Annotated in this window: 55 protein-coding genes and 6 tRNA genes; 32 read left to right on the forward strand and 29 right to left on the reverse strand. The window is 62.8% G+C overall.

What is annotated here, in order from left to right; all coding sequences use genetic code 11:
* Window positions 1–169: 169 nt before the first annotated feature.
* The 4 genes from ahpC to secA form a co-directional block, all read right to left on the reverse strand.
* A complete protein-coding gene (gene ahpC, locus MST27_RS20755) occupies window positions 170–733 on the reverse strand; it encodes an alkyl hydroperoxide reductase subunit C (RefSeq protein WP_243607795.1) in 564 nt (187 codons plus the stop codon).
* A gap of 164 nt (window positions 734–897) precedes the next feature.
* A complete protein-coding gene (locus MST27_RS20760; protein ID WP_243607796.1) occupies window positions 898–1872 on the reverse strand; it encodes a Nudix family hydrolase in 975 nt (324 codons plus the stop codon).
* Window positions 1873–1953: 81 nt separating this feature from the next.
* Entirely contained in the window at window positions 1954–3171 is a 1218-nt protein-coding gene (argJ, locus tag MST27_RS20765; RefSeq protein WP_243607797.1) for a bifunctional glutamate N-acetyltransferase/amino-acid acetyltransferase ArgJ, read from the reverse strand.
* 107 nt (window positions 3172–3278) lie between these two features.
* Window positions 3279–6014, reverse strand: coding sequence for a preprotein translocase subunit SecA (gene secA, locus MST27_RS20770; protein WP_243607798.1), 2736 nt, complete (start codon window positions 6012–6014; stop codon window positions 3279–3281).
* Window positions 6015–6294: 280 nt separating this feature from the next.
* Here secA and MST27_RS20775 point away from each other — a divergent pair, with 280 nt between their 5' ends.
* The 4 genes from MST27_RS20775 (at window position 6295) to MST27_RS20790 (ending at window position 7977) form a co-directional block, all read left to right on the forward strand.
* A complete protein-coding gene (locus MST27_RS20775; protein WP_243607799.1) occupies window positions 6295–6756 on the forward strand; it encodes a DUF721 domain-containing protein in 462 nt (153 codons plus the stop codon).
* Window positions 6757–6792: 36 nt separating this feature from the next.
* Window positions 6793–7257, forward strand: coding sequence for a multidrug transporter (locus MST27_RS20780; protein WP_243607800.1), 465 nt, complete (start codon window positions 6793–6795; stop codon window positions 7255–7257).
* Window positions 7258–7359: 102 nt separating this feature from the next.
* On the forward strand, window positions 7360–7614 hold the full coding sequence (locus MST27_RS20785) for a YebG family protein (RefSeq protein ID WP_243607801.1): 255 nt from the start codon (window positions 7360–7362) through the stop codon (window positions 7612–7614).
* A gap of 93 nt (window positions 7615–7707) precedes the next feature.
* Window positions 7708–7977 (forward strand): DUF3509 domain-containing protein, encoded by a 270-nt coding sequence (locus MST27_RS20790; protein WP_243607802.1) that lies wholly within the window; start codon window positions 7708–7710, stop codon window positions 7975–7977.
* Between the two features lie 142 nt (window positions 7978–8119).
* On the opposite strand, the gene MST27_RS20795 is transcribed toward MST27_RS20790, so the two are convergent.
* The 4 genes from MST27_RS20795 to MST27_RS20810 all read right to left on the reverse strand — a co-directional run bounded on the left by MST27_RS20795 (window position 8120) and on the right by MST27_RS20810 (window position 15263).
* Window positions 8120–10744 carry a LuxR C-terminal-related transcriptional regulator gene (locus tag MST27_RS20795; protein WP_243607803.1) on the reverse strand — a complete coding sequence of 875 codons (2625 nt, stop codon included), beginning with the start codon at window positions 10742–10744 and terminating at the stop codon, window positions 8120–8122.
* A 240-nt stretch (window positions 10745–10984) separates the two neighbouring features.
* Window positions 10985–12346 carry a DUF1329 domain-containing protein gene (locus tag MST27_RS20800; RefSeq protein WP_243607804.1) on the reverse strand — a complete coding sequence of 454 codons (1362 nt, stop codon included), beginning with the start codon at window positions 12344–12346 and terminating at the stop codon, window positions 10985–10987.
* Window positions 12347–12443: 97 nt separating this feature from the next.
* A complete protein-coding gene (locus MST27_RS20805) occupies window positions 12444–14249 on the reverse strand; it encodes a DUF1302 domain-containing protein (protein ID WP_243607805.1) in 1806 nt (601 codons plus the stop codon).
* A 456-nt stretch (window positions 14250–14705) separates the two neighbouring features.
* The gene (locus tag MST27_RS20810) at window positions 14706–15263 is read right to left on the reverse strand and encodes a hypoxanthine-guanine phosphoribosyltransferase (protein ID WP_243607806.1); all 558 of its coding nucleotides are present in this window, start codon (window positions 15261–15263) and stop codon (window positions 14706–14708) included.
* 176 nt (window positions 15264–15439) lie between these two features.
* Here MST27_RS20810 and upp point away from each other — a divergent pair, with 176 nt between their 5' ends.
* The gene (gene upp / locus MST27_RS20815) at window positions 15440–16078 is read left to right on the forward strand and encodes a uracil phosphoribosyltransferase (RefSeq protein ID WP_243607807.1); all 639 of its coding nucleotides are present in this window, start codon (window positions 15440–15442) and stop codon (window positions 16076–16078) included.
* 2 nt (window positions 16079–16080) lie between these two features.
* Window positions 16081–17343: a uracil-xanthine permease family protein gene (locus MST27_RS20820; protein ID WP_243607808.1), complete on the forward strand. Its 1263-nt coding sequence runs from the start codon at window positions 16081–16083 to the stop codon at window positions 17341–17343.
* Between the two features lie 93 nt (window positions 17344–17436).
* Here the strand turns inward: MST27_RS20820 and MST27_RS20825 are convergent, their stop codons facing one another.
* The 6 genes from MST27_RS20825 to hemA form a co-directional block, all read right to left on the reverse strand.
* On the reverse strand, window positions 17437–17955 hold the full coding sequence (locus MST27_RS20825; protein WP_243607809.1) for an acyloxyacyl hydrolase: 519 nt from the start codon (window positions 17953–17955) through the stop codon (window positions 17437–17439).
* Window positions 17956–18037: 82 nt separating this feature from the next.
* Window positions 18038–18829, reverse strand: coding sequence for a glutamate racemase (murI, locus tag MST27_RS20830; RefSeq protein WP_243607810.1), 792 nt, complete (start codon window positions 18827–18829; stop codon window positions 18038–18040).
* Complete coding sequence (locus MST27_RS20835; protein ID WP_243607811.1) at window positions 18822–19577, reverse strand: molybdopterin-synthase adenylyltransferase MoeB; 756 nt, start codon at window positions 19575–19577, stop codon at window positions 18822–18824. The genes murI and MST27_RS20835 overlap by 8 nt, the downstream gene beginning before the upstream one ends.
* Entirely contained in the window at window positions 19567–20427 is an 861-nt protein-coding gene (gene prmC / locus MST27_RS20840) for a peptide chain release factor N(5)-glutamine methyltransferase (protein ID WP_243607812.1), read from the reverse strand. The genes MST27_RS20835 and prmC overlap by 11 nt, the downstream gene beginning before the upstream one ends.
* Window positions 20428–20473: 46 nt before the next feature.
* Window positions 20474–21556, reverse strand: coding sequence for a peptide chain release factor 1 (prfA, locus tag MST27_RS20845; RefSeq protein WP_243607813.1), 1083 nt, complete (start codon window positions 21554–21556; stop codon window positions 20474–20476).
* A complete protein-coding gene (gene hemA / locus MST27_RS20850) occupies window positions 21553–22821 on the reverse strand; it encodes a glutamyl-tRNA reductase (protein ID WP_243607814.1) in 1269 nt (422 codons plus the stop codon). Before hemA ends, prfA begins: the two co-directional genes overlap by 4 nt.
* 184 nt (window positions 22822–23005) lie before the next feature.
* Between hemA and MST27_RS20855 the strand changes: the two genes are divergently transcribed.
* The 13 genes from MST27_RS20855 to MST27_RS20915 all read left to right on the forward strand — a co-directional run bounded on the left by MST27_RS20855 (window position 23006) and on the right by MST27_RS20915 (window position 31436).
* On the forward strand, window positions 23006–24733 hold the full coding sequence (locus MST27_RS20855) for a tetratricopeptide repeat protein (protein ID WP_243607815.1): 1728 nt from the start codon (window positions 23006–23008) through the stop codon (window positions 24731–24733).
* Window positions 24734–24736: 3 nt separating this feature from the next.
* A complete protein-coding gene (gene lolB, locus MST27_RS20860) occupies window positions 24737–25357 on the forward strand; it encodes a lipoprotein insertase outer membrane protein LolB (protein WP_243607816.1) in 621 nt (206 codons plus the stop codon).
* A complete protein-coding gene (ispE, locus tag MST27_RS20865) occupies window positions 25358–26218 on the forward strand; it encodes a 4-(cytidine 5'-diphospho)-2-C-methyl-D-erythritol kinase (protein WP_243607817.1) in 861 nt (286 codons plus the stop codon).
* A gap of 18 nt (window positions 26219–26236) precedes the next feature.
* A tRNA-Gln gene (locus tag MST27_RS20870) sits at window positions 26237–26311 on the forward strand.
* 47 nt (window positions 26312–26358) lie between these two features.
* Window positions 26359–26433, forward strand: a tRNA-Gln gene (locus MST27_RS20875).
* 47 nt (window positions 26434–26480) lie between these two features.
* Window positions 26481–26555: transfer RNA gene (locus MST27_RS20880), tRNA-Gln, on the forward strand.
* Between the two features lie 47 nt (window positions 26556–26602).
* A tRNA-Gln gene (locus MST27_RS20885) sits at window positions 26603–26677 on the forward strand.
* 47 nt (window positions 26678–26724) lie between these two features.
* A tRNA-Gln gene (locus tag MST27_RS20890) sits at window positions 26725–26799 on the forward strand.
* A gap of 83 nt (window positions 26800–26882) precedes the next feature.
* Window positions 26883–27824, forward strand: coding sequence for a ribose-phosphate pyrophosphokinase (locus tag MST27_RS20895; RefSeq protein ID WP_021208703.1), 942 nt, complete (start codon window positions 26883–26885; stop codon window positions 27822–27824).
* Between the two features lie 125 nt (window positions 27825–27949).
* Window positions 27950–28567 (forward strand): 50S ribosomal protein L25/general stress protein Ctc, encoded by a 618-nt coding sequence (locus tag MST27_RS20900; RefSeq protein ID WP_243607818.1) that lies wholly within the window; start codon window positions 27950–27952, stop codon window positions 28565–28567.
* A gap of 34 nt (window positions 28568–28601) precedes the next feature.
* On the forward strand, window positions 28602–29186 hold the full coding sequence (gene pth / locus MST27_RS20905) for an aminoacyl-tRNA hydrolase (protein WP_243607819.1): 585 nt from the start codon (window positions 28602–28604) through the stop codon (window positions 29184–29186).
* Between the two features lie 132 nt (window positions 29187–29318).
* Complete coding sequence (gene ychF, locus MST27_RS20910; protein ID WP_243607820.1) at window positions 29319–30419, forward strand: redox-regulated ATPase YchF; 1101 nt, start codon at window positions 29319–29321, stop codon at window positions 30417–30419.
* A gap of 318 nt (window positions 30420–30737) precedes the next feature.
* Window positions 30738–31436 (forward strand): DNA-3-methyladenine glycosylase, encoded by a 699-nt coding sequence (locus MST27_RS20915; protein WP_243607821.1) that lies wholly within the window; start codon window positions 30738–30740, stop codon window positions 31434–31436.
* A 3-nt stretch (window positions 31437–31439) separates the two neighbouring features.
* On the opposite strand, the gene MST27_RS20920 is transcribed toward MST27_RS20915, so the two are convergent.
* The 3 genes from MST27_RS20920 to MST27_RS20930 all read right to left on the reverse strand — a co-directional run bounded on the left by MST27_RS20920 (window position 31440) and on the right by MST27_RS20930 (window position 33878).
* Window positions 31440–32570, reverse strand: a complete 1131-nt coding sequence (locus MST27_RS20920; RefSeq protein ID WP_243607822.1) for a metallophosphoesterase — start codon at window positions 32568–32570, stop codon at window positions 31440–31442.
* Between the two features lie 141 nt (window positions 32571–32711).
* Window positions 32712–32906, reverse strand: a complete 195-nt coding sequence (locus MST27_RS20925; protein ID WP_243607823.1) for a hypothetical protein — start codon at window positions 32904–32906, stop codon at window positions 32712–32714.
* A 63-nt stretch (window positions 32907–32969) separates the two neighbouring features.
* On the reverse strand, window positions 32970–33878 hold the full coding sequence (locus MST27_RS20930) for a LysR substrate-binding domain-containing protein (protein WP_243607824.1): 909 nt from the start codon (window positions 33876–33878) through the stop codon (window positions 32970–32972).
* Window positions 33879–33979: 101 nt separating this feature from the next.
* Between MST27_RS20930 and MST27_RS20935 the strand changes: the two genes are divergently transcribed.
* The 4 genes from MST27_RS20935 to MST27_RS20950 all read left to right on the forward strand — a co-directional run bounded on the left by MST27_RS20935 (window position 33980) and on the right by MST27_RS20950 (window position 36508).
* On the forward strand, window positions 33980–35188 hold the full coding sequence (locus MST27_RS20935) for an MFS transporter (protein ID WP_243607825.1): 1209 nt from the start codon (window positions 33980–33982) through the stop codon (window positions 35186–35188).
* 21 nt (window positions 35189–35209) lie between these two features.
* Window positions 35210–36010, forward strand: a complete 801-nt coding sequence (dkgB, locus tag MST27_RS20940; RefSeq protein WP_243607826.1) for a 2,5-didehydrogluconate reductase DkgB — start codon at window positions 35210–35212, stop codon at window positions 36008–36010.
* A 117-nt stretch (window positions 36011–36127) separates the two neighbouring features.
* Window positions 36128–36204, forward strand: a tRNA-Met gene (locus tag MST27_RS20945).
* A gap of 76 nt (window positions 36205–36280) precedes the next feature.
* Window positions 36281–36508 carry a hypothetical protein gene (locus tag MST27_RS20950; RefSeq protein ID WP_243607827.1) on the forward strand — a complete coding sequence of 76 codons (228 nt, stop codon included), beginning with the start codon at window positions 36281–36283 and terminating at the stop codon, window positions 36506–36508.
* Window positions 36509–36957: 449 nt separating this feature from the next.
* Here the strand turns inward: MST27_RS20950 and MST27_RS20955 are convergent, their stop codons facing one another.
* From MST27_RS20955 to MST27_RS20965, 4 genes are all read right to left on the reverse strand, one after another.
* Window positions 36958–37947, reverse strand: coding sequence for a hypothetical protein (locus tag MST27_RS20955; RefSeq protein WP_243607828.1), 990 nt, complete (start codon window positions 37945–37947; stop codon window positions 36958–36960).
* The gene (locus tag MST27_RS22695) at window positions 37947–38441 is read right to left on the reverse strand and encodes an XF1762 family protein (protein ID WP_420864261.1); all 495 of its coding nucleotides are present in this window, start codon (window positions 38439–38441) and stop codon (window positions 37947–37949) included. Before MST27_RS22695 ends, MST27_RS20955 begins: the two co-directional genes overlap by 1 nt.
* 221 nt (window positions 38442–38662) lie before the next feature.
* Window positions 38663–39985 carry an NTP/NDP exchange transporter gene (locus tag MST27_RS20960; RefSeq protein ID WP_243607829.1) on the reverse strand — a complete coding sequence of 441 codons (1323 nt, stop codon included), beginning with the start codon at window positions 39983–39985 and terminating at the stop codon, window positions 38663–38665.
* Between the two features lie 62 nt (window positions 39986–40047).
* Window positions 40048–41094, reverse strand: coding sequence for an SDR family oxidoreductase (locus MST27_RS20965; RefSeq protein WP_243607830.1), 1047 nt, complete (start codon window positions 41092–41094; stop codon window positions 40048–40050).
* A gap of 153 nt (window positions 41095–41247) precedes the next feature.
* Here MST27_RS20965 and MST27_RS20970 point away from each other — a divergent pair, with 153 nt between their 5' ends.
* A complete protein-coding gene (locus MST27_RS20970) occupies window positions 41248–42153 on the forward strand; it encodes a LysR family transcriptional regulator (protein ID WP_243607831.1) in 906 nt (301 codons plus the stop codon).
* A 10-nt stretch (window positions 42154–42163) separates the two neighbouring features.
* Here MST27_RS20970 and MST27_RS20975 read toward each other — a convergent pair whose 3' ends face one another.
* Complete coding sequence (locus tag MST27_RS20975) at window positions 42164–42751, reverse strand: glutathione S-transferase family protein (RefSeq protein WP_243607832.1); 588 nt, start codon at window positions 42749–42751, stop codon at window positions 42164–42166.
* Window positions 42748–43176, reverse strand: a complete 429-nt coding sequence (locus MST27_RS20980; RefSeq protein ID WP_243364291.1) for a VOC family protein — start codon at window positions 43174–43176, stop codon at window positions 42748–42750. Before MST27_RS20980 ends, MST27_RS20975 begins: the two co-directional genes overlap by 4 nt.
* Before the next feature lie 113 nt (window positions 43177–43289).
* Between MST27_RS20980 and MST27_RS20985 the strand changes: the two genes are divergently transcribed.
* Window positions 43290–44192, forward strand: coding sequence for a LysR family transcriptional regulator (locus MST27_RS20985; protein ID WP_243607833.1), 903 nt, complete (start codon window positions 43290–43292; stop codon window positions 44190–44192).
* A gap of 55 nt (window positions 44193–44247) precedes the next feature.
* On the opposite strand, the gene MST27_RS20990 is transcribed toward MST27_RS20985, so the two are convergent.
* The 3 genes from MST27_RS20990 to MST27_RS21000 all read right to left on the reverse strand — a co-directional run bounded on the left by MST27_RS20990 (window position 44248) and on the right by MST27_RS21000 (window position 46225).
* The gene (locus MST27_RS20990) at window positions 44248–44721 is read right to left on the reverse strand and encodes a DUF2214 domain-containing protein (protein ID WP_243607834.1); all 474 of its coding nucleotides are present in this window, start codon (window positions 44719–44721) and stop codon (window positions 44248–44250) included.
* A 10-nt stretch (window positions 44722–44731) separates the two neighbouring features.
* Window positions 44732–45166 carry a DUF6152 family protein gene (locus tag MST27_RS20995; protein WP_243607835.1) on the reverse strand — a complete coding sequence of 145 codons (435 nt, stop codon included), beginning with the start codon at window positions 45164–45166 and terminating at the stop codon, window positions 44732–44734.
* A gap of 147 nt (window positions 45167–45313) precedes the next feature.
* The gene (locus MST27_RS21000) at window positions 45314–46225 is read right to left on the reverse strand and encodes an AraC family transcriptional regulator (RefSeq protein WP_243607855.1); all 912 of its coding nucleotides are present in this window, start codon (window positions 46223–46225) and stop codon (window positions 45314–45316) included.
* Between the two features lie 135 nt (window positions 46226–46360).
* Between MST27_RS21000 and MST27_RS21005 the strand changes: the two genes are divergently transcribed.
* The 5 genes from MST27_RS21005 to MST27_RS21025 all read left to right on the forward strand — a co-directional run bounded on the left by MST27_RS21005 (window position 46361) and on the right by MST27_RS21025 (window position 51608).
* Window positions 46361–47104 (forward strand): SDR family NAD(P)-dependent oxidoreductase, encoded by a 744-nt coding sequence (locus MST27_RS21005; protein ID WP_243607836.1) that lies wholly within the window; start codon window positions 46361–46363, stop codon window positions 47102–47104.
* A 19-nt stretch (window positions 47105–47123) separates the two neighbouring features.
* Window positions 47124–47525, forward strand: a complete 402-nt coding sequence (locus tag MST27_RS21010) for a VOC family protein (RefSeq protein ID WP_243607837.1) — start codon at window positions 47124–47126, stop codon at window positions 47523–47525.
* On the forward strand, window positions 47522–48499 hold the full coding sequence (locus MST27_RS21015; RefSeq protein WP_243607838.1) for a saccharopine dehydrogenase family protein: 978 nt from the start codon (window positions 47522–47524) through the stop codon (window positions 48497–48499). Before MST27_RS21010 ends, MST27_RS21015 begins: the two co-directional genes overlap by 4 nt.
* 215 nt (window positions 48500–48714) lie before the next feature.
* Complete coding sequence (locus tag MST27_RS21020) at window positions 48715–49956, forward strand: OprD family porin (RefSeq protein WP_243607839.1); 1242 nt, start codon at window positions 48715–48717, stop codon at window positions 49954–49956.
* Window positions 49957–50018: 62 nt separating this feature from the next.
* Complete coding sequence (locus MST27_RS21025; protein ID WP_243607840.1) at window positions 50019–51608, forward strand: argininosuccinate lyase; 1590 nt, start codon at window positions 50019–50021, stop codon at window positions 51606–51608.
* 12 nt (window positions 51609–51620) lie between these two features.
* Here the strand turns inward: MST27_RS21025 and MST27_RS21030 are convergent, their stop codons facing one another.
* Window positions 51621–52871, reverse strand: a complete 1251-nt coding sequence (locus MST27_RS21030; protein ID WP_243607841.1) for a cation:dicarboxylate symporter family transporter — start codon at window positions 52869–52871, stop codon at window positions 51621–51623.
* Window positions 52872–52974: 103 nt separating this feature from the next.
* Here MST27_RS21030 and MST27_RS21035 point away from each other — a divergent pair, with 103 nt between their 5' ends.
* Together MST27_RS21035 and MST27_RS21040 are read left to right on the forward strand one after the other, a co-directional pair.
* On the forward strand, window positions 52975–53901 hold the full coding sequence (locus tag MST27_RS21035) for a LysR substrate-binding domain-containing protein (RefSeq protein WP_243607842.1): 927 nt from the start codon (window positions 52975–52977) through the stop codon (window positions 53899–53901).
* A 111-nt stretch (window positions 53902–54012) separates the two neighbouring features.
* The gene (locus tag MST27_RS21040) at window positions 54013–54204 is read left to right on the forward strand and encodes a hypothetical protein (RefSeq protein WP_243607843.1); all 192 of its coding nucleotides are present in this window, start codon (window positions 54013–54015) and stop codon (window positions 54202–54204) included.
* Window positions 54205–54255: 51 nt separating this feature from the next.
* Here MST27_RS21040 and MST27_RS21045 read toward each other — a convergent pair whose 3' ends face one another.
* Window positions 54256–55167, reverse strand: coding sequence for a DMT family transporter (locus tag MST27_RS21045; RefSeq protein WP_243607844.1), 912 nt, complete (start codon window positions 55165–55167; stop codon window positions 54256–54258).
* Complete coding sequence (gene can, locus MST27_RS21050) at window positions 55167–55814, reverse strand: carbonate dehydratase (protein ID WP_243607845.1); 648 nt, start codon at window positions 55812–55814, stop codon at window positions 55167–55169. Before can ends, MST27_RS21045 begins: the two co-directional genes overlap by 1 nt.
* Window positions 55815–55850 lie beyond the last annotated feature (36 nt).

Below are 55850 nucleotides of genomic sequence, written 5' to 3' on the forward strand. Positions count from 1 at the left end.
TTCCAGGTAGGTTTTGAGTTGCGCTTTGAGATTGGAGTCCAACATGAGCAGCGAGCCCCTTGTGTACGAGTTTCGGTTAATAAAACGCCCGGACGGTTCGCGTCCAGGCGTTTGAGTGATCCGTAGACACGGGAGGCGCTGCAGAGCATGCAGCGCCTGCCGGGACGTCTTAGATCTTGCCGACCAGATCCAGGGACGGAGCCAGCGTGGCTTCGCCTTCCTTCCACTTGGCCGGGCAGACTTCACCCGGATGCGCAGCGGTGTACTGAGCAGCTTTCAGCTTGCGCAGGGTTTCGCTGACGTCACGCGCGATTTCGTTGGAGTGGATTTCCACGGTCTTGATGACGCCTTCCGGGTTGATCAGGAAGGTGCCACGCAGAGCCAGGCCTTCTTCTTCGATGTGCACGCCGAAGGCACGGGTCAGCTGATGGGTCGGGTCGCCGATCAGCGGGAACTTGGCCTTGCCCACCGCCGGGGAAGTCTCGTGCCAGACCTTGTGGGAGAAGTGAGTATCGGTGGTGACGATGTACACCTCGGTCTCGGCCTTCTGGAACTCGGCGTAGCTGTTGGCGGCGTCTTCGATTTCGGTCGGGCAGTTGAAGGTGAAAGCTGCCGGCATGAAGATCAGGACCGACCACTTGCCCTTCAGGGACTCTTCGGTGACCTCGATGAACTTGCCATTGTGGAAAGCGTTGACTTTGAACGGCTGGACTTGGGTGTTGATCAGAGACATCTACTAACTCCTGTGGGATTTAGAAATTCAACGGGCGCCTACGATAACGCAGGAGCTCGAATAAAGTAATTGATTGATGGCATTGGAATGATAGTTTTTAACTATCTATTCCGACTTTGTTAGATCGGTCGGTACCGACTGCGACCGCTATTCGCATCGGAAATTCATATCGTACGGGTAGCACCCGACGGGTCAACCCAGCCCGGCCATAACCCGCGGATCGCCGCCACGCCTTGAGCCCCGCTATCGGATGCCTGAGCCAGATCGGCCATGCCGAGGCCGCCCAGCAAATACACCGGCTGGGTGAAGCCCGCCAGCAGCTCGGCAGCGCGCGGCCACCCAAGGGGCACGGCATCTGGATGGCTGACCGTGGCCTGCACGGGCGAAAGAACGATGAAATCCACCTCCAGGCTCGCGGCCAGGCTCATCTCCAGCGCATCATGGCACGACGCCGCCAACCAACGCCCGAACGCGATGGGTCGGCCAGAGGCAGCCAGCTGTCGCAACTGCGCGGCACTAAGGTGCCAACCAGCCTCGGGAAAATCCGCAGCCCATTCGAGCGGCCCCTTGAGCAGGACCTCGGCCCGCCCTTTGCAGAGTTCGATGACATCGGCTGCAAGCGTCCGATATGCGCGATCCGACAGCGAGGGCGCGCGAAGCTGGATGAGCCGAATGCCCTGCTGCAGCGCCGACGACAGCCCGCGCAACAGCTCATCGGCAGAGTGCTCATCCGGTGTGATCAGGTAACGGTCTGGCAGGCGTGCGGCGGTGATGATGGGACGATTCGCTGCAGGAAACCTGTAGTCCGGCAATGCTTCGGGCGCGACCCAGGCCAGTGGCTGGCCTTCGGCGCCGTGCGGTTCGCCGGTAAAAGCCAGGACTTCCCGAACATCCAGCAGCACCTGCTTGTCCGGGTAGTCATGGCGCACCTGGATCAACGGCCGTGATCGCGTCACCGCGATGCCCAGCTCCTCGGCCAACTCGCGCTCGAGCGCCGCTTCAGCGCTCTCGCCGTCTTCTACCTTGCCTCCGGGGAATTCCCAAAGGCCACCCTGGTGCTTGTCCAATGGACGCTTGGCGATCAGCACGCGACCATCAGCGCCACGGATCACACCCGCGGCGACATGGACTCGTTTCATCCAGTTACTCCAGGCGACAACCAGGGCTGCCGGCGGCCGTCCCGACAAAGACCGGAGCCCCGCCCCAGCGGCCTGGCGACATCAGGTGCGGTATTCGGCATTGATCCGTACGTATTCATGCGAGAGGTCGGTGGTCCAGATCGTTTCGCTACACGCGCCGCGACCGAGCTCGATGCGAATCTGGATTTCCTCCTGCGCCATCACCGCGGCGCCCTGCTCTTCCGTGTAGCTCGGCGAGCGACCGCCCTGAGCGGCGATGCAGACGTCGCCGAGGAAGACGTCGATCCGGCTCACATCCAGCTCTGGAACCCCGGCACGCCCGACTGCGGCCAGGATGCGGCCCCAGTTGGGGTCTGACGCGAACAGCGCGGTCTTGATCAGCGGCGAATGGGCGACGGCATAGCCGACATCCAGACATTCCTGGTGGGTCTTGCCGCCATTGACGATGACCGTGACGAACTTGGTCGCTCCCTCGCCATCGCGAACGATGGACTGCGCCACCTCCATGCTGACCTCAAACACCGCTTGCCTGAGCTTCTCGAACAGCGCGCCGCTGGCCTGGTTGATTTCCGGCAGCGCCGCCTTGCCGGTCGCCACCAGCATGCAGCAGTCGTTGGTCGAGGTATCTCCATCGATGGTGATGCGATTGAAGGATTTGTTCGCCGCGTCTCTTACCAGGTCCTGCAGCACATGCTGCGCAACCTTGGCGTCAGTGGCGATGTAGCCGAGCATGGTCGCCATGTTCGGTCGAATCATGCCGGCGCCCTTGGAAATACCGGTCACCGTGACCGTCACGCCGTCGTGCTCGAACTGGCGGCTCGCCCCCTTGGGCAGCGTATCGGTGGTCATGATGCCCGTCGCCGCTTCGGCCCAGTGGTTTTCGTCCAGGTCGGCGAGCGCGTCCGGCAAGGCCGCCTCGATCTTTTCCACCGGCAGCAGTTCGCCGATGACGCCGGTCGAGAACGGCAGGATGCTCGTTTCATCGACACCGGCCAGCTTGGCCAGGCTGGCACAGCTGCGCTTCGCCGCCTGCATGCCGGGCTCGCCGGTACCGGCGTTGGCATTCCCAGTGTTGGTCAGCAAATAGCGCACGCCAGCCCCGGCGCGCTGCTTGGCAAGGATGACCGGCGCAGCGCAGAACGCATTGAGCGTGAACACGCCTGCAACAGTGGAACCTTCGGCACAGCGCATCACGACGACATCCTTGCGCCCCGGGCGCTTGATGCCGGCCGATGCAATACCCAGCTCGAAGCCAGGCACGGGATGCAGGGTGGGTAGGGGTCCAAGACCGACGGCCATCGTTAAGCTCCTCGAGGAAGTGGGTGGCTTGTAGCACCGGAAACAGGGCGAAAAACGCCGCGAGCGGCAGGGCCGGTCGCGGCGTGGGTCAAACAGGGAGGCTCAGCTTATTGAACCTGCCCGTGGCAATGCTTGTACTTCTTGCCGGAACCGCAGGGGCAGGGCTCGTTGCGGCCGATCTTCTGCTCCGCGCGTGCGGGCGCAGCCGCAGTAGCCACACCGCCCTCCTGCTCGGCCTCGTCGACCGGCTCCAGCGCGGATACCTCTTCGTGTTGGAACTGCATGCGACGCGCCAGTTCCTCGGCTTCGCGGCGCAAGCGCTGCTCCTCCTCGGCCGGGTCTTCACGGCGCACCTGCACATGGGAGAGCACGCGGATGCTATCTCGCTTGATCGACTCCAGCAGATCCTGGAACAGGGCAAAGGATTCGCGCTTGTACTCCTGCTTGGGGTTCTTCTGCGCGTAGCCACGCAGGTGAATGCCATGACGCAGGTGATCCATTGTCGACAGGTGATCCTTCCAGAGGTCATCCAGCACACGGAGCACGATCTGCTTTTCGAAGGTGCGCAGCGCCTCGGCGCCAGCCAGCTCCTCCTTCTCCTTGTAGGCCTCGAGCAGCGCCTCGAGGATGCGGTCGCGCAGGGTTTCCTCGTAGAGTTTCTCGTCTTCGTCCAGCCACTGCTGGACCGGGAGGCGGGCCCCGAAATCGCTGTAGAGCACCGCTTCGAGCCCGGCGATGTCCCACTGTTCGGGCAGTGACTGCGGCGGGATGTGCTGGCTGATCGCGTGGTCGAGCGCCTCGCGGCGGAATTCGCTTATGGTCTCGCCGATCTCGTCCGCGCTGAGCAGGCTGTTGCGCATGTGATAGATGACCTTGCGCTGCTCGTTGGCAACGTCATCGTATTCGAGCAATTGCTTGCGGATATCGAAGTTACGGCCTTCGACCTTGCGCTGGGCCTTCTCGATGGCGTTGGTGACCATCCGGTGCTCGATCGCCTCGCCGGACTCCATTCCAAGGGCCTTCATGAAGTTTTTCACCCGGTCTGACGCGAAGATACGCATCAGGCTGTCTTCGAGGGACAGGTAGAACCGGCTGGAACCGGCATCGCCCTGCCGACCTGCACGGCCGCGCAGCTGATTGTCGATGCGGCGCGATTCGTGGCGTTCGGAGGCGATCACATGCAGACCGCCGGCTTCCAGTACGGCCTGGTGACGCTTCTGCCAGTCGGCCTTGAGATGAGCCACCTGCTCCTCGGTCGGGTTTTCCAGCGCTGCGACCTCGACCTCCCAGTTGCCACCGAGCAGGATGTCGGTGCCGCGGCCCGCCATGTTGGTGGCAATGGTTACCGCACCGGGGCGACCGGCCTGTGCGATGATCTCGGCCTCCTTGTCGTGGTGCTTGGCGTTGAGCACCTTGTGCTCGATGCCTTCCTTCTGAAGCAACTGCGACACGTATTCGGAGCTTTCGATGGTCGCGGTACCGACGAGCACCGGACGACCATTGTTCTGGCAGTCCTTGATGTCCGCGATGATGGCGGCGAACTTTTCTTCCTGGGTCAGATAGACCAGGTCGTTGTAGTCCTTACGGGCCAGCGGCTTGTTGGTCGGAATGACCACCACGGGCAGGTTGTAGATCTGCATGAACTCGAAGGCTTCGGTGTCGGCCGTGCCGGTCATGCCGGAGAGCTTCTTGTACAGGCGGAAGTAGTTCTGGAACGTCGTCGAAGCGAGTGTCTGGCTTTCGGGCTGGATCGGCAGCCCTTCCTTCGCCTCGATGGCCTGGTGCAGGCCCTCCGAGAGGCGACGCCCCGGCATGGTCCGTCCAGTGTGCTCGTCGATCAGCAGGACCTGGTTGTTCTGCACGATGTATTCGACGTTGCGATGGAACAGCTTGTGCGCGCGCAGGCTGGAATAGACATGGGTCAACAAGCCGAGGTTGTGGGCCGAATAGAGGCTTTCGCCCTCGGCCAGCAGCCCGGCGCGAGTCAGCATTTCTTCGACGAACTGGTGGCCTGCTTCGTTGAGCTCCACCTGACGAGTCTTTTCATCGATGGTGAAGTGACCTTCCTGGGTCACGACGCCCTCTTCTTCTTCGATGTGCTGCTTGAGCAGTGGAATCAGCTGGTTGATCTGCTGGTACAGCTTGGAGCTGTCTTCGGCCTGCCCCGAGATGATCAGCGGCGTGCGGGCCTCGTCGATAAGGATCGAGTCGACTTCGTCGATGACCGCGAAATTCAGCTCACGCTGATTCTTTTCCTGCAGGCTGAACGCCATGTTGTCGCGCAGGTAGTCGAAGCCGAACTCGTTGTTGGTCCCGTAGGTGATGTCGGCGGCGTAAGCGGCACGCTTCTCTTCGGCGGGCTGGAACGGCGTGACGATGCCCACCGTCAGGCCGAGGAATTCATACAGCGGACGCATCCAGTTGGCGTCGCGGCGGGCCAGGTAGTCGTTCACCGTGACCACGTGCACACCCTTTCCGGCCAGGGCGTTGAGGTATACCGCGAGGGTTGCTACCAGCGTCTTGCCTTCACCGGTGCGCATCTCCGCGATCTTGCCTTCGTGAAGCGTCATGCCGCCGATCAGCTGCACATCGAAGTGGCGCATGCCCATCACGCGCTTGCCCGCCTCGCGGCAGACCGCGAACGCCTCGGGAAGGATCTGGTCGAGCGTCTCGCCCTGGGCAAGGCGCGCCTTGAACGCTTCAGTCTTGCTCCGCAACTGCTCGTCGGATAACGAAAGCATCTGCTCTTCGAGCGCATTGACGGCTTGTACCGCCTTGAGCATGCGCTTGACCTCGCGGTCATTCTTGCTACCGAAGAGCTTCTTCATTAAAGGCGCAAACATATCGACAAATACTTCCATGCTGGGGATGGAGGCACGTTCGCGGGGCCACCACGGGACGTGCAAAGGGGGCATTCTACTCGGAAACGACTGAGAGGAAAGCGTGCCTACTGCGCAGCTATACAGGCAGGAGAAAGCCTATGTGCGGACATTTCGGAGAAATTCAACCGCCCTCCGGGTGGCTGATTGCGCGCCTGTGACGGAGGTCCGGGCCCACCAGCGCCCAGCCCGCTCCGAGGCATCTGCTAAGATGGCCGCTCGCCCCCCTTCAAGCAGGCCGTCCATGTCATTGCGTCCGTTGCCCGCCCGCCCACCCGCCGCACTGCTGCGCGAAGCGAAGCCGCTCCGGGCGCTGTTCGGGGCTGCCAGGCGGTTGGATCGGCTGCAGGAGCTGGTCAACAGCCAATTGCAGCCAGCCGCCCGCCCCCATTGCCACGTCGCCTCACTCCGGGAGGGCACGCTGCTGCTGATCGTGACCGATGGCCATTGGGCTACCCGCTTGCGCTACCAGCAGCGCAGGCTGCACCGCCAACTGATGTCGCTGGAGGAGTTCGCCGGGCTGACCCGAATTCTCTTCAAGGTTCAACCGCCTGATGCACCGCGCTACAAACCGGCGCCGCCACCCAGATTATCGCCGCAAGCCGCCGGCAACATCGCCGAGACGGCCCAGGGCATCAGCGACCCGCGGCTGAAGGCCGCGCTCGAACGCCTCGCCAGCCATGCCCGCCAAAGCGATCAGGACTGATCACGCACCAGGCACCCTTGCCGCGGAGGAACCGGAATGCTGATTGGCGTATTACTGCTCCTGACCTGGCTGATCCTGCTGATCCGCTATCCCATGCGTGCCGCACCGATCTCTCTCGGCGCCTTGCTTGGCCTGGGCCTGGTGGCAACCTGGGTGATCTGGCAGGAGCAACGCGAAGCGCACCGACTCGAACAGATTGAGGTTCGCATGCAATACGACGCGCAGGGATGCCCCGCAGGCCGGCCGCTACAGGTGATGATCGAAAACCGGGGCACCGCTGCCCTGATGGCGCTGCGCTGGGACGTGGCGGCTCACTCGCCGGGCTCCGACCTCGACCTGGTGCAGTCCGGTTACGACGCACCACGCTACAGCGGACCGGGCAGCCTGGCCGGCGGCGAAAGCTGGGTGTCCTGCTTGCCGCTTCCACCGCTGCGCCCCGGCTACCGAGCCAGCCAGCTGGAGTTTCGTGCACAACGCCTGCAGGGTCATTTCGCCGATTGACAGCTGGAATTGCTGCCATGGCACACCGCGCTTTGCAAGGCGGACCATAGCGCCTACACTGTATATCCAAACAGTATCAATTCACATGAGCCGAGGTGGTAGATGGCCGTCGAAGTGGTGTACCGCAGCAGCCGGGACCTGGAGCGCTTGTTCATGGATAAAGCCGAAGCCGATCGTCACGACAAGATGCTGGAACTTGCCGAAGCCCTGTCAGCGGCACTGCACAAGGCTGCGCCTTCGCTGAGCGAGCAACAAGCGGAGGATCTCGGCATCTTCATGGCCAGGCATCGGGAGCTGTTCGCCAAAGCATTCAAGAACAATCCCGAAGCACTGGCAGAGCTACCGGTCGAGGCCTGATGCTACGTTTTGTCGCGGCCCGCTCGCCGAGCGGGCGAAACTAGTCCGAAAGCCCTCGGTCCACTGAGTGCAGTCACTCAACAGGTAATCGGCATGGAAAGTCCATTCAAGAAGATCAGCGACGTTTTTCAACCGCACTACAGTGTCAACTTCAGTATCGAGAAGCCTGACGGCAGTATTTTGCTCACCCTGACCGACGCCTCCGGCGTGGCGGTCAAGCGGTATATCGCCTCCAGTCAATGGCGCGACGAACAACAGCTTGAGCGCCTGATCACCAGCTTGCAGTTCAGCCTCGCCATCGAGCGGGGCGAACAAGCCAGCACCTATCGTCTGACCAAGCATTCACTCGCTGCTGCCCAGTAACTCCCCCAGCCTGATGCCTGCAGGCTGCAACACCTCCCATACCGATAACAAGAATCCTTCCCTGAGCCGATGCTGCCGCCCTGCGCTGCGACGCACGAGAGTGCGCGCACCGAACAACTGGGCGGCGAGTCGCGCCGCTCGATCAGAACCAGCCGAGTGACTTGGCTCTGGCGACGGCCTGGGTGCGCCGGGCTACGCCAAGTTTCGTATTGATGCGGCGCGCATGGGTCTTGACCGTGTGCAGTGAAATGAACAGCTGTTCGGCTATTTCCTGATTCGAAAAGCCTTGGGCGATGAGTCTCAGCACCGTCAGCTCGCGGTTGCTCAGGATCATGTCGTCCGCCCCGCCTGCGGCATCATCCGGCTCACGCTCGAACTGGAGCAGTCGATCGCGAAGGCTCTCGCCCTTGGCAGCCGGCAGCACCCGGGCAATCCACTGCGGTTGGCGATGCTGCAATTCGTACAGCGGCTTGACCAGTTGTTGTCGGGCGGCCTCGTCCACCGCCTTGCGCAACTCCTGTTCGGCCTCCACCTGCCGACCATGCAGATACAGGGCTTCGGCCAACGTGAACCGACACTCACAGGCCAAGGCCAGCCGTTGTGTCCTGACACTCTGTTCGATGAGCGCCTGCAAGGTATCTATCGCCAAGCCGCCCCGGCCGCTGAGCATGTCGATCACCGCCAGGTAACGGTGTACACGCGGAAGAATTTCATAGAAGCCGGACGGGGCCAGGTAGCGTTGCCCCTCATACAGGTCGAGGACCTGCATGAAAATCGAACGTGCTTTCTTCAGTTGACCCTGGTGCAACCAGGTCGCCCCGGTGAGCAGTGCCAGAATGCCGCGAAAACGCGCCTCCGGGACATGCCGCCATTGCGTCAGCCGCTCAACCTCTCGCAACCAATGGTAAGCCGAAGGGAACTCCTGGTTTCGCGCCGCCAGTTCGGCCAGCCCGGCGTATCCGAAGAAGACGTAGGAGTCGCCGCAGGTTTCAGTCTCGGTCCGTCCTTGCTGGAACGCCTCGCGTGCCGCGTCGTCGAGCCCCTGATACGCCAGCAGATGCCCCTGTAGAAGCTTCAGTCGCCCAATGATGGGACTGTGCCTGACGCTGTCCCGCAGCGCCATGAGCGACTCTTCGAGGACGCCGGCCGCACGCTCGAACTCCCCGGATAGTTCGAGCAACTGGATACGGTCGACGCTCAGCATCCCTTCATACAACAAGCTACCCTTGAGCCGGGCCAGCTTCATCCCTTCACTGTTGTAAAGCTGTGCCTGGTCAAGCTTGCCTTCGGCCATCGCTTGTTGAGTCAGGACCTGGTAGCAGAGGACTCGCTGCGCCCAGGCGTGATCGGACAGGACATCCAACGCTTGCAGGCAATAGTCACGGGCCTCGGGTTCGCCTCGAAGCCGAGCCTGGAACCCGCGAAGTGCCTGCCATTGCGCCAGCAGCTGAGCCTGCCGCCGAGCGTCGGGTTGGGGAAAGAACTTCGCCAGGTTGGCCAGGCAATCATCCACTTCATCGAGGCGGGCCGAGAGGATCAGGGCCCAACCGTGCAACACGATCAGGCGCGTCGTGCTGTTGAACAGGTCCTGTGGCAGCTCGCTGCGCCAGCGCATGAACTCGGATACGTTGTCGCCGATGAGCAGCTGCTCCTGCCCGTAGCGCTGAAGGAAATTGGCCGCCACCTCCGGCTGCCCTGCCCAGAGCGCATGTTCGACCGCCTCGCGCATTTCTCCGCGATTAGCGAACCACTGGCAGGCGCGAAGATGCGTTTGCGTCGGTGACAGCGTGGTCGACATGCGCTGGAGGATGGAGGCCAGCGGACGCCACAGCCGAAACCATTCGCCGCAATTGTCGATCTGCCGGACGAACAGCTGATTGACCTTGAGCAGATCGAGTATGTCCGCCCCGCTGCCGTCGAGCACATGCTCGCAAAGTTGCTGCGAAAAACGGGGCATACGCGCCAGCGAGAACAGCGCCCGCCGCACTTCTTCTGCCTGCTGCTCGAGTACCTCCCGCTGCACATAGTCCCGTAGAACAGGCGTACCCGCGACGAGCCGCTCACGCACGGCTTGTTCGTCAGCATTGAAGAGCAAGAGGCTGACGCCTGCCAGCCAGCCTTCGCTTCCTGCCAGCAACTGCTTGAATGTGTCGTCCGCCAGGTCGAGTCGATGCGCTCGCAATAACTGCCGCAGCTCTGGCGAGCTGAGCGCCAGCGCCTCGGCCTGCACCTCGAGCAGATCCCCCTGCAGCAACAACCGCGGCAACTTCCACGCCGGTTGGCGTCGGCTCGTCACCCACCAGCTGACCGAGTCCGGGCCCTGCTCGAAAAGCCGGTCAAGGCAAGCGTCGAACGCCGCATGGGCCTGCCGCGGAAAGTCGTCCAGCATGATCCACAGCGCCCCCCGGGTCGTGCGCAGCAGATCGAGAAGGTCGCGCTCGATGTCGCCGGTCGGAGCCGGAGCGCCTACCGGAAGATGCCGACGCAGCTGCTCGTACAGGTCAGTCGGCGTCAGTTGCCGTCCGCTGATGTCGAGCCAGATCAGTTGCGTGTCGGCAGGCACCTGGCGTGCGCACTCGCTCATCAGCACACTCTTGCCGAAGCCCGCAGGCGCGCAGATCAGGCGCAAGCGGCAGTCGGCGTCGACCAGCGCATTGACCAACCTCGGCCGGGGCACGTGGACCGGCGGCAACCGCGGGACAGTCGCTACCTGAACCGGCGCAGCGGCATCCGTGCCGAGGGCGACAGGGTTGAAGCGTACGGACATAACGTTTTTTCTCTTGTTCGATATCAGTCCATTGACGGGTCGCGCGCCGGTTTGGCGAGTTTCCGAGCTGCGCGCCTGTGCGCGGTCAACGCTGCACGATCTGGCGCGCTTTGTCGATATCACCGGTGGCGACAGAGCAACACCGCGGGCGTTGATGGCCAGAAACTATCACTGTCGAGGATACAGGCAAAAAAAAGGCGACCCGAAGGTCGCCTTATTCACTTCTTGGATGATGCTTGATCAGCGCACCCCGGCATTACGCAGCGCCGCTGGCGTGAAGTCCCGCGCGGAAGCCTTGTAACCGAATTCGTGCGGCTTCTCCTCGTTGCTCATGCCAATGGCGATGTAGCGACCGGAAATCACGTCGTACAGGGCTTCGAAAGCGAAGGCCGGTACCTGGTGCTGGTAGTACTGCACCAGATGGCCCTCACCCACGCGCCAGAGTTGGCCACGGCCGTCATACAGCTCGGATTGCACGATGGTCCAGGTGTCCTCGTCAACGAAGAACCGGCGCTTGGCATAAATGTTCCGCTCACCATTTTTCAGGGTCGCTTCGATCTCCCACACACGATGCAGCTCGTAGCGTGCGAGGTCCTGATTGACGTGACCGGCCTTCAGGATGTCGCTGTACTTAACCTCGCTGGAATTGATCTCGAAGCTGTTATACGGGATATAGAGCTCCTTCTTGCCAATCAGCTTCCAGTCGTACCGGTCAGGCGCGCCGCTGAACATGTCGAAGTTGTCGGTGGTACGCATGCCGTCCGATGCGGTGCCGGGACCGTCGTAGGCCACCTGAGGCGCACGACGCACGCGACGCTGGCCAGCATTGTAGATCCATGCCTGACGAGGCTCCTTCACCTGGTCAAGCGAGTCGTGCACGAGCAGCACGTTGCCAGCCAGGCGTGACGGTGCGGTAACCCGCTGCTTGAAGAACAACAGTGCATTCTTGGCGCGCTCCGGATCCAGATCCGTCATGTCACTCGGGAAAGCGACTTCGTCCTCGAAGTGGACCAACGTGTAACTGCCGTTGGTTTGCGGTGTGGCCTGCACGATGTTGCGCCGTACGTTGCCGCCGCGGTAGCGCGTGATGTGGTTCCAGACCACTTCAAGACCATTCTTGGGAATCGGGAACGCGTAGTAGCGGCTGTCGGAGAAATTGGCGATGCCATTACCGCCATCGACCAATTCGGCATTCAACGCACTCTGCTTGGCAGCATCGTAGATACGATCGGGGAGCGCGGCACTGCGATGGGTCGGGAAAACGCGAATCTTGTAGGTCTCGGGGTAGCGCTTGAACATCGCCAGCTGGCCGGCGGTGAGGTTGTCCTTGTACTGCTCGACATTTTGCGCGGTGATGACGAACTTCGGCTGCTCATCCTTGAAGGGGTTCGTCAGATGCCCACCCGCCAGCGGTGCCGCATCCGTCGAAAGCCCACCGGTCCAGGCCGGGATGGTGCCGTCGGCATTGCCGGCCTTCTCTGCGCCCAGTGGGGTGAGCGATTCACCGAGTTTCGCCGCTTCTTCTGGAGAGACTCCGGCCATGACGCTGCTCGCGAGCAGCGAAAGGGCCAAGACACTGAATAGTTTTCTTGTTGTTTTCATACGCTTCCAGTTCCTCTTGATCTTGTATGGCCGGAGGCCTTTGCATCACGCCGTTGCGCGGCGGGACCAAGCGGCCCCGTGCGCGGACTAAGCCTCCTTAGAAATTCACACCCACGCTCAGCGCGAGGAAGTCACGATCGACCAGCGTGTTGTAGTCGCCGCCGAAGAAATCGGTGTACGACAGGCTGGCGGTGTAGGCGTTCTGGTAAACCGCATCCACCCCGATGCTTATGGCCTTCGAACCTTCGTTGAACAAGCCGTTCGGGCCGTAGCCGTCCACGTCATGCGAGAACGAAATGTTCGGCGTCAGGTTCACGCCGGCGAAAACGTTGCTGTAATCCGCCAGGGCGCGAAGGCGATATCCCCAGGAGTTGGCGGTGACGAAGCCGTCGTCGCCGTATGCGGCGAGCTGCGCCGGATCGTCAGGCGTTCCGTAAATCGCATCGCGGCCATAACGCAGCTCGCTTTTGCTTTCCAGCGCTCCAACATGTGCATAACCCACTTCACCTACCAGAGTGACACGACCGGCGCCAAGCACCTGATCGATGAAATGAGTGAATGTCGTTTGAATCTGAGTGATTTCCTTACGGTTGTAGCCGCGGTTATCAGCACCAAAGGTGCTCGCCACGGGAGAAGTACCAGGAGCAATCGGATTTAGCAGAGCACGCGTAACATCTGTGGTGTTGATCTGGACGGGGGCATTTGGACGGTAGCTGATTTCACCCGCCCACGCAGTGCCGGTTGGCAATGTCGTCGAGAAGCTCAAGCCATAGAGGCGGATATCTTCCGGATACTCCAGGTAGTACTGGCCATTACCCAGCATGACGCTTTGAGCCAACCCAGCCCCTGACCCAGGCGCAATCCCTTCCGCCGCGCCAATGATGCTCGGCAATAGCCCGGCGGTAGCGAGGCCGGCAGACTGCGTGCTCACGTTCGGCGTCCGGCTGTGATAGTTCATGAAATACGCGCCATATTCGGTCGCGTCACCTAGCCAACGCAGGGCCAGACCAAACTGGCCGGAGTCTCTTGCGTCACGGTCTCCGCCACGCGGGAGCACCACCCCTTCGGAAGTGACGTCGAACCCCTGACCGAACGCGGCAGCGACAGGTTGAAGGGGAGCAATGGCCGGATTACCAACATGGTAGTTGGTATTACACCCATCCTGGACGACATCAACGGCAAAGAAGGTGCCGCAGTTGTCAACGATAGTTTGATCCCATTCCAGCTGGTAGAACGCCTCCATGCTCAACCGATCAGTCACGCTCTGGGACACGTAGAGCATGTTGACGGGAATGAGGCCTTCCTTAATCTCGGCACCCGGTCGGCGAAACGCGGCGGCATCGAGCGGGTTGATCGAGTTGATGGAGTTACCGATGAAGGTACTTTCACCCCAGCTGACCACCTGCTTACCAACACGAACCGTTCCCGGCAAATCGCCAAGGTAATAGTTGTGATAGAGAAACGCGTCGAGAATCTGCGCACCGGAAGACTGTGCCGCTTCTTTTCGATTGCTGTCACTGATGTCCTTGAACAGACGACTCTCGTCTTTCAGTTCGAAGTCATACCAGTACTTGCCACGAATGAAAGCGCCGCTATCGCGGTAACGGAGTTCAAGATCATGAACCCCTTTGAAAATCTTGGAGAAGGTTTCACCTTTCTTGAAGTTCAACCGACCATCATCGCCCGTCTGGGTATAACCGGTACCACCGTTGTTGATACCGACCAGATCCATATCCCGATCAGTCGTCGACCAGCTGGCCCCGATGGAGAGCGAAGAGTCGAACTGCCCTTCGATTTCGCCGATATTGAAATTCACCGCATAAGCCGGTGCCACGGTCCCAAGGGCTACGGCGAGAGCCAGAGTCTTGGGCTGGAAGATTCCTTGCCTTGTTGTTTTTGTCATGAGGCGCTCCTGGTTGGTTCGAAGTACGCTCACCCTAACGACACGGCAGCAGAGCGATAAGCGCACTAAGGTTTGATTTGGTTTGTAATCCTTAAGTATGAACGGCCTTCCCGTTACTGGGCTTCAGGCCATTTACCACAACGGGACGCTGGCGAAGCTAAGCGAGAGCTTAGCCGCACGCCGGCCAGGCGCAAGCCCCGTCATAGAGCGTTTGCGAGGGAATGGGAGGAAAATCGGAGGAATCGTGGGCCGGTAGCCATCACAGCATCGGCGAGGATGCCCCATCCGGAGCCAGGGCTCGCTTATCGAGCCTCGCCAAGACAAGGTGCGGTTCGAGCAAGCGTTACCGGGCGAGCCAAATGAGACGAAAGGAAACAATCGAAGCGAGGCATGCACCGCGTCCTTGGATGCGAGGACTGCCCTGCGGAGCGCGCCCGCCGCAGGGCAGCCATTGAGTCAGAGCCCTTTTACTGCATAGATGCCCGGCGCATTGCGCCAGTAACCCTTGTAGTCCATGCCATAGCCGAACACGTACCGATCTACACAGGTAAGCCCGACGAAATCGGCCTTCAGGTCAGGCCGCGCCTTGCGGGCGTGCTCCTTGTCCACCAGCACGGCCGTGTGCACCGCCGATGCGCCGGCGTGACGGCAGAAATCGATGATCGCACCGAGCGTGTGCCCCTCGTCCAGAATGTCGTCGATGATCAGCACGTCCCGATCGATGAACGAAATCTCCGGCTTGGCCTTCCAGAACAGCTCGCCGCCGCTGGTTTCGTTGCGGTAACGGGTAGCGTGAAGGTAGGACAGCTCCAGCGGGAAGTTCAGTTTGGGCACCAGCTTGCCGGAGAAGATCAGCCCACCGTTCATGACGCAGAACACGACGGGATTTCGATCCGCCAGTTCGGCATTGATCTTGGTGGCAAGGGCGTCGATAGCCGCTTCCACCTCGGCTTCCGGGTGGAGGCAGTCGGCTTCAGCCATGACTTGGCGAATATGGGCAAGATCGGCGGACATTGGCGATGCTCCGGTTGGATTTACGACAGGGCAGCGGCGTTACGGCCCATGGAAATGAAGGGGCGCGACGATACCGATGCAGTGACTGACAGAGCAAGTGCTTATTTGACTCATCAATAGCCGCCCCAAGCCCGATGCATTAATCTACGCCGGTTTATTTTCCCGCCGGAGCCGCCATGAGCATTCAAGAAATTCGCCACCCCTTGATTCGTCACAAACTGGGGCTGATGCGCCGGGCGGATATCAGTACCAAGAACTTTCGCGAACTGGCTCAGGAAGTCGGCTCGATCCTGACTTACGAGGCGACCCGGGACCTGCCTCTGGAAGACTACAGCATCAACGGTTGGTGCGGCCCGGTTCAGGTTCAGAAGATCTCCGGCAAGAAGATCACCGTGGTGCCGATACTGCGCGCCGGAATCGGGATGCTCGACGGGGTGCTCAGCCTCATCCCCGGCGCCAAGGTGAGCGCGGTGGGCATCGCGCGTAATGAAGAGACCTTGCAGGCACACACCTACCTGGAGCGTCTGGTCGACGATCTCGACCAGCGGCTGGCGATGATCATCGACCCGATGCTTGCCACGGGCGGCTCGATGGTCGCCACCATCGACATGCTCAAGAAGGCAGGCTGCAGGGAAATCCGCGCGCTGGTCCTGGTTGCCGCGCCGGAAGGCATTCGGGCGGTGGAACAGGCGCATCCGGACGTCACCATCTATACCGCGTCGATCGACGACCACCTCGACGAGAACGGCTACATCGTGCCCGGACTGGGCGACGCCGGCGACAAGATCTTCGGCACCAAGCAGAAGGACGTCTGAGCATGTCGCAACTCAAGGAGGAATCGCTGGGTCGCCAAGTGATCGCAGGCGCGCAGATGTTGTTCGTCGCCTTTGGCGCGCTGGTCCTCATGCCCCTGATAACCGGGATGGATCCGAACGTGGCGCTCTTCACCGCTGGCCTTGGCACCCTGCTGTTCCAGCTCGTCACCAAACGCCAGGTCCCTGTGTTCCTCGCCTCGAGCTTCGCCTTCATCGCGCCGATCATTGCCGCCAAGGCGGACTTCGGTCTGCCTGCAGTGCTCGGCGGCGTGGTCGCGGCCGGCATCGTCTACATCCTGCTCAGCTTCGCCGTGCAGCTGAAGGGTCCGAATTTCATCGACCGTCTGCTGCCTCCTGTCGTGATCGCTCCGGTGATCATTTCGATCGGCCTGGCGCTGTCCCCCGTAGCGGTCAACATGGCGATGGGCAAGTCCGGCGACGCCAGTGCCCAACTCGTACCCTATGAGACGGCGATGTTGATCTCCATGCCCGCCCTGGTTACCACACTGCTGGTCGCCGTACTCGGCAAGGGGCTGTTCCGCCTGGTCCCGATCCTGGCCGGCGTGGCAATGGGCTACGGCCTGTCATTCGTCTTCGGCGTCGTCGATACCACAGGCATCGCGGCCGCGCCCTGGCTCGCCATGCCGAAGTTCGTGGCACCTGAGTTCCACTGGGGCGCCATCCTGTTCATGGTACCGGTGGCCCTTGCGCCGGCCATCGAACACATCGGTGGCGTGGTGGCGATTGGTGGTGTCACCGGCAACAACTTCATCAAGAAACCGGGCCTGCATCGCACGCTGCTGGGTGACGGCCTCGCGACGTCCGCGGCGGGCCTGTTCGGCGGACCGCCGAACACGACCTACGCCGAGGTAACCGGTGCAGTGATGTTGACGAAGAACTACAACCCCAAGGTCATGACCTGGGCGGCGGTCTTCGCGATCACGCTCGCCTTCATCGGCAAATTCGGCGCCGCCCTGCTGAGCATTCCGGTTCCGGTGATGGGCGGGATTCTCTGCCTGCTGTTCGGCTCGATCGCGGTGGTCGGCCTGAGTACGCTGATTCGTCACCAGATCGACCTGTCGGAAGCCCGCAACCTGATCATCGTGTCCGTCACGCTGGTATTCGGCATTGGCGGAATGGTGATCGGCCACGGCGAGTTCAGCCTGTCCGGCATTTCTCTGTGCGCCATCGTAGCGCTGGTGCTGAACCTGGTCCTGCCTGGCGGCGAAGGCTGGAAAAACAAGCAGCTCGACGAGCAACGCTGACCCTTGGCTATCGCCCGAGCGAGTCTCGGGCGATAGCGGGCGTCTTATCTGGAGTTGCGGCGCAAAGCTGCAAAGGGCTTCGGAGCAGATTGCCTAGAACGCAGCCCGATAGTGAATGGCGTAGCTTTCGATACCATCGTTGGGCTTCTTGATACCGGCATTGGAGTAGTGGATCGCACGCACGCCCACTTCATGCCCGCCCGCAAAGCGCAAGCCCGCACCAAACCGATCTTCGAACTGGAAGGAAGACCCCAGCTCGTTGTTTTCCACTTCGGTGTTTTCGAAGGCCGCGATGCCGATCCCCGCCTCGATATAAGGCTTGACCGTGTCGCCATTGAACTCGTAGACGAAAACGGGGGCGAGCGAAAGGCTGTGGTTGCTCGTGGTTTCGTCGCCTTCCCAGTAGGTGTATCCCGCATCCCAGTAGCCCGTGAGCCGGCCCACGCCGCTCTGGAACCAGCTACGGTTGAAATCCATCTGCGCACCCAGGCGATAGGTCATCGTCGACTCGCCTGTACGCCCAACGGCAGCGGTCAGATCCAGCGCATTCGCGGTGCCCGCCTGGCCCAGCAAAACAGCGGCGACGGTCGCGAAGGACATCAGCTTTTTCATAGACATTTCCTTATTGAAAATGGGCATCGCTTTTTAGTGTGTCTGCCCTCGGAATACAGAGCCCATGCGAAACGGGGAGTTCCTAAACAGAACAGTTGGAAACTGTACCGTTTTCGCCCCAAAGTATAGGAAGAACCCGGGCCAATCGCGAGGGATCGCCGCTACTCCAGAAGCGCACCCGGGCCGGCCCCGAGGCGAGCAATCCCCTGGCGACGAGCAGGGTTTCGAGATGCCGGGCAACGGCGGCACCGGTGTCGACCAGTACCACGCCAGACGGCACCATCTCGCGCAACAGCGGCTTGACGAACGGGTAATGGGTGCAGCCGAGTATCAGGGTATCGCAACCTTCGTCGAGCAAGGGCTGTACGAACCCGGCGAGCAGCGCGCGCGTGCCCGGCGATTCGAGCTCTCCGGCTTCGATGCATTCGACCAATCCGGGGCACGGCTGGGTGATGACGCGCACGTCGCTGGCGAATCGGTCCAGCAAGGCGGCGAATTTAGCGCTCTTCAGCGTTCCCGTGGTGGCCAGCACGCCCACCACGCCACTGCGGGTGGCCTGGGCTGCCGGCTTCACGGCAGGCTCCATGCCGACCACCGTCAGCGCCGGGTAACGCTCACGCAGATCGGCCACACCGGCCGCCGTCGCGGTATTGCAGGCGACCACCAGTGCCTTTGCGCCCCGCTCGAGCAGGAACTCCGCAATCACGCGACATCGTTCGCGAATGAAGTCCGGGCTCTTCTCGCCGTAAGGGACGTGCCCGCTGTCGGCCAGGTAGAGCAGCGACTCCTGTGGCAATCGGGCACGAATCTCGCGCAGCACCGAAAGCCCGCCGACGCCGGAGTCGAACACCCCGATGGGCGCTTCGTCAGCCACGCGAGCTTCCGCAGACGGCGCAACCTGGATCACGCTTGACCTTCAGCTCGCGGAACCGACCTGTCAGCGCATCGACCAGCAACAGGCGCCCCACCAGCGGCTCGCCAAACCCGACCAGCACCTTCAATGCCTCGAGCGCCTGCAGGCTGCCGACCAACCCAACCACAGGCCCCAGTACGCCGGCCTCGCTACAGGTCAGCTCGGCCTCGCTGCCATGCCCGTAGAGACAGTGATAACAGGGACTGGCGTCATTGCGCGGGTCGAACACCGACAGCTGGCCCTCCAGCCGGATCGCCGCGCCGCTTACCAGTGGTTTGCGTGCCGCCACGCAAGCCGCATTGACCGCCTCGCGAACGGCAAAGTTGTCGGTGCAATCGAGCACCAGGTCGACATTGGCGACCGCCTCACCCAGCGAATCGGCATCCAGCCCGGCGCGGTGGCCGACCAGCGTGATACCCGGATTGATCGCCGCCAGGCGGGTCATCGCCGAATCGACCTTGTGCTGGCCGACCGCGGTCGTGTCATGGATGATCTGTCGCTGAAGATTGGTCAGGTCGACCCGGTCGAAATCAGCCAGGTGCAACTCGCCGACGCCGGCAGCGGCGAGGTACAGCGCCACCGGCGAGCCGAGGCCGCCCAGACCGACAATGAGCACGCGACTGTTCTTCAGTCGCAACTGGCCCTCGATGTCGACCTGTTTGAGCAGGATCTGGCGGCTGTAGCGCAGCAACTCGTCATCACTCAGCATCCCGACCTCCTGTTGTGATGGCATGACGCAGGCGGCCCAGGCTGACCCGCTCGTGCCCGCCATAATCGCGCCGACTGGCCACATCGACGAAACCCGCCGCCCCGAGCAGAGCCCGCACCGCCGGGGCCTGGTCATAACCGTGCTCGAGCAGCAACCAGCCCCTCGGGTGCAGATGCGCCGGTGCGGCTTCGACGATCCGCCGGATATCGTCCAGCCCATCTTCCCCGGCTATCAGCGCGCTGGCCGGTTCGAAACGTACATCGCCCTGTTGCAGGTGCGGATCGCTGGCCGGGATATAGGGTGGGTTGCTGACGATCAGGTCATAGCGGTGCCCGACCAGCGCGGCGAACCAGTCGCTGCGCTCGAAGCGGAGATTGACCAGCCCGAGCCGTGTGGCATTGCGTGTCGCCAGCGCGACGGCCTCGGCGACCCGATCGACGCCGGTCACCTGCCATGCCGGGCGTTCGACAGCCAGAGCCAGCGCGATGGCACCGGTCCCGGTTCCCAGGTCCAGCGCTTGCAAAGGTGTCGAGGGCGCCAGGGCCAGTGCGGCCTCGACCAGCAGTTCGGTGTCCGGCCGCGGGATCAGCGTATGCGGCGCGACTTCCAGATCGAGGCTCCAGAAGCCCTGACGCCCGAGAATGTAGGCGACCGGCTCACCGGCCCTCCTCCGCGCCAGGCTGGCCTGAAAGCGCGCCTCGGCCGCCGTGTCCACATCGCGATCGGACCAGGTGCGCAGGTAGCTGGACGACTTGCCAAGGGCGTCGGCGAGCAGCCATTCGGCATCGAGCCTGGCGGTGGGCGAATCGGGCAGGTTGGCACTGCGCAGCAAGGTTTCGATGGTGGCCATCTTCAGCTACCGGAGACGGGCGTCATATGGGGGCGAACGGCGACCATCAGTCGCCCAGCGCGGCGAGCTGGTCGGCCTGGTATTCCTGCAACAATGGCTCGATGACCTGTTCCACTGCACCGCCGATCACCTCGTTCAACGAGTAGAGGGTCAGGTTGATGCGGTGATCGGTCACCCGGCCCTGCGGGAAGTTATAGGTGCGGATGCGCTCGGAGCGGTCACCGGAGCCAACCAGCAGCTTGCGGGTCTCGGAGATTTCCTTGTGCGCCGCGCTGTCCTGGACATCCTGCAGCTTTGCCGCGAGCCAGGCCATGGCACGAGCCCGGTTCTTGTGCTGCGAGCGCTCTTCCTGGCATTCGACGACGATGCCGCTGGGCAGGTGGGTGATGCGCACGGCCGAATCGGTCTTGTTGATGTGCTGACCACCTGCACCGGAAGCGCGGTAGGTGTCGACGCGCAAATCCGCCGGATTGATTTCGATGGCGACCTGCTCGTCAGGCTCGGGCAGCACCGCGACCGTGCAAGCCGAGGTGTGGATGCGCCCCTGCGACTCGGTTTCCGGAACGCGCTGTACACGGTGCGCGCCGGACTCGAACTTGAGCTTGGCAAAAACGTTCTCGCCCTCGACGCGGGAGATGACTTCCTTGTAGCCGCCATGTTCGCCCGGATTTTCGGAGAGGATCTCGACCCGCCACCCCTGCCGCTCGGCGTAGCGCGAATACATGCGAAACAGGTCGCCGGAGAAGATCGCCGCTTCGTCGCCACCCGTGCCGGCGCGAATCTCGAGAAACACGTTGCGCCCGTCCTTCGGATCCTTCGGCAACAGCATTCGCTGCAGCTGTCCCTCGACTTCGGCCACCTGCGCCTGCGACTCGGCAACCTCCTCCTCGGCCATCTCGCGGACGTCCGGATCGCTGTCCTTGAGCAGCGCCTGGGCACCCTCGAGGTCGGACTGCAATTTCAGGTAGCGGCGGTAGGCGGCGATCACCGGCTCGACTTCGGCATACTCGCGAGAATAGGCGCGAAAGCGCGTCTGATCGCTGATGACCTCGGCATCACCGAGCAGCGCCGTCAGTTCTTCGAAGCGATCCTGCAGGATGTCGAGTTTGTTCAGCAGTGACGCCTTCATGTCTTTTCCGTGCTGTTGTGCAAGGCGAAGAGCTCTTGAACGATGCTCAACGCCTCCACGCGCCCTTCGGCAGAAAGTTTCTTCAGCTGCACGCTCGGCGCATGCAGCAACTTGTTGGTGAGCCCTCGCGCCAATTGCGCCAGCGCCTCTTCGGCCGCCCCGCCGTTGGCGAGCAGCCGCTGGGCCTTCAACAGCTCTTCGTCGCGGATGCGCTCGGCGTGTTGCCGATAGGCCTTGAGCACGTCCACCGCCGCCAGCTCGCGCAGCCGCACCATGAAGTCGTCGGTGCCCGCCGCCACCAGCTCCTCGGCCGCCTGCGCCGCCCCTTGGCGGCTCTTGAGGTTCTCCGCGACCACCTCGTGCAGGTCATCGACGGTATAAAGGTAGACATCGTCGAGCTCCCCCACCTGAGGCTCGATGTCGCGGGGAACGGCGATGTCGACCATGAACATCGGCTTGTGCTTGCGCTTTTTCAGCGCCTGCTCGACCGCGCCCTTGCCGAGGATTGGTAGCTGGCTGGCGGTTGAACTGATGACGATGTCGCTGTTGTACAGCTCCTGCGGGATATCGGCGAGCAGGATCGCATGGGCACCGAACTGCTCGGCCAGCGCATGGGCGCGCTCGAGGGTCCGGTTGGCCACGACGATACGCTTGACGCCCTGCTCGTGCAGATGCCGAGCGACCAGCGTGATGGTCTCACCGGCACCGATCAGCAGCGCCTGGCTGCGGTCGAGGCTGGCGAAGATCTGCTTGGCCAGGCTGACCGCGGCGAAGGCGACCGATACCGGGTTCTCGCCGATGGCGGTGTCGGTGCGCACGGTCTTGGCGGTACTGAACGTCGCCTGAAAGAGCCGGCCAAGCAGCGGGCCGATGCTGCCGGCCTCGCGGGCCACGGCATAGGCAGACTTCATCTGCCCGAGGATCTGTGGTTCACCGAGCACCATCGAGTCCAGGCCCGCGGCCACGCGCATCATGTGCCGCACGGCCTGGTCATCGACGTGCACGTAGGCGCAGGCCTTGAGGTCGTCGAGGTTCAAGCGGTGATACTGCGCCAGCCAGGCGAGCACCGTATCGGCCTCCACCTGATCCTGCTCCAGATACAGCTCGCTGCGATTGCAGGTCGAAAGAATGGCCGCTTCGCGCGTCGGCGTCACGCGGCACAGCTGCTGCAGCGCCTCGACCATCTGCTCGGGCGTGAACGCCACCCGCTCGCGCACATCCACCGATGCGGTCTTGTGATTGATGCCAAGCGCGATGAAAGCCATGCGGGGTCGCTGATTCGAAAAACGGAGCGCGCGATTCTCCTACTTCGCCTGACTTAGAACAACCGTTGCCGGTCATTGTCTGTAGCTATCGAGCCGACCCAAGACGCCGGCCCTGGGGCCCATGGGCTTGCCCGGCGGCTTGTGTCATCATGCCGCGACCGCAGATAAGTCAAATCTCCCTTATATGAACAAACTCCTCGTCCTCGGTGCCGCTCTGTTCCTTGGTGGCTGCCAAAGCTTCATGCAGAGCGCGCCCGATGCCGGCCCACCGGTCGAGGAAACGGCGCCCGAGCCGATCGCCACGGAACCGAGCGAGCTCGGCTCGTTCAGCGCCGACACACTCTACGCATTGCTGGTTGCCGAGCTCGCCGGGCAACGCAACCGGTTCGATATCGCCCTGGGCAACTACGTCCAACAGGCCAACGCCACCCAGGATGCTGGAGTCGCCGAGCGCGGCTTCCGTATTGCCGAGTACCTGGGCGCCGATCAGGCGGCGCTCGACACCTCGCTGATCTGGGCGCGCAACGCCCCGGACAACCTCGACGCCCAGCGCGCCGCCGCCGTTCAGCTGGCGCGGGCCGGCCGCTACGAGGAATCGCTCGAATACATGGAAAGGGTCCTCCAGGGCCAGGGCGACACGCATTTCGATTTCCTCGCCCTGTCTGCCGCGCAGACCGACCCGGACACCCGCGCCGGCCTCCTGCAGAGCTTCGACCAGCTCCTGGCCAAGCACCCCGACAATCCGCAACTGAAGTTCGGCAAAGCCGTGCTGCTGCAACAGGACGGTCGCCCGGAGGAAGCCCTGGCCCTGCTCGAAGCACAGCCGGCTCGCAACCAGGAAATTCCGTCCGTTCTGTTGCAGGCCCGCCTTCTGCAGATGCTGAACCGAGGGGATGAAGCGCTGCCGCTACTCGAGAAGAGTCTGCGTCAGCATCCAGAGGACAAACGCCTGCGCCTGACCTATGCGCGCCTGCTGGTGGAGCAGGAACGTCTCGAAGAGGCCATGGGCGAGTTCGCCACGCTCGTTCAGCAGTACCCGGGTGACGACGACCTGCGCTTCTCGATGGCGCTGGTCTGCCTCGAAGCCGAGGCCTGGCGCGAGGCGATCGTTTACCTGCAGGAGCTGATCGACCGCGGCAGCCACCTTGACGCAGCCTACCTCAACCTTGGCCGCGCCTACCGCGCGCTGGATGAACCGGAGCGCGCTCTGGACGCCTTTGCCAAGGTCGGCCCCGGCAACGAATACCTGCCGGCGAAACTGATGCAAAGCGAAGTGCTGTTTTCGCTCGGCCGCCATGAGGAGGCGTCTCGCCTGCTGGCCCGCGCCCGCGATGAGCAGCCCGACTACACGATCCAGCTCTACCTGATCGAGATCGAAGCCCTCTCCAACACGCAGCAGAACGAGCAGGCCTGGCAACTCGCCGAGCAGGCCCTCGACCAGTTTCCTGACGATCTCAACCTGCTCTATACCCGGGCCATGATTGCGGAGAAACGCGGCGACCTGGCGCAACTCGAAAAGGACCTGCGGTTCATCATCGAGCGCGAGCCGGACAATGCCATGGCCATCAACGCGCTGGGCTACACACTGGCCGACCGCACCGATCGATATCAGGAAGCACTGGCGCTCATCGAGCAGGCTTACCGCCTCAACCCGGAAGACGCGGCCATTCTCGACTCCCTTGGCTGGGTCAACTATCGGCTGGGCAACCTCAAGGAAGCCGAGACCCAACTGCGCCAGGCACTCGAACGCTTCCCCGACCACGAAGTCGCCGCCCACCTGGGCGAAGTGCTCTGGGCGGCAGGCAAGCAACGCGAAGCCCGCCGGATCTGGGGCGAAGCCCTCAAGGAAACACCCGATAGCCAGATCCTGCGTGAAACCATCCAACGCCTGACCGGCTCGGAGAAACCCTGACCCATGAAATCGATGCGCAACCTGCTGACCTATGCCTTGGCCCTGCTGCTCGTCGGCTGCGCGGGGCTCGGCCCACAGGAAACCGTCGAAGGGCCGGGCAACCCCGAAGACTGGACGGCCCACAAGGCCCGCATCAGCGAGATCGACGGCTGGCAGATCAACGGCAAGATCGGCATCCGGGCCCCGCAGGATTCAGGTAGCGGAACCCTGTTCTGGCTGCAGCGCCAGGATTATTTCGACATCCGCCTCTCCGGCCCGCTGGGCCGTGGTGCCACCCGCCTGACCGGACGGCCCGACACCGTCGCCCTGGAAGTCGCCGGCCAGGGCCGCTTCGAAGCCGACTCGCCCGAAGCACTGGTTGAAACTCAATTGGGCTGGCAGCTGCCCGTATCGAATCTGCTCTGGTGGATCCGCGGCCTGCCGGCGCCCGATAGTCGCAGCCGCATCGCGCTCGATAGCGAGGGTCGCCTCGCCTCCCTGCTGCAGGACGGCTGGGACGTGCAGTACCTCGCCTACGGAGAAGAAGACGGCTACGCCCTGCCGACACGCATCAAGCTGGCCGGCCGGGATCTGCAGGTCACCCTGGTGGTCAAGGACTGGCAACCGCGCCAGCTGGGCCGCTGAATGCAACCACTGACCCTGCCGGCTCCGGGCAAGCTCAACCTGATGCTGCACATCCTCGCTCGGCGGGCCGACGGCTATCACGAGCTGCAGACGCTGTTCCAGTTCATCGACCATGGCGACGAACTCAGCTTCAGCCTGCGCGACGACGGGCAGATCCGCCTGCACGGTGATCTGCCGGGTGTCGAGCACGACAGCAACCTGATCGTGCGCGCCGCGCGCCTGTTGCAGCGCGAGAGTGGCTGCCCATGGGGTGCGGACATCCAATTGATCAAGCGTCTACCCATGGGCGGCGGCATTGGCGGTGGCAGCTCCGACGCCGCCACCACCCTCCTCGGCCTCGACCACCTCTGGCAAACCCGCCTTGGCGAGGACCGTCTGGCCAGCATCGGCCTGTCGCTGGGCGCCGATGTTCCGGTGTTCGTCAGGGGGCGCGCGGCCTTTGCCGAGGGTGTCGGCGAACGCCTGCAACCGGTCGAATTGAGCGAGCCCTGGTTCCTCGTGATTGCACCGCAAGTCTCTGTTAGTACAGCGGAAATATTTTCCGACCCGGAGTTGACACGCAATACCCCGGCCATTACAGTTCGCAGCCTTCTTGCAGGGGGCGGTCGTAACGATTGCCAGCCGGTTGTCGAGAGGCGTTATCCGGAAGTCCGTAACGCCTTGAGCTTGTTGAACAAATTCGTTCCAGCAAGAATGACCGGCACTGGAGCTTGTGTGTTTGGGAGCTTCCCAAACAAGGGTGAGGCTGATACAGTCTGCCGCCAACTTCCAGCCGACTTGCCAGCGTTCGTCGCCCAAGGCCGCAACATTTCGATGCTGCACCGAAGGCTCGCGCAACTGGCGCAGGAAGTGAATGTGTAGCATCAGGTTGTACGTTACAGGGGCGTCGCCAAGCGGTAAGGCAGCAGGTTTTGATCCTGCCATGCGTTGGTTCGAATCCAGCCGCCCCTGCCATAACCTCCCAGAGGTCATGCGACAGCGCACATCCAGATTGAATCCACAGGGGCGTCGCCAAGCGGTAAGGCAGCAGGTTTTGATCCTGCCATGCGTTGGTTCGAATCCAGCCGCCCCTGCCATAACCTCCCAGAGGTCATGCGACAGCGCACATCCAGATTGAATCCACAGGGGCGTCGCCAAGCGGTAAGGCAGCAGGTTTTGATCCTGCCATGCGTTGGTTCGAATCCAGCCGCCCCTGCCATAACCTCCCAGAGGTCATGCGACAGCGCACATCCAGATTGAATCCACAGGGGCGTCGCCAAGCGGTAAGGCAGCAGGTTTTGATCCTGCCATGCGTTGGTTCGAATCCAGCCGCCCCTGCCATAACCTCCCAGAGGTCATGCGACAGCGCACATCCAGATTGAATCCACAGGGGCGTCGCCAAGCGGTAAGGCAGCAGGTTTTGATCCTGCCATGCGTTGGTTCGAATCCAGCCGCCCCTGCCATATATCACGAGAGCTGTTCAAAACGCCTGGCCTTTTGAACAGCTTTTTGTTTCATCGGATCCACCCTCAGGCAGGTACTGCGCGTGTCCAAGATGATGGTCTTCACGGGGAACGCCAACCCCGACCTGGCCCGGCGTGTCGTACGTCAGCTGCATATCCCGCTCGGTGACGCCTACGTCGGTAAGTTCTCCGACGGCGAAATCAGTGTCGAGATCAACGAAAACGTTCGCGGCAAGGACGTGTTCCTGATTCAACCGACCTGCGCACCTACCAATGACAATCTGATGGAACTGGTGGTGATGGCCGACGCCTTCCGCCGCTCTTCCGCCACACGCATCACGGCCGTCATCCCCTACTTCGGTTATGCCCGCCAGGATCGCCGTCCGCGTTCGGCACGGGTGCCGATCAGCGCCAAGGTCGTGGCCGACATGCTCGACGTCGTTGGCGTCAACCGCGTCCTCACCGTCGACCTGCACGCCGACCAGATCCAGGGCTTCTTCGACATGCCCGTGGACAACATCTACGGTTCGCCGGTACTGGTCGATGACATCCAGGCGCAGCGCTTCGAGAACCTGATGATCGTCTCCCCCGACATTGGCGGTGTGGTGCGTGCTCGTGCCGTCGCCAAGTCGCTGGGCGTAGACCTGGCCATCATCGACAAGCGTCGGCCGAAGGCCAACCAGTCGGAAGTCATGCACATCATCGGCGACATCGAAGGTCGCACCTGCATCCTCGTCGATGACATGGTCGATACCGCCGGCACCCTGTGCCACGCCGCTACTGCTCTGAAAGATCATGGCGCCGCCAAGGTCTTCGCGTATTGCACCCACCCCATTCTGTCCGGACGCGCCATCGAGAACATCGAAGGGTCGGTGCTCGACGAACTGGTGGTGACCAATACCATTCCGCTGTCCGCAGCGGCGCAAGCCTGTACCCGTATTCGCCAATTGGACATCGCGCCAATGGTCGCTGAAGCGGTTCGCCGCATCAGCAATGCAGAATCGATCAGCGCGATGTTCCGCTAAGCCTTCGAGCTCAGTCCTTCGCGCCGAACGAAAATGTGCCCCGCCTCGTGCGGGGTTTTTTGCCCAACCGCCCGCCCGTGCTGGTCGCGAGCACATCGGGTGCGTTGTCATCCTGGAGAAACACAATGACTGATTTCACCCTGAATGCCCAAGTGCGTTCCGACCTGGGGAAAGGTGCGAGCCGCCGCCTTCGTCGTAACGCTGCCCTCGTCCCGGCCGTGATCTACGGTGGCGACAAGGCTCCGCAATCGATCAGCCTGCTGGCCAAAGACCTGGCCAAGCTGCTGGAAACCGAAGCCTCCTTCAGCCACGTGCTGACCCTGAACGTCGACGGCCAGAACGAATCCGTTCTGATCAAGGCGCTGCAGCGTCATCCGGCCAAGAGCTTCGTCCTGCACGCCGACTTCGTTCGCGTCGTCGAAGGTCACAAGCTGACCGCTACCGTTCCGCTGCACTTCATCAACCAGGAGACCTCGGTTGGCGTGAAGCAGCAGGGCGGCGAAATCCTGCACAACATCAACGAAGTCGAAGTGTCCTGCCTGCCGCAGGACCTGCCTGAGTTCATCGAAGTCGACATGGCCAATGTCGAGATCGGCCAGGTTCTGCACATGACCGACCTCAAGCTGCCGAAAGGTGTCGAGCTGGTTGCCCTGGCCCACGGCAGTGACCTGCCGGTTGCCAACGTTCATGCGCCGCGCGTGAACAAGGAAGACACCCCGAAAGAAGAAGGCGCTGACGAGTAATCCGCTCGCCAAGACCTGAGGAAGGGCCTCTGTCGTGACTGCCGTTAAACTGATCGTCGGCCTGGGTAATCCAGGCCCGGAATACGACCAGACCCGGCATAACGCAGGGGCCCTTTTCGTTGAAAGGCTGGCAGCCCGCGAGGGCGTCAACCTCAGCGTGGATCGCAAGTACTTCGGTCTGGTCGGAAAATTCCGCCACCAGGGCGAGGACGTCCGGCTGCTGATCCCCACCACCTATATGAACCGCAGCGGTCAGGCGGTGGCGGCGCTGGCCGGATTTTTCCGAATTCCCCCTGAGTCCATCCTGGTCGCCCATGATGAACTCGACATGCCCCCCGGCGTCGCAAAGCTCAAGCAGGGCGGCGGACATGGAGGGCACAACGGGCTGCGCGACATCATCGCCAAGCTCGGCAACCAGAACAATTTCTACCGTCTGCGCCTGGGCATCGGGCATCCGGGGCATAGCAGCCTGGTGACCGGGTATGTGCTGGGGCGTGCGCCTCAGGCCGAGCGCGATAAGCTCGACGCCAGCATCGACTTCGCCTTCGACGTGCTTCCCGAGATTCTGTCCGGCGACTGGACGCGGGCGATGCAACGGCTGCACAGCCAGAAGGCCTGAAGACGCGAGCGGGCAAGCAAGACAAGGCAACGGCTGATCGGAACAGCGGCGCTCATACGCCTCACGCAGCCGTTTAACGCAGTTTGGCAAGGCCGGTGGCGCGCGCTGCCAGCCAATACGAGGCAAGACACCATGGGATTCAATTGCGGCATCGTCGGTCTGCCCAACGTTGGCAAGTCCACCCTGTTCAACGCCCTGACCAAATCAGGCATCGCTGCGGAAAACTTCCCTTTCTGCACGATCGAGCCGAACAGCGGCATCGTGCCGATGCCCGACCCTCGCTTGCAGGCCCTGGCGGACATCGTCAGCCCCGAGCGCATATTGCCCACCACCATGGAGTTCGTTGACATCGCCGGCCTGGTCGAAGGCGCCTCCAAGGGCGAGGGCCTGGGCAACAAATTCCTGGCCAACATTCGCGAAACCGATGCGATCGCGCATGTGGTGCGCTGCTTCGAAGACGACAACGTCATCCATGTCTCCAATTCGGTCGATCCCAAGCGCGACATCGAGATCATCGAGCTGGAGCTGATCTTCGCCGACCTCGACAGCTGCGAGAAGCAGCTGCAACGCGTTACACGAAGTGCCAAAGGCGGAGACAAGGAAGCCGTGGCGCAAAAGGCGCTGTTGGAAAAACTCATCCCGCATTTCACCGAAGGCAAGCCGGCGCGCACCCTGCTGAAGAAGCTGGGCGAAGAAGAAATCCGCCTGGCCAAGGGCTTTCACCTGCTCACCAGCAAGCCGGTGATGTACATCGCCAACGTCGCCGAGGACGGCTTCGAAAACAACCCACACCTCGACGTCGTCAACGCCATCGCCGCTGAAGAAGGGGCGGTGGTGGTGCCGGTGTGCAACAAGATCGAAGCGGAGATCGCCGAACTGGACGATGGCGAGGAAAAGGACATGTTCCTCGAATCCCTCGGCCTCGAAGAGCCTGGCCTGAACCGCGTGATCCGCGCCGGTTACGAGCTGCTCAATCTGCAGACCTACTTCACCGCCGGGGTCAAGGAAGTACGCGCCTGGACGGTCAAGGTTGGCGCCACCGCCCCGCAGGCGGCCGGCGTCATTCATACCGATTTCGAGAAGGGCTTCATCCGCGCCGAAGTCGTGGCCTACAACGACTTCATCCAGTACAACGGCGAAGCCGGTGCGAAAGAAGCGGGCAAATGGCGCCTGGAAGGCAAGGACTACATCGTCAAGGATGGCGACGTGATGCACTTCCGCTTCAACGTCTGACCAAGCCGGACCCAAGCCCCGTCACGCACCCGAGTGAAAACCTGACGAGCGACGAGCAACGGCGAAGACAGGCAAAAGAATGCGTGTAAACACGCACTTTTAAGCCTGTCTTCCATCCTGGCTGGTCAATCGCAGCGGTTTCACCGGGTCTGCAGGCGGGGCTTTTTCGTGCCCGGCTTCCGAATGACCACCCAGTCCGAATACAGGCAGCAGCCTGGCCGTTTGGCGACGACCGGCACGAATTCATCTCACCGTGCACGGAATATTCGCCCCGCTTATGCGGTCGGAACAGGCAGACTTGCCGAAGCCGGAGCCCAGATGAACAGCCTCACCGAACCGCCGCTGCACCACCTCGACGACAGCTTCTTCGACCGCGACGCCCAGCTCGTCGCCCAGGACCTGCTCGGAACCGTGATCCGTCACTGTGTCGACGGGCTCTGGCTGTCGGCCCGCATCATCGAGACGGAGGCCTACTATGTCGACGAGAAGGCGAGCCATTCCTCGCTCGGCTACAGCCCTTCTCGACGCGCGATGTTCATGCCGGCCGGTCATCTCTACCTCTATTACTCGCGCGGTGGCGACTCGCTGAATTTCAGCGTGCAAGGCGACGGCAACGCGGTCTGCGTCAAAGCGGGCTATCCCTGGGTCGACTCGCTGTCCTGCGAGGAATCCATCGAGCGCATGCGTAACAACAGCCCCGCCGCTGCCGGCGGCCCACGCCCGCTGACCCGCCTGTGCTCCGGCCAGACGCTGCTGTGCAAGGCGCTCGGCCTTACCGTGACGCAGTGGAATGCCCAGCGCATGGACCCGAACAAACTGCGCGTGGACGACATCGGCGCTCGTCCGGATATCGTCCAGACCACCCGTCTCGGCATCCCGCCCGGTCGCGACGAGCATCTGCCCTACCGTTTCGTCGATGCCGGCTTCGCGGCGCATTGCACACGCAATCCGCTGCGCCGTGGTCAGCGGGAAGGTGAAGACTTCGTCTTGCTGCGGCGCGAGCGACTCGCCAGCTGAAGATCAGGGGTTGTCCGATGGCGCGGCGCCAACCAGCCGAAGCCGCGTGATTTCAGAGGGCGCGCCGAAGCGCAACGGCGGGCCCCAGTATCCCGTACCCCGACTGATGTAGATCTGCATCGGTCCGACACGCTGCAGCCCGGCCACCCAGGGTTGCTGCCACCGCACGAAGTGCATCCAGGGCCAGAACTGGCCGCCGTGGGTGTGGCCTGACAGCTGAAGGTCGGCGCCCACCTCCGCCGCGGCTGCTGCCGAACGCGGCTGATGTGCCAGTAGGATGCGTGGCACCTTGTTCGGGGCGCCGCTGAACGCCCCGACCGGATCGCTGCGATGGCTCGGCCGGAAGAGTTCAGCCGAATAGTCAGCGACACCCGCCAGCACCAGGCAGGAACCGTCGTGCTCGAGCACCTCATGACGGTTGAGCAGGACCCGCATGCCCAACCGCTCGAACTCAGTGATCCAGCTGTCCGCGCCGGAGTAATACTCGTGGTTGCCGGTCACCACGTAGACGCCATGGCGGGCGCTCAGACCTGACAGCGGGGCGATGTCGTCGGCCAGATCCGCCACGCTGCCATCGACAAGATCACCAGTGATGACGACGAGATCGGGCGCCAGGGCATTGACACGCTTGACGATCGCATCGATGTAGCCGTGCTTGATCGTCGGGCCAACGTGAATGTCGCTGAGCTGGACGATGCTGAAACCGTGCAAGGCCGCGGGCAGGTCGCGCAAGGCGATGTCGCGCTCGACGACCCGAGCCGTCCGCCGCGCGTTGAACAAACCGAACAGCGTCAGCGCCATGACCATGGCGATCACCGCGAGCGCCGTACCCTTGTCGAGACCGGCCGACGCCCAGCCCAGCCAGGAAGCGAGCACGAGCACGAAGGCACGGAACAGGGCCAAGACCGCCAAGCTGGAAAAGATGCCCATCGCCAGCAACCCGGACCATGCCAACAGCGCATTGCCCGCACCCCGCACCAGCACGCCGTAGCGCATCAGCACGGCCGACAGTAGCAGGTAAAGCCAGGCCAGCGCCGTGCCGATCGTTCCCAGCTCCAGCGGGGGAATCAGGGTCACACCCACGAACGCATGCAGGCCGATCAACAAGACGACAACGGGTAAACGCCTGCTCATGCATGAGTTCTCGGATCAGGTGGCGCATGCACGCCTGCAGAGAGGCCGTGCCGCATCGATATGGGCGGAGCGGCAAGAATACCGCGGGCAGGCGCGCATGGCGCCCCCCGCTTCCATGGAACCCTGAATGGGCTCGCGCGGCTACATGACGCCGGGGTCCGGCATCGGGTCTGGCGGCGGAGGTTCCTTTTCCAGCTGTTCGAGCACTTCCTCCGGCAGGGTGTCGCCGTCGTCGAACTCGGTATCGCTTTCGGCCTCGTCGAGGTCATTCAGGGGCGATTCATCCGCCATCCAGGGGAGGACGGGCGTGTGGTTGGGCAGGGCAATGCTCGGCATCTCGGTTTCCTCGCAGCTGTACCTGCAGACTTAGGCAGGCACGACCGGGCATCGTTCGGCCGATCATCGCAGGCGGGCCCAAGCCTGCTGCGCCAGGCACTCGCCCAGATAGTCGAGAAAGCAGGTGATGCGCGCGGCCAGCGTGGTGTTGCGGTAGTACACCGCATGGATCGGCTGAAGCGTTTCCACATTCGCCTCGGCAAGCACCTCGATCAGGGCCCCGTCTGCACGATCCCGCGCTGTCATGAAGTCGGACAGGCAAGCGATGCCTTCGCCCGCCAGCGCCAACTGCCGCACTGTCTCGCCACTGGACGCCCAGAGGCTCGGCACGATCAGCCAGCTTTCGCCGAGCGGATGGCGCAGCGGCCAGTGATTGAGGCTTTCCGGCTGGGTGAAACCGATCAGGCTATGTCGCGCCAGGTCCTCGACCTGCTGCGGCCTGCCGCGCCTTGCGATGTAATCGGGGCTGGCAACGGCCCGAATCCGCGCGCGGCCAAGGGGGCGCGCGCGCAATGTCGAGTCGCGCAGCGGGCCGTGGCGCAGCGCGAGGTCGGTACGGTGCTCAAGCAGGTCGATGATCTGGTCGCTGCTGTGCAGTTCCAGCTCGATCTCCGGGTAGCGTTCACGAAACCCACCGATCAGCGGCACCAGCACATGCAACATGAACGGCGCCGACGCATTGATCCGCAGCCGTCCGGCCGGATGCTGCAAGCGTCGCGACATCTGCTCCTCGGCTTCCTCCACCGCCTCGAGAATCCGGCGGGCCTGGACGAGAAAGGTACTGCCCTCCTCCGTCAGCTCCAGACGACGGGTCGTGCGGCGCAAGAGCGTCGTCGAGAGCTTGGCTTCAAGACGCGCCAAGGCCCGGCTGACACCCGAGGCGGTCTGCCCAAGCTGCACCGCAGCACCTGAAATCGAACCGGTGTCGATGACCGCGGTGAAGGCCTGCAACTCGTCGAGGGTGGTTTTCATCTGTGACTTTCCGTCAATTATGTTTGGCCCGGTACCCGGTTTTTCCGCATGAGTCTGCGGTAGACACTGCGCGCCATGCAATCGACCGGAGTTTCAAAACCATGCCCATCGCCCTCTTCGCGCTGACACTCAGCGCGTTCGCCATCGGCACGACGGAGTTCGTCATCGTCGGCCTTATCCCGACCATCGCCAGCGACCTGGGCGTCAGCCTGCCCTCCGCCGGGCTGCTGGTCAGCCTCTACGCCCTCGGCGTCGCGGTTGGCGCACCGCTGCTCACCGCCCTGACCGGAACGGTGCCGCGAAAGCCACTGTTGCTGGCCCTGATGGTGTTGTTCACCGCGGGTAATCTCCTGGCCTGGCAAGCGCCCGGCTACGAGTCGTTGATCCTGGCGCGGATCGTCACCGGCCTGGCCCACGGCGTGTTCTTTTCCATCGGCTCGACCATCGCGACCAGCCTGGTCTCGAAGGACAAGGCCGCCAGCGCCATCGCGATCATGTTCACCGGCCTGACCGTCGCACTGGTGACAGGGGTGCCACTGGGCACCTTCATCGGACAGCAGTTCGGTTGGCGCGAAACCTTCCTCGCCGTGTCGCTACTCGGCGTGATCGCCTTTCTCGGCAGCCTGCTGTTCGTGCCCCGGCACATCCGGCACAGCAAACCTGCTTCCATCGTCAAGCAACTGGCCGTTCTGAAACAGCCACGCCTGCTGCTCGTCTATGCGATGACGGCGATCGGCTACGGCGGCTCCTTCATCGCGTTCACCTTTCTGGCGCCCATCCTGCAGCAGGTCAGCGGCTTTGGCGAAGGCGCGGTCAGCCTGGTGCTGCTGGTCTATGGCATCTCCGTTGCCCTGGGCAATATCTGGGGCGGGCGGCTCGCCGACCGGCGCGGGCCGGTCAGCGCGCTGAAGCTGATCTTCCTTTTGCTGGCAGCCGTGCTGCTTGTGCTCACCTTCACAGCAGCCAACGCCTGGCTGGCAGTGCTGACCGTCCTGCTCTGGGGCGCAGTGGCCTTCGGCAACGTGCCCGGACTGCAGGTCCACGTCGTGCGCCAGGCCGAGCGTTACACCCCGGACGCCGTGGATGTCGCCTCAGGCCTGAACATCGCCGCGTTCAACCTTGGCATCGCCGGTGGCGCATGGGTCGGCGGACATATCGTTGCGTCCATCGGTCTCATCCATACCGCCTGGATCGGTTCGCTGGTCGTCCTGATCGCCCTGGCGCTTACCCATTGGAGCGGCCGACTGGATGCGCAGCGCACCACCTCGGACCTCACCGCGCGCGAGCCAGCCCTCGCCGCCTCTCACTGACCAACCCACAGGAGACAATTCATGTCCATTCCAGCGTTTGGCCTCGGCACCTTCCGCCTCAAGGGTCAGCAAGTCATCGACTCGGTCACCATGGGCCTCGAACTTGGCTATCGGCACATCGACACCGCGCAGATCTACGAGAACGAAGCGGAAGTTGGGCAAGCCATCGCCGAAAGCCCCGTGCCGCGTGAAGAACTGTTCGTCACCACCAAGATCTGGACGAGCAACCTCGGCGCGGATCGGCTGCTGCCCAGCCTTGAAGAGAGCCTGAATAAACTGCGCCTGGAACGCGTCGACCTGACGCTGGTGCACTGGCCCTCACCGAACGATGAGCTACCGGTTGCCGACTATCTGTCGCGGATGATGGAAGCCAAGGCGCGCGGGCTGACCCGCGCCATCGGCATCTCCAACTTCACCGTCGCGCACATGCAACAGGCGATCGACGCCATTGGCGCCGAGAACATCGCCACCAACCAGGTCGAGGTGCATCCCTTCCTGCAAAATCGCAAGGTCATCGACTTCGCCCGCCAACACGGCATTCACATCACCGCCTACATGCCGCTCGCCTACGGCAAGGTGATGCAGGACGACACCCTCAAACGCATCGGCCAGGCGCACAACGCCAGCCCCGCCCAGGTCGCGCTCGCCTGGCTGTTGCAGCAGGGATTCGCCGCGATCCCCTCGTCCACCAAGCGCGAGAACCTCGCCGCCAACCTCGCCGCGCAGCAGCTGCGCCTGACCGACGAGGAGATGCAGCAGATCGCCACGCTGGACCGCAACGAGCGCCTGGCCAACCCCGGCTTCGCCCCCGAATGGGACTGAGCGAACGTGCGCCAACCACCGTCGGACGGGCGGCATAACCAATTGAAAAAGCAGGTAGAAAAACTGTGCGAGGAGGGTTGACAGCCAACCGCGCGGCGCGAATAATGCGCGCCACTTGGCTACGTAGCTCAGTTGGTTAGAGCATAGCATTCATAATGCTGGGGTCCGGGGTTCAAGTCCCTGCGTAGCCACCAAATTCAAAAAGGGTTCAGTGAAAGCTGAGCCCTTTTTTTGTGCCCGTCGTTTAGCCCCACCCTCTTGAGAACGACCATGACAGACCGCTTCGATAACCTTCGCGCCGAGCGCGACCTGCCCTACCGCCCTACCAGCACTCCACCCTCCCGCCCATATACCGGCCTCTGGAAGCAGATCGCGATCGGCATCGTGGTCGGACATCTGTCGCTGGGGTTGCTTGGTGCGGTGGTCTGGATGGTGGCGGCGCAGTTGCTTATTGGCGATTTGCAGATCGTGACGCCGTGGGCGGGGAAGCAAGGCTAACACCATTGCTGCGCTTCCACTGAAACACAGTCTTCGGACTCAATTCGTCCGCTTTCTTTGACGATTGATTTGGCAAGGACGCTATGAAAAAGATCGCGTTTTGTTTGTTCAGAGCCGCATTGGCGCTTGGTGTACTGGGATGGTTAGCCTTGCTGATATTCGGGGCGGACTGCTTATTTTTCCAGGCACCGGACGATGATGAAGTTCGTTGTTTTGCCGTCGCACTTGTTTTGCAGAAGCTAGCTTTGCTCCCGGCAACTATCCTGTCACTTGCGTCATTTGTGTGGCTAACGAGCCGGCAACAGAATCTCAGCATATTTTTGCTAATCATCCCGTACCTGATCTTAGAGTTTAAATTCTCCTAAGCCACAAGGCGTTAAAATAAATCTGCCCCCTTTTATTCCGGATGTGGCTCTGTCTGGCCAGGTCAAACCTGACCAAACAGTAGGTCACTTTTTATTGAACCAGTAAAACATTGCTCCTGATGCTAGCCATAACAGGCCAGCGGAACCTAGATAAACATACCAGTCTGGGCGGATCGCAGTAGCTGCAACTGGTGTTGCTAAAGATATGGCAGCCCCAGCGGCCACGGTGCATAAGCCGAACCGGATTGGCTGCGAGAGACTATGCTTTAGCTCCAATTCAATGTGGATTGCATATTCCGCCAAATTTTCAATGGAACTAATCGGCTTTATTTCAAGAAAAGAAGTTTGCTTAGTTACTTGTAGTGATTTTGCGAAAATCGGCACTTCAACATCATCGAACTGCACGGACGTTTCCAGAGGCATGACGGAGTTTATCGCTACATCACCAGAACCGTCGGCAATCGCAATTTTTGTATCTGAACCATCTGGATTTGCGAGGCCTAGTCGTAATATGTACCGGCTACCGTATTTGAGCTCGTAAAACGAGGAGCGCGATACTCCGTGATAACTGAGATTCAACTCCTTGCAGTCTTTAACAACGCTCTTTAGGTGAAAGTAGGTTAGATTGGGAAAGTAATCCTTGACTGCTTTAACACGGCCTTGCCAGTTATTGGCGTCGGCACTTTCCTCGACTTCAAAATGACTTAAAAATTTTGAAGGAGGGCCAAGTTCAGGCATTGCAGTTTTTATAGAGAGGTTGCAGAACTTCCCTAGCTTCATATAGATATGATAAACATCTGTTTCGTTGCTTTTTTCTATGGAAAAGACAGATGCCCACCTAATCGAAATGTTTTCGTGCGCTCCTTGAGATAGTCCTGATTTCTCAGTTCTTGTGAAAAATATTGCTACCCTTTTTCCTTCGAGTGAAGTTTTTGAGTTTAATATTTCATCAGAAACATACTTGATTTTATATCGGAAATGAACAATCCCTCCGCTCGGTAGCGAAAGGACTCTATATATGTCGGCTTTATATAGCGTTCGGCTGTCGGAACTAAAAGCACAAATTGCTTTCATTATATAGCCTCCGCAAGTGCTCTAATCCACCGATGTTTCACTACTTCATAAATTTGAAGCTTGGCTCTCTCTATTCCGTCCGTTTTGCTTTTATTCTGCCAGCGCTTATGGGGTTTTACTGTTCCGGACATTTTCCAGCCGGCACCCTTCAAAGACGCCCCCGATTCAGATGCTAGGGTGTAAGTGATCACTCTTTCACCACCCATTGACCGCCAGATAGCGCAGCATTTGCTCAAGAGGAAGCTGCAAGCTCCCTTTGGAGCTCCTTCTTTAACGCATAGCCGCGTCAATTCAATCGTAACTCCATCCATGTATGTGGCTGAAACGGGGCTGCTGGCGATCACAACCCCAACCACTTCACCAGATGAATTCACGGCAGCCAGGGCCCATTTCCCATTATTCCTGGTGGTAGGCCGATGATGCCTGTGGTGCTCGGCAATGAATGCATTTGCCTCTTTAATTGATATCGGTTTCGCAGATATTACTTTTGCCACCCGTTACCCCGTCCCTGCCTAAAGCAATCACTAGCCAGCGTAATGCATGGCCGAGAAGCTATCTTGCGGCTAAGAGAAGGTAAAGCGGTCATGACTCCAATCGCCTGACTTTCTGAAAAGCAATGGGATGGCCGGGAAGAAGGCGGGCGAAAAGGCCCGCCTGTGGTTTCCTATGGTTTAGCAGAGGCATTCCTAACGATTCCTGATGCTGGGTCCGGGGTTCAAGTCCCTGCGTAGCCAACCTCCGCTACGCCGCTCATCTCCGTTCGCCTGTCCGCCTGCTTGCCGAGCTGCCAGCCGAGATAGCCCCAGAGCAGCGCGCAGATCGCGCCAGCAACGGCGACCAGGCCGGCGCCCTGCCCGAACATGTCCAGTGCCGTCTTCCCCCAACCGCTGATGGCATCGCCGGCGCGGTAGACGACGGTGTCGATGACGTTCTTCGCCTTGTACTTGCTCTCGGCATCCAGCGGCGCGAAGAGCATCTCGCGGCCGGGCCGGACGAAGGCGTACTCGCCGATGCGGCGCACGATCATCAACGCCGCGAGCACGGCGAAGCTGGGCATCAGCGCGAGGCCGATAAAACCGACGCCGACCAGCAGCGGCACGATGGCCAGCAGCACACGCACGCCGAGTTTCTGCGCCAGGCGCCCGGTGATGAAGAGTTGCGACAGCAGCGCGCCCGCCTGGACCACCACATCGATGATGCCGAACACGCGAACCTGGGCGGCGCGGTCGGGGAACAGCTCAGCCACCAGGCGCGCCTGCTCGAAGTAGAGAAAGGTGGTCACAGTGGCCAGCAGCACCACGAAACCGGCGATGCCGAGCAGGTAGGGCGACTGCATCACCCGGGTCAGGCCGCTGAAGGGGTTGCCGGGCACCGGTCGACGCGTGCTCTCCGCCGGAGCCGCGCCGGGGCGCCCCGCTCCGCCGATCTCGCGCCAGCGCATCAGCGAGAACTTGAGCGCCAGCGCCGCGCCCAGCAACAAGGCGGCCAGCAGCATCAGCCCCGACTCGCCCAGGCTGCCAACCAACAGCGCGCTGAGCGCCGGCCCGACCAGCCCGCCGACGCTCGCACCGGCAGCGATGAAGGCGAACAGCCGCTTGGCCTGGGCGCTGTCGAACACATCCGCCATCAGGCTCCAGGCCACCGACACGACGAACAGGTTGTAGACCGAGATCCACACGTAGAACACCCGCGCCAGCCAGGCGCTGTCACCCTGCAGCAGAAACAGCACGGAGAAGCCCAGCAGGTTCAGGCAGAAGAAGCCGTATACCCAATCGACGAAATGCAGGCGCGGTACGTGGGAACTGAGCCAGGCGAACAGGGGCACGGCTGCCAGCATGACGAAGAAGGTGGCGGTGAACAGCCATTGCAGGTTCTCCACGCCGGCGGCGATGCCCATCGACTCGCGGATCGGGCGCAGCATGAAGTAACCGGCGAACAGGCAGAAAAACAGCAGGAAGCCACTCAGTGCCGGGCGCAGCTCATGCGCTTCGGCATTGATCGCGGCACTCAGGCGATGCACAACGGATGGCGTGCTCATGGGCGCGCTCCTGAAGAATGAAGTGAGAACAGGGCGCGAGCGCAAGGCCCGCGCCCGAGGATTCAGGGGTAGCGCACGCCGGTCAGACGTTCCGACAGCTGCCACAGCCGCGTGGCGTCCGCCTGGTTCGCGGCGGCGTCGGGAACCCTGGCAAAGCCCAGCGGCCCGCGTTTTTCTTCCTCGCCGGTCGGCCCGTAGTAGGCACCGCCAATGGCGTCAGGCGCAGTGGCGCCATACAGCGTCGGCAGCGCGCCCTGGGCGGCGGAGTGGTAGTTGTCGCGGTCCTTGGCCCAGTTGGCGGCGAACTCACTGTCCAGCCCGGGGCCGCGCTCGACCAGCTCGGTGACGGCCACTCCGGGGTGCGCAGCGATGCTGCGAATGCCCCAGCCGGATGCGTCGCTGTGGCGTTGCAGCTCCATGGCCCACATCAATACCGCGAGCTTGGACTGCGCATAGGTGGCGTAGGGGTTGTAGCGCTGCTCGGCCTGCAGGTCCGCGAAGTCCAGCTGGCCACGACCCGCCGCGATACTGGAGAGGCTGACCACCCGGGCATCGTCGCTTTCCAGCAGCAGCGGCATGAGCAACGCTGTCAGGGCGAACGGGCCGAGGTAGTTGGTGGCCAGCTGCAGCTCGTGGCCGTCGGCCGAGGTGCCGCGCTCAGGTGGCGCCATGATCGCGGCATTGTTGATCAGGACGTCCAGGCGCGGCAGGCGCTCCTGCAGACGCTCGGCCAGGCTGCGCACCGAGGCCAGGTTGGCTAGGTCGACTGCCTCGAACTGCACGCGGGCTTCCGGCACCTGCTCCCGTATCCGTTCGATCGTCTGCTGCCCGCGCTCGGCATTGCGCGCGGCGATGATCACCTCGGCACCGGCGCGCGACAGCGCCAGCGCATCTTCGTAGCCCATGCCACTGGTACCGCCGGTAACCAGCACGATGCGGCCCGTCTGGTCCGGCATGTCAGCCAGGCTCCAGTCCGGCTTCGGTGCTGCACGGTTGGCGGCCTCGGCCGTCAGCGCGCCAGCCACTGCCACCCCGGCGATCAGCGTTCTGGCCAGCTTCAGCAGATGCCGGGCGTGGCCGCCCGGCGCGGTTGCGGTTCTGTGCGTCATGTTCCAGTCCTCGTCGTCGTTGCAAACAGGCCGACCTCCGATGGAAGTGGCCGACGCGAGGATTATCAGCGTACGGAAATCCAGTGATAATCCGGGAAAACATGGACAGGCTGTACGATCATCCGTACAGCCAAACGCTTTGCGGGGGTATTCATGCGCCAACCCAACCTGAGTGACGTCGCGCTGTTCGCTGCCGTGGTCGAGGCCGGCGGCTTTCGTGCTGCCGCACAGACCCGAGGCATGTCGGCCTCGTCGTTGAGCGACTGCGTGCGCCGGCTGGAGGGCGACCTCGGCCTGCGCCTGCTCAACCGCACCACCCGCAGCGTCACCCCGACCACCGCCGGCGAACGCCTGCTGGAGCGCCTGCGCCCGGCGCTGGAAGAGATCCACGCCGCGTTCAACGACCTCGACGACGAATCCCAGCGCCCGGTCGGCACCCTCAAGCTGAACGTACCGGTCCCGGTGGCGCGCTTCGTGCTGCCGGACCTGCTGAGCCGCTTCCTCAAGCTTTATCCGGCGGTGAACGTCGAGGTGGTGATGGACAACACCTTCATCGACGTCATCGCGGCGGGCTACGACGCTGGTGTGCGTTACGAAGAAAGCCTGGCCAAGGACATGATCGCCATCCCCATCGGCCCGCGCCGGCAACGCTTCGTGGCCGCCGCCGCACCGGCCTACCTCGACGCCCACGGCACACCACGCCACCCCGGCGAGCTGACCGGGCATCAGCTGCTCGGCCATCGCTTCGAGAGCGGCAAGCTGGGCGTGTTCGAGTTCGAGAAGGACGGCCGGACCTTGCGTGTACCGCCGCAGGGCCAGTTGGCCACTTCCTCACATGATTTGAAAACCAGCGCGGCAATCAACGGCCTCGGGATCATCTACACCTTCGAGGACTTCCTCCGCGAGCCGCTGGCCGATGGGCGCCTGACGCCCATCCTCGAGGACTGGTGGCAGTCCTTCGATGGCCCCTTCCTCTACTACCACGGCCGCCGCCACATGCCCTCGCCGCTGCGAGCCTTCGTCGACTTCCTGAAGGCCGAGGGGCGAGAGCCAGCCTGAGGGCAGCCGGTCAGGGCCGCGGCAGATAGCCCGGCAGACTTTCCAGCCGGGTCATCCAGCGCGCCACGTTGCCATAGGGGCCGAGGTCGACGCTGCCCTCCGGCGCCAGCACCACGTAGGGGTAGACGGCGCAATCGGCGATGGTAGGCCGCCCCATCGCCAGCCAGTCGTTCGTTTCCAGATGCGCATCGAGCAGCGCGAGCGCCGCGGGCGCCTTGGCCAGCGCGGCCTCCTTGTCCAACGGGTAGCCGAACTTTTCCACCAGCCGCGCGGCGCACAGGCTGTGCTGCACCTCGTTGGCGGCGAAGGACAGCCACTGCACGATCTCGGCCTGTCCGCGGGCATGGTCCGGCCACCAGGCCAGGCCGCCGTAGGTACCGGCGAGATAGACCAGGATCGCCTGGGAATCGCGTACCACATGGCCGTCATCCTCGAGCACCGGCACCTGCCGCAGCGGGTTCATGTCGGACAGTGGCGGCTTCTTGTGCGCGCCATTGGCGAGATCCACCGGCACCCGTTCCAGTTCAATGTCGGCCAGCGCCGCGAACAGGCGCACCTTGTAGCAGTTGCCGGAAGCTTCCAGGTCGTACAGTTTCATTGCGCATCTCCTTCGACGAGCTGATTGAATTCGAGAACGTTGCCGTCCGGGTCCCGGATGAACAGCGCGATCCGCCGCGGGCCGATGTGATGCGGCCCCTCGGTGATGACGATGCCCTCCTCGCCCAGCCAGCGCTGCAGCGCCTGGAGGTCATCGACGATAAACGCCGGATGGGTCATGCCCGGGCGCTTGACTGGCGCATCCAGCAGTACGTTGTGCGCGTCGCGGGTACGCGCGCCGTTGAAGATCAGGTTGATGCGCACGCCGTCCGGGCTGAGCATCTCGTTGGCCTCGAACAGCGGGAAGCTGGCGCTCTCGACGAAGCCCAGCGCCTGGTAGAAGGCCATGGCGCGACGGCGGTCGCTGACACGGATGCCGATGTGGTCATAGGCGAGGATACGAGCGGGGCTGGATGATGGGTTCATGTGCGAAACTCCAGAAGTCATCGGTCCGGGACAGTGTCCGCCGCGCAGCGGATTCCAGCTATGCCGCGGACCTGACAACACCCCTGCAGCAATCGCACAAATCGAAGGTGGCAATGGACAAGCTCAAGGCGATGGCCAATTTCGTGAGGATCGTCAACAACGGCAGCCTGAGCTCGGCGGCCGACGCCAGCGGCCAGTCCGTGGCATCGGTGGTGCGCTCGCTGGCCGCGCTGGAGCGCCACCTGGGCGTGCGCCTGCTCAACCGCAGCACCCGGCGCATGGCCCTCACCGACGAAGGCGCGCAATACCTGGCCTGGAGCCGACGCATGCTTGCCGAGTTCGCCGACTTCGAGCAGCGCCTGGACGCGCAGGACGGCAACGTTCACGGCCTGCTGCGCCTCACCGCCCCGGTGGAATTCGGCCAGCGCTACCTGGCGCCCCTGGTCAATGCCTTTCTCAAGGAGCACCCGCCGGTACAGGTGGAGCTGAACCTGAACGACCAGATCGTCCCGCTGCTGGACGAACGCCTCGACCTCGCCCTGCGCATCGGCCACCTGCCCGACTCGACCCTCGTCGCGCGCCCGCTCGGCACCACCCGGCTGGTCACCTGCGCCAGCCCGGACTACCTCGCCAGCAGCCCGCCGATCGACACCCCGGCCGCGCTTAAGGAGCACGCCTGCATCCTCTTCGCCGCGCAGGGCCGGCACTGGTACTACCGCGACGGCGACAGGGAACAGGTCGAAGAGATCACCCCGCGCCTGACCTGCAACCAGATCCGCAGCGCGAGCCTTGCCTGCGTTCAGGGCCTGGGCATCACCCGGCTGATGCACTACCAGGTCGCCGACGAACTGGCCGATGGGCGCCTGGTCAGGCTACTGAAGGATTACGAACCGAAGGACCTGCCGATCCAGCTCGTCTACCCGCACAGCCTGCAACTGTCGCCACGGGTGCGGGCGTTTGTGGAGTGGGCTTGTCCGCAGTTGGAGCGGGTCATGCCGGTGTTGGAAGCCCGTTAGCAGGTGCCGCGGTCTTCCGAGGCGCCTCTCGACCGACAGCAGCGCTAGTCGCATTTCAGACAAAGCCGATCCAGCGGCCCGCTATCAGTATGGATAGCCACAGAATGGCGGATGTGGCGGCCAGCACGCGAACGCGTACCCTCGGTGGCCCGCCATGCAGCGCGGCATGAAAGTGCTCGCCGCGATGCTGAAGTGCGATGTTGCAGATGGCCAGCAGGAGCAGTGCGACCTTGCAGAGGAAGGCAGGATTGCCCACATACTCCACGGGGTTCACCGAGAACAACCAGAGCCCCGTCATCACCGCCAGCGTGGCGCCCGTTGCCGCCGCTCGGACGAGAAAGGGGCCGAGGACCGACAGATCCCGGCCGCGCGCAGACCGCAATAGGAGCACATCCAACGGCAGTATCGAGCCCAGGAGTAGTGCTATGCCAAGGATGTGTGCAGCGTTGACGACGAGATAGGCGACCCAGTACTCCTGCAGGAAGACGGCACCGGGCCAGCCCGCAAGCGACTGCAGGAAAGCCGTCATCGCCCTGTCGTCATTGCCCGATGCGTTCCGGATACATGTCGTACTGCTTGCCGCCGACGGTGATGCGGACGGCTTTCATATGCGCTTCGTTCGGCTCTTTGGTGCGGTTGCCGAGCACGGTGATTTCATCGCCCACCTTGGCGGTATCGCCGGTAAAGCCTGAACGTTTCGTCTGGTTCGGATTGCCCAGATCGACCTGCCATATGCGGCCGTCTTCTGCCTTCACGCGCAGGGCCGGATGAGGTGGCGCCATCGAGATCTCGGCAATCGTGCCTTTCAACTCCGATTGCTCTTCTTCGGCCCAGGCCCAGCCGTGGTGCGCAAAAGCCTGCGTCGTGAACAGCGTCATCGCCGTCACGCACAGTGTCAGGGCGACACGATGGAGCACTTCGCGCGCCAGAAAGATCGCGCGGCTGGCGGTTCGGCTTTGGCTCGATAGGGACATGATCATGCTCCTCAGCGAAGGTGGTTGAGCGTCCGACACATCGAACGCAATTACCGAGTTGTAGACGGCAAAGCGCTGCAGTGCCGAGGATCGCAGGAGGAATGTGTAGCATCCTTTTTCGAACGCCCGGCAGGTGCCACCCGCCGGTCATTCCAGCGAGCCGCAACCCCAAGGGTTTTCGCCACGCCGTCCGCGCATCGCTCTCGTGTCGCGGGCTGGAGGACATCCGAACACACGCGCATAGTCCCGACTGAACTGGGTAGGACTTTCATAGCCCACCTCAAAAGCCGCGGCCGTGACGCTTTTGCCGCTGACGACCATGAGCATGCGTGCCTGAAGCAGGCGAACCCGCTTTTGATACTGCAACGGACTCAGGGTGGTTACCGCCTTGAAGTGGCGGTGGAAGGCCGAAACGCTCATTGCTGCCCGTTGCGCCAGGCTTTCCACCCTGATGGGCTCCGCAAAATCCCGTCGGATCCACTGAATGGCCAGGCTGACTCGCGCCATGGCGGTATCCGGTGCGGCGATTTCCCGCAACATCCAGCCATGGGGGCCTTGCAACACACGAAACAGAATCTCGCGTTCGTAGGCCGGCGCGAGAGCCGCGATGGCGTCAGGGTTACCCATCAATCGCAACATGCGCACCCAGGCATCCATCAGCTCGGGCGTTACCGCAGCCACCGAGAATCCAGGGTCGCGCTCATGGCGATCAGCAGGTTGGGGTAGGTCAGCCAGCAGCGTGGACAACACGCTGGGATCAAGCGTCAGGCTGACCGCCAGATAGGGTTCGCCTGATACAGCAGGATGCACCCTGCCCACCGCCGGCAGTTCGATGGACATGACGAAATAGGTCGACGGGTCATACCGCAGCGTACGGTCGCCCACGGTCATGGTTTTGTGGCCCTGCAGAATAAGGTTGATCATCGGGTCGTACACCGCCGCCAGCAGATGTTCGGGAATCTCCCCCTGAACCATGGCGACACGCGGGATCCCCGTCTCTGTGCGGCGGTTTTCGGCCTTGGCGGCGAGACTGCGCAGTTCATTCAGTAGTTCGTTCATGCCGGCCATGCTGACCGTGGCATCAACAGCGGCGCAAGTAAAAAGCAGAAACAGGCAGGTTTCGGGTAGGAACGGCCGCGTTCGCGGCAAAGGCGCGCCCTAGTCTGGAGACTCATTCAAGTCATGGAGCAGGTCATGGGCGTTATCGTCATCACCGGAGGCAGTCGAGGGATCGGTGCCAGTGCAGCGGAACACGCCGCTCGGCGCGGCATGGGCGTCATCCTCACGTACAACCAGCATCCAGAGGCGGCGAATGAAGTGGTGCGACGCATCGAGCAAGCGGGCGATAAGGCCGTTGCGCTCAAGCTCGACGTGGCGAATGTCGGGAGTTTCGAAGCGTTCCGTGAAGCTGTCCTGGCGGCGCTCCAGGACACCTGGGGTACGAGCACCCTCTCCGGCTTGGTGAATAACGCCGGTTACGGCCTGTTCAACCCGTTGGCCTCGGTCAGTGAAGCGCAGTTCGACGGCCTCTTCGGCGTTCATCTCAAAGGGCCTTTCTTTCTGACGCAGGCCCTACTGCCACTGCTGGAAGACAACGCCAGCATCGTCAACCTGACCAGTGCCACTACCCGCGTCGCTACCGCTGGAGTGGCACCCTATGCCGCGTTCAAAGGTGGCCTGGACGTGCTCACGCGCTATATGGCCAAGGAATTCGGGGATCGGCGTATCCGTGCCAACGCGGTATCCCCAGGGGCGATTCGCACCGAGTTGGGCGGCGGGCTCAACGATGAGTTCGAAGCGATGCTGGCTGCGCAGACGGCGCTGGGCCGAATCGGTGAGCCCGAGGACGTCGCTCGGATCATCGTCATGCTGCTGGCCGAAGAAGGCGCGTGGATCAACGGCCAGAGCATAGAAGTCGCGGGCGGCTACATCATCTGAACGATCGGGAGACATCGCCATGCTGGATCATATTTTTCTGTCAGTGAGCGACATCGAGCGCTCCATCCGTTTCTACGAAGCGGCCCTGAGGCCGCTCGATATCACAGCGCGCCTGGACTACGACGGCAAGGACGGCCCACCCGGGCATCCTGACCTGAAAGGCTTCGGCGCCAACGGCCGCATGTTTTTCTGGCTGCGCCAGGGTGCCGTTGAAGGCCGCGCTGTGCATGTCGGTTTTGTAGCAAACAGCAACGCCCAAGTTGAAGCGGCCTATGCGGCCGCGTTGGCCCACGGCGCGGTCGATAACGGCGCACCGGGCGCACGGCTGCATTACGACCCGAACTACTATGCGGCCAACGTTCTGGACCCTGACGGGTACAGCCTGGAATTCGTCTACAAGAACTGGCAGCACGCCCAATGATGGCGCTGATGATCTATGGCGCAACCGGCTACATGGGGCGCATGGCGGCCGAGTATGCCGTAGCGCAGGGACTGGAAGTCGTCATTGCCGGGCGCGATCACGACAAACTGCGCGTGCTGGCGGCAGGGCTGGATGTTCCTTATCGCGTGTTCACGCCGGACGGCTTGTCGGCAGAACTGCTCGACGGCGTCGACGTGCTGGTGAACTTCGCGGGGCCCTTCGCTCATACCGCCGATGCCTTGATGCGGGGCTGCATCAAGGTTGGCGTCGACTATCTGGATATCACGGCCGAGATCAACGTGTACCGGTTGGCCGAGCGACTGGGCACTGAGGCGGCCAAGTCAGGAGTGATGCTGCTGCCTGGTGTCGGCTGGGACGTGGTGCCGACAGATTGTCTGGCGGTGCATGTCGCTCGCCGTGTGCGGAATCCACAGTCGCTTAGCATTGCGCTTCAGGTCGCAGGCTCCATGTCGCGTGGCTCAGCCCGCAGCGTCAGCGAAATCATCGACGCGGGGCTGCTGGCGCGAATCGATGGCCAGCTCGTGGCAACGCCCGATGCGCAAGCGCGACACTTCGATTTTGGCGACGGCCCGACGCTGTGTACGCCGCTGTCTTTTGGCGATCTGGTGACCGGCTGGCACTCCACGGGCATCCCGAATATTTCGATGTTTGTGCACTTTTCCGGCGATGCCCTTCCCGAAGGCGACCTCGCTCAGCGTCCTGAAGGGCGGAACGCACAAGAGCGCGAAGTTCATCGGGCCCGAGCGGTGGCCGAGGTGACCGGCAGTGACGGCCAAGTTGCGCGGTCGGTGATCGAGACGGTCAATGGCTACACCTACACACCGATTGCCGCCGTGGAAGCTGCCCGCCAGGTGTTGAATGGCGAGCGACGGCCGGGGTTCGAAACACCGGCGAAGCTGTTGGGGTTCGGATTCGCCGAGCGCATTGCCGGAACGACCATCCTCGACAGCTGACGCGCCAGCGATAGCCGCGATGCCTATTCGAAGCCCGAAGATGTATACATCTGCCGCACCGCCAGGTGATGAACCACCACCATATCCAATAGATACCAGATAGATACTATCTAGATATTTTTCATATCCAAACCGACTCCCTAGCATCACGCCAGACGCCCGCCGGCCTCGTGCCGGCGGTGTCACCTCCATATAAAAACAATCAGGAGACAGTGATGCTCAAGTCACCGAAGCCGCTCGCTGCGGCGATTGCGGTTGCTGCGCTGGGTGCGGGTTTGCCGGGTGTGGTCATGGCGGAGTTTCTCGCCGATAGCAAGGCCACGCTGGAACTGCGCAACTTCTATTTCAATGCCGACTACCGACAGGACGGCGCCAACCAGTCGAAGCGCGACGAGTGGGCGCAGGGCTTTCTGCTCAATTACGAGTCAGGCTTTACCGAGGGGCCGGTCGGCTTCGGCGTCGATGCGATCGGGCTGCTCGGGGTAAAACTCGACTCCGGGCCGGAGCGACAGAACTCCGGGCTGCTGCCGGTCGGCGACGAGAAGGCGCCGGACGAATACAGCCAGCTCGGTGCGGCGGCGAAGATGCGCTATTCGAAAACCACGGTGCGGGTCGGCACCTTGCTGCCGAAGCTGCCGACGGTGCTGCCGAACGATTCCCGCCTGCTGCCGCAGACCTTTCGCGGCGGCATGCTGACCTCGAAGGAAATCGACGGACTGACGCTCAGCGCCGGCCGGCTGACGCAGAACAGCGTGCGCAACTCGGCGGCCAACGACGACATGCAGGTCGCCGGCAAGGGCATCCGTGGCGGGCAGGCCAGCGATCAGTTCGATTTCGCCAGCGCCAGCTATCGCTGGACCGACAGCCTGACCACCGGCTACCACTACGGACACCTGGATCAGAACTACAAGCAGCACATCGTCAACCTGTCTCATGTATTGCCGCTGGGCGACGAGCAGTCCTTCAAGAGCGACCTGCGCTTTGCCCGCTCCACCGAGGCCGGCAACACCAACGTCGACAACGATGCCTTCGGCGCCAAGTTCACCTACCAGCTCGGCGGCCACGCCTTTGGCGCGGCGTACCAGAAGATGAGCGGCGAGACAGGCTTTCCACACATCAATGGCACCAATTCGTACCTGGTCAACTACGTGATGATTTCGGCGGACTTCGCCAGTCCCGGCGAGAAGTCCTGGCAGCTGCGCTACGACTATGACTTCGCCGCCGTCGGCATTCCGGGGCTGAGCTTCATGACGCGCTACCTGCGCGGCGATGGCTTCGACGGTCCGGGCGGACGCAATGGCCGCGAGTGGGAGCGCGATACCGATATCGGCTACGTGTTCCAGCAGGGTGCATTGAAAAACTTCGGCGTGAAGCTGCGTAACGGCACCTATCGAAGCACGGGCAATGACATCGATCAGACCCGTTTCATCCTCAGCTACACGCTGCCGCTGCTGTAACGGCGCCACCCAGCCCTCCCGTCGCCCGTGCGGGTGACGGTGTCGCTCACAGGAGATTCACCATGATCATGCAAAAGACTCTGCTGTCGCTGGCCGTGGCCTTTGCCCTGGCTAGCACTCAGCTGACAGCGCAGGCGGCCGACACGGCTGACCTGCCCTGCCGCACCACGGCCGAATGCGCGGCCGAGGCGGCGAAGATCGGCGCCACGGTCGACCGTGCCGGCGCCAGGCAAGGCGAGCACGACGACCAGTTCACCTGGGTCAACCGGATCAACAAGGCGTCGATCGTGATGCTGACGGAGGAGAAGATCGTCGACCGCAACCAGGGGCGCGAGATCGCCCGCGGCGTTCAGCATGTCATCGACCAGGCCGGCAAGGCCGACGGCAAGCGCCCCAGCGATGTGATGCAGATCGAACGCATCATGATCGACAGGATCGGCCCGCAGGCGTCGTTGATCCACTCCGGGCGCAGCCGCCAGGACATGTACGCCACCTACCGGCTGGCCACCCTGCGCAGCCAGCTGCTGGACTACACCGACGCGATGAACGCCACCCGCGCGCGGCTGCTGGAGCTGGCCAAGGACAACGTCGACACGCTGGTGCCGGCCTACACCAACGGGGTACAGGCGCAGCCGATCACCTACGCGCACTACCTGCTGGCCTTCGAGGCCGCCTTCGAACGCGATGCCCAGCGCATCCGCGAGCTGTACCAGCGACTCAACCGCAGCCCCATGGGCACGGCGGTGTTGGCCAATTCGGGCTGGCCGTTGAACCGCGAGCGCCTGTCCGAGCTGCTCGGTTTCGATGCGGTCCGGGAAAATTCGCTGGATGCCGGCCAGGTCTCGACCTATGACATCCCCATCGAGGCCGCCAGCATCGCCTCCTCGTCGGCGATCCGCATCGGCGCCATGCTGGGCGACATCCACACCCAGTACCATCAGATCCGCCCCTGGCTGCTGCTGGAGGAAGGCGCCACCTACACCAGCAGCGCCATGCCGCAGAAGCGCAACCCCGGGCTGATCATGCGGGCGCGCGAATCGGCCTCGGATGTGGTCGGCCTGGCGCACACCGTTACCCTGCGCGCGCATAACGTGACCACCGGCATGACCGACTACAAGTTCGCCTTCGACGGCCTCGGGCTGTTCGACAGTGCGCACGAGATGTTCGTCCGCACCGGCAAGGTGATGGACGCGTTGGTGGTCAATCCGCAGCGCGCGCTGGAAGAGCTGGAAGCGGAATGGACCACCTCGATGGAGCTGGCCGACACCCTGGAGCGCGAGCACAAGGTGCCCTTCCGCATCGGCCACAGCTTTGCCTCCGCCGTGGTCGGCCATGCGCGCAAGGAAGGCTTCGTGCCGGCGAACTTCCCCTACGCCGAGGCGCAGCGTCTGTACACCAAGGCGGCGGAGAAGTACGACTGGAAGACCCGCACCTTGCCACTGAGCGAGTCGGCGTTCCGGGCCACGCTGTCGCCGCAGAACATGGTCAAGACCCGTGTCGGCACCGGCGGGCCGCAACCGGCGGAGGTCAAGCGCATGCTCACCGAAGCCAACCAGGCGCTGGCCGGCGACCAACTCTGGACCAAGGCGCGCCGTGACCGGCTGGAGAAGGCGGAAGCGGCGCTGGACAAGGCCTTCAACGCCCTGCTGTAGCACCGACGGTGTTCAGCGTTTCCCGGCCACCGTGTCGGGAAACGCGGCCAGCCGACGCGGCGCCAGCGCCTCACGCAACGCCTCGCGATCCAGCGCGCCGCTCCACGCCGAGATCACCACGCAGCCCACCGCATTGCCGATCACGTTGGTCAGCGAGCGGCATTTCATCAGCCGCTCGACGCCGATCAGCAGGCCGAGCGTTTCCAATGGCACCAGGTTCAGAGCGGCGACCGTCGCCGTCAACATCAGAAAAGCCGAGCCCGCAGCACTGGTGGAGCCGAGCGAGGTCAGCAGCGTGATCAGCAGCAGCACCGCCAACTGCGTGCCGTCCAGGGCGACACCCGCAAGCTGCGCCACGAACACCGCCGCGCCGCTGACGTAGATGTTCGAGCCGGCAAGATTGAAGGTATAGCCGGTACTCAGCGTCAGCCGCACCACAGGCCGGGCGCAGCCGGCGCGCTCGAGCTTGTCGATCAGCCCCGGCACCGCCGCGACCGAAGCACCGGTGAAAGCCACCAGGCACAGCTCGTCACGGATGTAGAGGATCAAGCGCCACAGCCCGAAGCCGACCAGCCGTGCAACGGCCCCCAGCACCACCACCAGAAACAGCAGGCAGGCGAAATACAGCGTGCCGACGAATTTGAGCAATGGCCAGGCGGACGCCGGCCCGTAGCGCCCCACCGTGTAGGCCATGGCGCCAAAAGCCGCCAGAGGCGCGAATTTCAATGCCAGGCGCAGCGCCTTGAGCAGGCCGCCGACCAGCCAGTCCAGGCGACGGCGCAGCGGCTCGCCCCTGTCGCCGGCCAGACCAAGCGCCAGGCCGCAGAGCAACGCCGCCATCAATACAGGAAGGATGACCGTATGACCGACGACCTGCGCCAGGCTGGTCCAGATCACCGAAGGCAGATCGCGCAGCGCTGGCGTCAGCGGCGCGGCATCAGGCAGCGCATCGACGCCCGGCGTGAGCAGCAGCGCAACGACCGCACCGGTCAGCAGGGACAGCACGCTCATCAGCAGGAAGTAGGCGATCACCTTGCCGGCGCAGCGGGTCCGCTGGCCTCGCTCGCCGAAGGCGGCCACCGCCGAGGCGACCAGGACGAACATCACCAGCGGCACGGCATGGCCGATCAAGCCCAGGAAAGCGTCACTGAGCGGCTTCATCCGCACCGCCAGCTCCGGCCGCAGGAGGCCGAGCGACAGCCCGAGGGCAATCGCGATGAGGATGAGTACCGTGTCGTTGCGGTAGAGCCTGGATAGAATCATGGGCCGCCGAGCGATGTTGTTGTTCTTGTCGCCTCAGTGCCCCGTATCCTACCCCATCGGGCCGCACAGACGGTCGCACCGAGCCTCGCCAGGACATCGCCGCATGGAATTACGCCACCTCCGCTATTTCGTCATGGTCGCCGAGGAAAAGCATTTCACCCGGGCGGCGGCGCGCCTGCACATGCAGCAGCCACCGCTGAGCCAGCAGATCCGTGCACTGGAGGACGAGCTCGGTTTCGAACTGTTCAAGCGCCACCCCAAGGGCGTGGACCTGACCACCGGTGGCGCGGTGTTTCTCGAAGAGGCCAAGGCGATCCTGGCGCGGGTACAGGACGGCGCGCGACGTGCCGCACGCGTCGCCAGCGGTGTCGAGGGCACGCTGAAGATCGGCTTCACCTCCTCGGCGGCGGCGCATCCACTGATTCCACGGATCATCCGCGCCTATCGCGAGCACTACCCGGCCGTGTCCATCGCCCTGGAAGAAGGCAACGCCGGGCGCCTGACCGAGCGCGCCAGTGCCGGCGAGCTGGAAGTCGGGGTGCTGCGCGCACCGGTCAGCCAACCGGCGGGTATCGAGTTCCATCGTCTGCTGGTGGAGGAACTGCTCTGGGTACTACCGATCGGGCATCCGGCGCTGACGGCAGGCGATGGAGCGATCGACATCCAGAGGATGCGCGACGAGCCCTTCATCCTGGTGCGCCGGCCCGGCGCGCCGGGGATGTATGCCAATTTGCTGCGCGCCTGCCAGACGGCGGGCTTCGAGCCGAAAGTCGCATTCGAAGTGGAACGCATGCTGACGAACGTGAGCCTGGTCGCGGCTGGCGAAGGCATTTCGGTCGTACCGGCATCGATGCGCGACATTCACCGCGAAAGCGTCGTCTATCGCCGGATACGCGGTGCGCGACCGCGCCTGGTCGCGCCGTTGACCCTGGTCTGTCGCCGCTTCAATCCCTCGCCGGCGCAACGCAACTTCATCGAGCTGGCCAGACGCCTGGCCAAGGCCTATCGGGTACAGGCCCAGGGCGAGTAAAGCGGGCCGGCGTCCGTTGTCGACGCGAGCGCATCTGACCGCCGGCACGAACATCGCGCGATCTGCCCTCTCAAAAATTGTGAGCCATCCATAACTCGCAAGAGGTGCAGCATGAGCAAAGACCCGAACACCACCCCTCATGAAAAAAACGATCACGAGCTGGCGAACAGCCCTGACGAAGTCGAGATCGGCACCACGGCGCATACGAAGCACCGGCAGCCAGTCGGCCACAGCCTCGACCCCACCCATACGAACATGAACGGCAGCGACGCGGACGATGCGGACAACCATAAGCGCAAGTGACCACCGCCCCGCGCGCTCAGGCCCGGCCTGAGCCGCGGGGCTCGCAGCACTTCAGCGGGCGGCGTTCCGAGCGGTGGTCTGGGTCGCCAGCAACAGGCCGGCAAAGATCAAGCCGCCGCCGATCCAGTGGAACGCCTTCAAGCCTTCGCCGAGCACGAGCCACCCCAGGATGGCGGTGAAGACCGGCATCAGGTAAGTCGCCATCGCGGCTTTCGCGGCGCCCACCGTTCTGACCCCGTGATTCCAGGACAGGTAGGCCACCAGCGAGGCGAAGACCGCCGTATAGCCAATGACGGCGAGGTTGGTCGGGCTCGGCGTGAAACCGCCGACACGGCCGAGTTCGGCCAGATAGAACGGCAGGATCAGTGGCGTGCCGAGCGCCATCAGCACGCCCAACAGGGTCAGCGGCGGCACCTGGATGAAACCGGCCCAGCGCCGTAGAGACAAGGTGTAGAGCGCCCAGACCAGTACGGCCGCCAGCATGATTAGGTCGCCCGCCTGGAAAGCCAGCCCCGTGAACGCCGCCCAACTGCCGCGGCTGATCAGATAGACCAATCCACCCGCGGCAATGACCATGCCGAACCAGGCACGTCGCGCGGGCCATTCCCCCAGCAGCAGCCCGCCTCCAATGAAGGTGAACAACGGCAGGCAGGTGTTGACCAGGGTCAGGTTGATCGCTTCGGTACTCTGCGCCGCGGTGTACAGGAGCGAGTTGTAACTGCTCACACCCAGCGCCGCGATGACCGGCAAGCGCCAACCCGCCGCTCGCAGCGTGGCCCGGTGCGCCCAGATGGAGCGCGCCACGAAAGGCAACAGCAGGCAGGTGGCGAGCACCCAGCGCCAGAACGCGAGCGTGAGCGGTGGAATCGCCTCGTGAAAGGCCCGCGCGACCAGTGCGTTGCCCGCCCAGCAGAGCACGGCAAGTAGCAGGCCGGCAACGGCCCATCCCTTGCGCGCGCCCATCAGACGGGGCGGCTTGGCCGCAGACGGTACTGCGGTGGCACCTGATCGAGCCCACTGATGGTGACGTTGAGGTTCTTCCAGATGCCGTCCTTGATGCCGTAGATGCAGCCGTGTACGGCAAGGGGCTGTCCACGATGCCAGGCGTTCTGGACGATGGTGGTATGGCTGACGTTGGCGACCTGCTGGATGACGTTGAGCTCGCAGAGCCGGTCGACCCGCGCTTCCTCGGTCGGGAAGCTGCCGAGGTGTTCGCGGTGTTCGTAGTAGAGGTCACGGATGGTGCGCAGCCAGCCATCGATCAGGCCGAGCTGATCGTCGCGCATGGACGCACGCACGCCGCCGCAGCCGTAGTGGCCGGTCACCAGGATGTGCTTGACCTTGAGTACATCGACCGCGTACTGGATGACCGACAGGCAGTTGAGGTCCGTGTGCAGGACGACATTGGCGACGTTACGGTGCACGAACAGATCCCCCGGCAGCAGCCCGACGATCTCGTTGGCCGGAACCCGCGCGTCGGAGCAGCCGATCCAGAGGTATTCCGGCACCTGCTGTTTGGCTAGCTTGGTGAAAAAGTCCGGATCCTCTTCGAGGATGGCCTGGGCCCAGCGTGCATTGTTGTCGAATAGCGGTTGAAGATCGTTGCTCATCGCCTGCCCCTTACATTCGGACATGCACGTTACGAA

The sequence above is a fragment of the Stutzerimonas marianensis genome, from assembly GCF_022810315.1.
Classification (GTDB): domain Bacteria; phylum Pseudomonadota; class Gammaproteobacteria; order Pseudomonadales; family Pseudomonadaceae; genus Stutzerimonas; species Stutzerimonas marianensis.

Coding starts and splice junctions, on each gene's coding strand:
- MST27_RS20955 (WP_243607828.1), bottom strand. CDS start 37,947: ATGAAAGCAATTTGTGCTTTTAGTTCCGACAGCCGAACGCTATATAAA.
- MST27_RS20920 (WP_243607822.1), bottom strand. CDS start 32,570: ATGAGCAGGCGTTTACCCGTTGTCGTCTTGTTGATCGGCCTGCATGCG.
- MST27_RS20990 (WP_243607834.1), bottom strand. CDS start 44,721: ATGACGGCTTTCCTGCAGTCGCTTGCGGGCTGGCCCGGTGCCGTCTTC.
- MST27_RS20950 (WP_243607827.1), top strand. CDS start 36,281: ATGACAGACCGCTTCGATAACCTTCGCGCCGAGCGCGACCTGCCCTAC.
- MST27_RS20915 (WP_243607821.1), top strand. CDS start 30,738: ATGAACAGCCTCACCGAACCGCCGCTGCACCACCTCGACGACAGCTTC.
- MST27_RS20800 (WP_243607804.1), bottom strand. CDS start 12,346: ATGAAAACAACAAGAAAACTATTCAGTGTCTTGGCCCTTTCGCTGCTC.
- MST27_RS20780 (WP_243607800.1), top strand. CDS start 6,793: ATGCTGATTGGCGTATTACTGCTCCTGACCTGGCTGATCCTGCTGATC.
- ahpC (WP_243607795.1), bottom strand. CDS start 733: ATGTCTCTGATCAACACCCAAGTCCAGCCGTTCAAAGTCAACGCTTTC.
- MST27_RS20790 (WP_243607802.1), top strand. CDS start 7,708: ATGGAAAGTCCATTCAAGAAGATCAGCGACGTTTTTCAACCGCACTAC.
- MST27_RS20930 (WP_243607824.1), bottom strand. CDS start 33,878: ATGAAAACCACCCTCGACGAGTTGCAGGCCTTCACCGCGGTCATCGAC.
- MST27_RS20975 (WP_243607832.1), bottom strand. CDS start 42,751: ATGAAACTGTACGACCTGGAAGCTTCCGGCAACTGCTACAAGGTGCGC.
- MST27_RS20980 (WP_243364291.1), bottom strand. CDS start 43,176: ATGAACCCATCATCCAGCCCCGCTCGTATCCTCGCCTATGACCACATC.
- upp (WP_243607807.1), top strand. CDS start 15,440: ATGAGCATTCAAGAAATTCGCCACCCCTTGATTCGTCACAAACTGGGG.
- MST27_RS20805 (WP_243607805.1), bottom strand. CDS start 14,249: ATGACAAAAACAACAAGGCAAGGAATCTTCCAGCCCAAGACTCTGGCT.
- MST27_RS21015 (WP_243607838.1), top strand. CDS start 47,522: ATGATGGCGCTGATGATCTATGGCGCAACCGGCTACATGGGGCGCATG.
- MST27_RS20820 (WP_243607808.1), top strand. CDS start 16,081: ATGTCGCAACTCAAGGAGGAATCGCTGGGTCGCCAAGTGATCGCAGGC.
- MST27_RS20825 (WP_243607809.1), bottom strand. CDS start 17,955: ATGAAAAAGCTGATGTCCTTCGCGACCGTCGCCGCTGTTTTGCTGGGC.
- MST27_RS21040 (WP_243607843.1), top strand. CDS start 54,013: ATGAGCAAAGACCCGAACACCACCCCTCATGAAAAAAACGATCACGAG.
- MST27_RS21020 (WP_243607839.1), top strand. CDS start 48,715: ATGCTCAAGTCACCGAAGCCGCTCGCTGCGGCGATTGCGGTTGCTGCG.
- MST27_RS21025 (WP_243607840.1), top strand. CDS start 50,019: ATGATCATGCAAAAGACTCTGCTGTCGCTGGCCGTGGCCTTTGCCCTG.
- prfA (WP_243607813.1), bottom strand. CDS start 21,556: ATGAAGGCGTCACTGCTGAACAAACTCGACATCCTGCAGGATCGCTTC.
- MST27_RS20785 (WP_243607801.1), top strand. CDS start 7,360: ATGGCCGTCGAAGTGGTGTACCGCAGCAGCCGGGACCTGGAGCGCTTG.
- MST27_RS21010 (WP_243607837.1), top strand. CDS start 47,124: ATGCTGGATCATATTTTTCTGTCAGTGAGCGACATCGAGCGCTCCATC.
- can (WP_243607845.1), bottom strand. CDS start 55,814: ATGAGCAACGATCTTCAACCGCTATTCGACAACAATGCACGCTGGGCC.
- MST27_RS20965 (WP_243607830.1), bottom strand. CDS start 41,094: ATGACGCACAGAACCGCAACCGCGCCGGGCGGCCACGCCCGGCATCTG.
- lolB (WP_243607816.1), top strand. CDS start 24,737: ATGAAATCGATGCGCAACCTGCTGACCTATGCCTTGGCCCTGCTGCTC.
- MST27_RS20935 (WP_243607825.1), top strand. CDS start 33,980: ATGCCCATCGCCCTCTTCGCGCTGACACTCAGCGCGTTCGCCATCGGC.
- MST27_RS20925 (WP_243607823.1), bottom strand. CDS start 32,906: ATGCCGAGCATTGCCCTGCCCAACCACACGCCCGTCCTCCCCTGGATG.
- MST27_RS20775 (WP_243607799.1), top strand. CDS start 6,295: ATGTCATTGCGTCCGTTGCCCGCCCGCCCACCCGCCGCACTGCTGCGC.
- ychF (WP_243607820.1), top strand. CDS start 29,319: ATGGGATTCAATTGCGGCATCGTCGGTCTGCCCAACGTTGGCAAGTCC.
- MST27_RS21000 (WP_243607855.1), bottom strand. CDS start 46,225: ATGAACGAACTACTGAATGAACTGCGCAGTCTCGCCGCCAAGGCCGAA.
- hemA (WP_243607814.1), bottom strand. CDS start 22,821: ATGGCTTTCATCGCGCTTGGCATCAATCACAAGACCGCATCGGTGGAT.
- MST27_RS21035 (WP_243607842.1), top strand. CDS start 52,975: ATGGAATTACGCCACCTCCGCTATTTCGTCATGGTCGCCGAGGAAAAG.
- MST27_RS20835 (WP_243607811.1), bottom strand. CDS start 19,577: ATGCTGAGTGATGACGAGTTGCTGCGCTACAGCCGCCAGATCCTGCTC.
- secA (WP_243607798.1), bottom strand. CDS start 6,014: ATGTTTGCGCCTTTAATGAAGAAGCTCTTCGGTAGCAAGAATGACCGC.
- MST27_RS20970 (WP_243607831.1), top strand. CDS start 41,248: ATGCGCCAACCCAACCTGAGTGACGTCGCGCTGTTCGCTGCCGTGGTC.
- MST27_RS20810 (WP_243607806.1), bottom strand. CDS start 15,263: ATGTCCGCCGATCTTGCCCATATTCGCCAAGTCATGGCTGAAGCCGAC.
- MST27_RS20795 (WP_243607803.1), bottom strand. CDS start 10,744: ATGTCCGTACGCTTCAACCCTGTCGCCCTCGGCACGGATGCCGCTGCG.
- MST27_RS21005 (WP_243607836.1), top strand. CDS start 46,361: ATGGGCGTTATCGTCATCACCGGAGGCAGTCGAGGGATCGGTGCCAGT.
- ispE (WP_243607817.1), top strand. CDS start 25,358: ATGCAACCACTGACCCTGCCGGCTCCGGGCAAGCTCAACCTGATGCTG.
- argJ (WP_243607797.1), bottom strand. CDS start 3,171: ATGGCCGTCGGTCTTGGACCCCTACCCACCCTGCATCCCGTGCCTGGC.
- MST27_RS20960 (WP_243607829.1), bottom strand. CDS start 39,985: ATGAGCACGCCATCCGTTGTGCATCGCCTGAGTGCCGCGATCAATGCC.
- MST27_RS20985 (WP_243607833.1), top strand. CDS start 43,290: ATGGACAAGCTCAAGGCGATGGCCAATTTCGTGAGGATCGTCAACAAC.
- MST27_RS20900 (WP_243607818.1), top strand. CDS start 27,950: ATGACTGATTTCACCCTGAATGCCCAAGTGCGTTCCGACCTGGGGAAA.
- MST27_RS21030 (WP_243607841.1), bottom strand. CDS start 52,871: ATGATTCTATCCAGGCTCTACCGCAACGACACGGTACTCATCCTCATC.
- prmC (WP_243607812.1), bottom strand. CDS start 20,427: ATGGCCACCATCGAAACCTTGCTGCGCAGTGCCAACCTGCCCGATTCG.
- dkgB (WP_243607826.1), top strand. CDS start 35,210: ATGTCCATTCCAGCGTTTGGCCTCGGCACCTTCCGCCTCAAGGGTCAG.
- MST27_RS20855 (WP_243607815.1), top strand. CDS start 23,006: ATGAACAAACTCCTCGTCCTCGGTGCCGCTCTGTTCCTTGGTGGCTGC.
- MST27_RS20995 (WP_243607835.1), bottom strand. CDS start 45,166: ATGTCCCTATCGAGCCAAAGCCGAACCGCCAGCCGCGCGATCTTTCTG.
- MST27_RS20760 (WP_243607796.1), bottom strand. CDS start 1,872: ATGAAACGAGTCCATGTCGCCGCGGGTGTGATCCGTGGCGCTGATGGT.
- MST27_RS21045 (WP_243607844.1), bottom strand. CDS start 55,167: ATGGGCGCGCGCAAGGGATGGGCCGTTGCCGGCCTGCTACTTGCCGTG.